The sequence below is a fragment of the Pseudomonas sp. TE4620 genome, assembly GCF_056279045.1.
In genome coordinates this window covers 1,471,298-1,526,626 of sequence record NZ_JBWBQO010000001.1, presented here as the reverse complement: position 1 = coordinate 1,526,626, position 55,329 = coordinate 1,471,298, and the positions used below count along the sequence as shown (strand labels likewise).

The following is a 55,329-nucleotide window of genomic DNA, read 5'->3' as shown; positions in this document are numbered from 1 at the left end:
AATAGTATCCTCGGCCAGCACCAGCACATCGCCACGGCGAACTGCATGCTCCTTGAAGTTGAGAGTGAAGCAGGCACGTCCCGACAGGCACACCAGCAGCACCATGTAGGCATGCCCGAAAGCAAGCGGTACCCCTACCCCTTCGGCCAACGTGGTGTCACCCAGGCGGAGCAAGTCGTCAGGCGCATAAAGTTTGGGAATGTGCTGCATAGCGTTCAAGGCGACCCCATTCAAGACAGCTGAGCCTATCATCACCAAACCTGTTAATTGCGAAAAGTACCGAAAATGCCAAGGTACTGCTGTTTGCCGATCAGCCGCTTGCCACTACCGTGTCTCACCTGAATCAAGCCAACCCGAGAACAGCACATGAGACTGGAAACACCACGGCTGCTGCTGCGCCCCTGGCACGCCGACGATGCCGCCGACTTGTACGAATACGCCAGCGACGAGCGCGTCGGCCCCATCGCCGGCTGGCCCCCGCACACCAGTGTCGAGCACAGCGCCGAGATCATTCGCAGCGTGTTCAATCACCCCGAGGTGTATGCGCTGCAACTCAAGGACAACCAGCGGGCGGTGGGTTGCGTCGGCATTCTCATCGGCGCCAACAGCAACTTCGACATCAGTGAACAGGAAGGCGAAATCGCCTACTGGATCGGGGTGCCGTACTGGGGCCAGGGCCTGGTTCCGGAGGCGGTGCGCGAAGTGATGCGCCACGGCTTCGAAACCCTCAAGCTCAAGGCGTTGTGGTGCGGCTACTTTGCCAACAACAGCCAGTCGTTTGCTGCCCAATCGAAATGTGGCTTTCGCCATCACCACACCGAAGAGAACAAATACAACCCGTTCCTGCAGGACTATCGGACCGAACACATCAGCTGCATCACTTACCCGCAGTGGTTGCAACAGTACCAACCGGCAGGCCGCTGAAAACCGCGGCGCTTCCCTGCGGCCGCTGTCTCTCTTACAATCGCGACAAATTCCTATTCGCATTGGTTGTCGTTGAGAGAGCGGGATGTCCACACCAGGCTGTGATACAGAGCGCCATGAGCACCTGCAGACGCTTTACCAGGATTACAACGGCTGGCTGCGTGGCTGGTTGCGCAAGCGTCTGAACAACTCGGCCGATGCGGCGGACCTGGCCCAGGACACCTTCGTGCGCGTCCTGCTGGCGCGCACATCCGGCACCTTGCTCGAGCCTCGGCGCTACCTGGCGACCATTGCCCGTGGCCTGGTGATTGACCTCTACCGGCGCCGCAGCCTCGAACAAGCCTACCTTGAAGCCCTGGCGCTGCGCCCCGAGGTGCACGCGCCATCGGCCGAGGCGCGGGCGTTGATCTTCGACAGCCTGATGGCCATCGACCGCATGCTCGACGGGCTCGGTGCGCGCACCCGGCAGATCTTCCTTGCCGTGCAACTGGACGGGCTCACCTACGAGAAAACCGCCGAACGGCTCGGGGTCTCGGTGACGACGGTGCGCAAACATCTGGCCAGTGCGCTGATGCACTGCCTGCTGCTGGATGAGGCATGAAGCGCATTCTTGCCCAGGCGGTGGACTGGTATGTGCGCCTGCACGAGAGCACCGTCAGCGAAGCGACCCGCAGCCAATGGCAGGCCTGGCTGGCCGCCGACCCGCAACACGCCGCGGCCTGGAAGCGTATCGAACAGCTGCAGCAACGCCTGACCCAGGCGCCGAGCGCCCTCGCCTCCAGCACCCTCGAACGGGCCCGCCAAGGGCGACGGGCGACGCTGAAAACCTTCGCCCTGTTGCTCGGTGCCGGTGTGCTCGGCTGGCAGGGTTACCAGGCTTCGCCCTGGCGCGCGGACTACGCCACGCGGGTGGGGCAACGGCGTAGCCTGAGCCTCGCCGATGGCAGCCGGCTGGTGCTCGACACCGATACCCGGGTCGATGTGCGCTTCGATCAGCAGCAACGGTTGATCATCCTGCGCCAGGGCGAAATCCTCGTCGAAACCGCCAAGGACGCCCGCCCCCTGAGCGTGCAGAGTGACCAAGGCCTCATCCTCGCCCTGGGCACGCGCTTTACCGTGCGCCAAGGTGATGGCGTCACCCGGGTGAGCGTCGAGGCGCACGCCGTCGAGGTGCGTCCGCGCCTGGCAACCGCGCAAGCCGTGCGCGTTGATGCCGGGCACACATTGAGCTTCGCCGCCGACCGTGTTGGCCCCGTGCAGCGCGCGCCGGCACAGGCCTCGGCCTGGACCCGCGGCCTGCTGGTAGCGATCGACTGGCGACTGCAGGACCTGCTCGCCGAGCTCTCGCGCTATCGCCATGGCTACCTGGGCTGCGCCGCCGATGTGGCCGATTTGCGCCTTTCCGGCACCTTTTTGCTGGATGACAGCGAGGCGGTGCTGGCCAACCTTGAGGCCTCCCTGCCAGTGCAACTGCGCCGGGTAACGCGCTACTGGGTGCGGGTGGAAAGCCGCACGGCCTGAGGGTGAAAAATATTTTCAACGTTTGGGTAACAGATTTTCATTCCTGTTTCGGCTCTTCCTGCACGTGCGCATCAGACGCAGCCCCTGCCAACCCGAACAGGAACCTTTGCATGTCCTTCCAACCGTCTTTTCTCGGCCGCAGCATCCACCGCGCGGCGCTTGCCCTGGGCTTGTCCGGCTCGCTGCTGGCGCTGACGCCGGCCTGGGCCAAAGCGCAGGCCTACGACATCCCCGCCGGCAGCCTGTCGCTGGCGCTGAGCCAGTTCGCCGCAGCCAACGGTGTGATGATTACCTTCAGTTCCGAAGACACGGCCGGGCTGTCATCGCCGGGTTTGCAGGGCGATTTTGAACTGGACCAGGGCTTTGCCAGGCTGCTGCAAGGCAGTGGCTTGCGCGTGGTGCAGGCCGGCGACAAGCGCTACGTGCTGGCCAAGGCTGACAACAGCGCCGCCGTGGAACTCGGCGCCACCAGCATCAACGCCGCCGGCCTGGGCGCCACCACTGAAGGCAGCGGCTCGTACACCACCGGCATCACCAGTACCGCCACCAAACTGCCGCTGTCACTGCGCGAAACACCGCAGTCGATCAGCGTGGTCACCCGTCAGCGCATGGACGATCAGGGCCTCAACGATCTTACCGAGGTGCTCAAGCAAACCCCAGGCCTGTCGGTGCAGAGCCTGGGCAGCGAACGCTTCAACATCTACGCCCGTGGCTACAGCGTCGACAATTACCAGTTCGACGGCATTCCCACCACACTCGACATTGTCAGCCAGGTCTCGGCGCAAAGCCTTGCCGACATGGCGATCTACGACCGCGTCGAAGTGCTGCGTGGCGCCACCGGCCTGATGACCGGTGCCGGCGACCCATCGGCGACCATCAACATGGTGCGCAAGCGCCCCACCGCCGACTTCAAGGGCCACTTCACGGCAGGCCTGGGCTCGTGGGACAAGTACCGCACCGAGCTCGACCTGTCCGGCCCGCTGACCCCGACCGGCAACCTGCGCGGGCGCATGGTCGCGGCCTATCAGCAGAACAACAGCTACGTCGACCACTACTCCCAGGAAAAGCAGATTTTCTACGGCATCCTTGAAGCGGACCTGAGCGACAGCACCCTGTTCACGGTCGGCGCCGACTACCAGAAGAACAACCCGCAAGGTTCGTCCTCGGTGGCCTTCCCGCTGTTCTACAGCAACGGCCAGCAAACCGATTTTTCGCGCTCGACCAACAGCGCCGCGCGCTGGAGCAGCAACCCCCAGGATGTCCTCAACACCTTCGCCAGCCTCGAACACAAGCTGGGTTACGACTGGAGCCTGAAGGTGGCCGTCAACCAGATGTACATCAACCGCGATGACTACAAGCTGGCCACCGCCAGTTGGGGCTTCCCCGACATCAACACCGGCGCCGGGGTGCGCCTGTACGGTGGCGCCGGCAGTACCTGGCAGAAGCAAACCGGCGTCGATGTTCAGGCCCAGGGGCCTTTCCAGTTGTTCGGCCGCCAGCATGAGCTGATCGTCGGCTACAACTTCTCCCGCTACGAAAACCGCCACTCGCCCCTGCGCGGCACCGCCATCGAAGGCACCTCGGTCAATTTCTACGACTGGGACAACTACACCAAACAACCGAACACCAGCAACGGCAAGCTGTATGACGGCGACACCAGCATCTACCAGAACGGCACCTACATCGCCACGCGCCTGCGCCCGACCGACGCGCTGTCGATCATCCTTGGCGCCCGCGCCAGCGACTACAAGTACAACTACGACATGGAATACGTGCTGACCCCCAACAGCAACCGCAACACCCAGTACCGCGAGAGCGGCGTGGTCACGCCCTACGCCGGTGTGGTCTACGACCTCAACGACACTCACTCGGTGTATGCCAGCTACACCAGCATCTACAAGCCACAAAGCGTGCGCGACGCCAGCGGGGCGACCCTCGAGCCGCGCGAAGGCGACAACTATGAAATCGGCCTGAAGAGCGAGTTCTTTGGGGGTCGCCTGAACACCAGCATCGCGGCGTATGAAATCAAGCAGGACAACCTGGCGGTGATCGACCCGGGCCAGGTCATCCCCGGCACCACCTCGGCGGCCTACAAGGCCGTCAGCGGCGCCACCACCCGCGGCTTCGAGATCGAAGCCAACGGCGAGCTGCTACCGGACTGGAACCTCGCCGCCAGCTACAACCACAGCCTCACCGAAGACGCCGACGACCAGCGCATCAATAGCGAAGCGCCGGCCAACATGCTCAAACTGTGGAGCACCTACCGCCTGCCCGGCGACTTCAACCGCCTGACCGTCGGTGGCGGCGCCAACTGGCAGAGTGGCACTCACATCACCGTGACCCCGAGCACCGCGATGGGCACGGTCAAGGCCAGGCAACAGCAGTTCACCGTGATCAACCTGATGGCCCGCTACCAACTGACCGATCAGCTAGCCGCCACCCTCAACGTCAACAACCTGTTCGACAAGAAGTACATCAGCGCCCTGGACACCACCTTCTTCAGCGGCTACTACGGTGAACCGCGTAATGTGATGCTCTCTACCAAGTACAGCTTCTGAAATCGAGGTGCTTACAACGCCATTCGGTACTCGATAACCCCAGGCTTTTCGGCAATCCAGTCATAGAGCCGTTGGGCGGTGTGATTGGACTCCTGGGTGTGCCAGTACAGCCGGTCGCAGTGGTGCTCCCGAGCTTGCCCTTGCACGTACTCGATCAGCTGCTTGCCGAGCAGCTGGCCGCGCACGCCGGGGCAGACGTACAGGTCTTCGAGGTAGCAGAAGTCGTTACGGCCCCAGGTCGAGCGGTGGAAGACGAAATGGACGAAGCCGTGGACCTGTTCGCCGTCAGCGGCCACCGCGCAATGCACGGGTTCGCGGCTGTCGAAGAAGCGCGCCCAGGTGGTCTGGGTGGTCGGCATGCCGATGTCGACCTTGTAGAACGCCTGATACTGGGCCCAGTGCGCGCACCATTGCTTGAAGTCGTGTTGCGTGACGGGGCGAATCGATACAACGGGATGTGCTGCGGTCATGGTCAATCCTTAGTGACGGTAGAAACTGCAGCGATTTATAGCGCGACAATGGCTTGGTTAAACCATCCAGTTTCTGCTTGCCAAGCAGACCACTTGCCACCAAGAAGTGCTGCCAAGCCTGCTTTGAGCCTGTGGGAGCGGGCTAGACCCGCGATCGAGCGCTAAGCGCTCGCCATCCGGGCACCGGCTGATGTACCGGCTGGCTGCACACGGTTGCGGCGGTTGCCATCCGGGCCTATGTTCCATGCGAGGCTTTACCTGCGCTGCGAGGTGACCCCATGGCGAACGACTCCCGCCCGGCCGTGCTCGAACTGATCGGCAATACGCCGCTGGTGCGTGTCAGCCGCTTCGATACCGGCCTGTGCACGCTGTTTCTCAAGCTCGAATCACAGAACCCCGGCGGCTCGATCAAAGACCGCATCGGCCTGGCGATGATCGACGCCGCCGAGCGCGATGGCCGCCTGCGCCCCGGCGGCACCATCGTCGAAGCCACCGCCGGCAATACTGGCCTGGGCCTGGCCCTGGTCGGCCGCGCCAAGGGCTACCGGGTGGTGTTGGTGGTGCCCGACAAGATGTCTACCGAGAAGGTCCTGCACCTCAAGGCCATGGGCGCCGAGGTGCACATCACCCGCTCCGACGTCGGCAAGGGCCATCCCGACTATTACCAGGATGTCGCCGCGCGGCTGGCGCAGGAAATTCCCGATGCGTTCTTCGCCGACCAGTTCAACAACCCGGCCAACCCGCTGGCCCATGAGTGCAGCACCGCGCCGGAGATCTGGGCGCAAACCCAGCATGATGTCGATGCCATCGTCGTCGGTGTTGGCTCGGCCGGCACCCTGACCGGGCTGACCCGCTTCTTTCGCCGCCTGCAGCCGAGCCTGGCGATGATACTGGCCGACCCGGTCGGTTCGGTGGTCGCTGAATACAGCCGCAGCGCCACCCTCGGCACTCCCGGCTCCTGGGCGGTCGAGGGCATCGGCGAGGACTTCATCCCGTCGATTGCCGACCTTTCCAGCGTGCGCCAGGCCTACTCCATCAGCGATGAAGAAAGCTTCGATCACGCCCGCCAACTGCTGCGCGCCGAAGGCATTCTCGGCGGCTCGTCGACCGGCACCTTGCTGGCGGCGGCGCTGCGCTACTGCCGCGAGCAAACCGAACCGAAGCGGGTGGTCAGTTTTGTTTGCGACACCGGCACCCGCTACCTGTCCAAGGTCTACAACGACCAGTGGATGACCGACCAGGGCCTGCTGGCGCGCAAGCACTATGGCGACTTGCGCGACCTGATCGCGCGGCGTTTCGAGGATGGCCGGGTGATCAGCGTCGGCCCCGACGACACCCTGCTCACCGCCTTCCAGCGCATGCGCCTGGCCGATGTCTCGCAACTGCCGGTGCTGGTCAACGGCCAGAAGCTGGTCGGGGTGATCGATGAGTCCGACATCCTGCTCGGCGTGCACCAGGACGCTTCGCACTTTCACTTGAGCGTGGCCAGCGCGATGACCGCCAAGCTCAAGCTGGAAACCCTGGCCCCCAGCGCCAGCCTGGCGCAGCTGCAGGCCGAGCTCGACCGTGGGCTGGTGGCGATCATTGAAGACGCTGCCGGCTTTTACGGCGTGATTACCCGTGTCGATTTGCTCAATCACCTACGCAGGTCCTTACCATGAGCCAGCACGATGAAAGCGGCGCGCCACGCGCCTTCGCCACCCGCGTGATCCATGCCGGGCAGGCCCCAGACCCGTCCACCGGGGCATTGATGCCGCCGATCTACGCCAACTCCACCTACTTGCAGCAAAGCCCCGGGGTGCACAAGGGCCTGGACTACGGCCGCTCGCACAACCCCACGCGCTGGGCGCTGGAACGCTGCGTGGCCGACCTTGAGGGCGGCACCCAGGCGTTCGCCTTCGCCTCCGGGCTGGCGGCGATCGCCAACGTGCTCGAGCTGCTCGATGCCGGCGCCCACGTGGTCTCGGGCAATGACCTGTACGGCGGTACCTTCCGCCTGTTCGAACGGGTGCGCCGGCGCAGCGCCGGGCACCGCTTCAGCTTCGTCGACCTGGCCGACCTTTCGGCATTCGAAGCGGCGCTTGAGGCCGACACGCGCATGGTCTGGGTCGAGACCCCGAGCAACCCCTTGCTGCGCCTGACCGACCTTGCCGCGGTCGCGCGCATCTGCCGTCAGCGCGGCATCATCTGCGTGGCCGACAACACCTTCGCCAGCCCGTGGGTGCAGCGCCCGCTGGAGCTGGGCTTCGATATCGTCCTGCACTCGACCACCAAGTACCTCAACGGCCACTCCGACGTGATCGGCGGCATCGCCGTGGTCGGCAACAACCCGCAGCTGGCCGAGCGCCTGGGCTTTTTGCAGAACTCGGTGGGCGCCATTGCCGGGCCGTTCGACGCCTTCCTCACCCTGCGCGGGGTGAAGACCCTGGCGCTGCGCATGGAGCGCCACTGCAGCAATGCCCTGGAGCTTGCGCAATGGCTGGAGCGTCAGCCGCAGGTGGCGCGGGTCTACTACCCGGGCCTGGCCTCGCACCCGCAGCACGCGCTGGCGCGCCAGCAGATGCGTGGCTTTGGCGGGATGATCTCCCTTGACCTGAACAGCGACCTGGCCGGCGCCAAGCGCTTTCTTGAAGCGGTGCAGATCTTCGCCCTGGCCGAGAGCCTGGGCGGGGTCGAAAGCCTGATCGAACACCCGGCGATCATGACCCACGCCAGCATTCCGGCAGAGAACCGCGCGCAACTGGGCATCGGTGATGCCCTGGTGCGCTTGTCGGTGGGGGTCGAGGATGTCGACGACCTGCGCGCTGACCTGGCCCAGGCGCTGGCGCAGGTTTGAGCGCTCGGGGTGCTGGTGGCTGGGTGAGCGGGCTTAGTTCACCATCACCTCGTCCAGCGCCTGCTCGAGGGTGTTGACCGTGCGCTCGATATTGTGCAGCTTTTCGAGCCCGAACAGGCCGATGCGGAAGGTCTGGAAGTCGGCCGGCTCGTCGCATTGCAGCGGCACGCCGGCGGCGATCTGCAGGCCCTGGACGGCAAATTTCTTGCCGTTCTTGATATCGCCATCATCGGTGTAGCTCACCACCACGCCAGGGGCCTGAAAGCCGGCGGCGGCCACGCTTTTGATGCCTTTGCCGGTCAACATTGCGCGCACCCGATCGCCCAGAGCCTGTTGCTCGCCGCGCAGCTTGTCGAACCCGTAGGCTTGCATCTCTTTCATCACCTCGTTGAATCGCGCAAGGGAATCACTGGGCATGGTCGCATGGTAGGCATGTCCGCCCTGCTCGTAAGCCTGCATGATCTGCAGCCACTTTTTCAGGTCGCAGGCAAAGCTGCTGCTTTGCGTCTGCTCGATGCGCTCGAGGGCCAAAGCGCTGAACATCACCAGGGCGCAGCAAGGGGAAGCGCTCCAGCCTTTTTGCGGTGCGCTGATCAGCAGGTCGACTGCGCATTTGTGCATATCCACCCAAATCGTGCCTGAGGCGATGCAGTCCAGCACGAACAGGCCACCCACCGCATGCACGGCATCACCAACGGCCCGCAGGTAGTCATCGGGCAGGATAATCCCTGACGAGGTTTCAACGTGAGGGGCGAAGACAACCTGTGGCTTGTGCGTCGCAATGGCTGCCAGCACTTCGTCCAGAGGGGGTGGCGCGTAGGCCGCCTGGCGACCCGCGTCGAGCGGCCGGGCTTTGAGCACCGTGGTGGCCGCCGGGATGTTGCCCATCTCAAGGATCTGGCTCCAGCGAAAACTGAACCAGCCGTTGCGTATCACCAGGCATTGCTGGGCGCTGGCAAACTGTCGCGCAACCGCTTCCATGCCGAACGTGCCGCTGCCCGGGACCACCGCAACAGCCTGGGCGTTGTAGACCTGCTTAAGGGTCGTGGAGATGTTGTTCATCACGTCTTGAAATGACTGCGACATGTGGTTGAGCGAACGGTCGGTGTAGACCACCGAGTACTCGACCAGCCCCTCAGGATCAATACTGGGATATAGCTTTGACATGGAGTGACTCCTTTGGCAGAGATATCAGTGGTATTACTCGGGAATGCCGGTCAACGTATGCACTACCCGCATTGCACAAGGCGGTCGAGCCCCTTGCGGGTCGATCTGTTCGCATTTCTTCAGCAGCGGATAGGCATCGGCAAACTTCATGGCCGCCACTTGTTCAGCGTGCTGCTGCGAAACAAAGCAGTGCTCGAACCGGAAGGCGGCATACACCTCGGGCAGCAGTGCCGGATAATCGTAAACCTCGTCGACGATACTCTTTAGCATCTTGGACATCTGCCCGTCGGCCGCGGGAGAAATCCTCGTGAGCAGATCATCCTTGGCGACGCCCGCTTGCCGGGCCGCAATGACTTCCTTCGACGCACCGATGGATGCCTGCATTCCCTGCGGAAACGGACAATCAGACGCCGCCAATGCCGAGGCCGACGCCATGCAACTCAGTAAAGTGAAAACAGCAGCCATCCTTGTCATGGAACTTCCTTATGTGTAGCAAGCATTGTTGAAATAAGCTGCGGATTCTAACCGATACCAGATGATGCGCTCCATTGACTTGGTCCGCTGCGGGGTTTGGCTATGTATAGCGACGGTCGAAGTCAGGCTGTCGCTACCGCCACGCTGTGGCGCGCAGGCATGGTGAATCGCAGACGGAGGTCAATTACATGAAAATTTCGAAGGCATGCCTGGAGCCTGTTATTCACGCACTGGAGGCGAGCCTGCTTGAACGCAAGACTCGCCTTGATCGCGACATGCTGACCCGCCTGCTGGCTCAGGACTTCGTCGAGTTTGGCGCGGAGGGTATCGCCTGGAACCGGTCACAAACCATCGACGCATTGCTGCTGCAGGATTTTGTCCAGCGTCAGATCACCGATTTTCAGATTCGTATCCTCTCCGAAAAGGTGGTGGCCACCTATCGGTGCACGGTCGATAGCCCGAACGGCACCCGTGATTCTTTGAGAAGCTCCATCTGGCGTCGGCTGGGAGACGATTGGCAGATGGCATTCCACCAGGGTACGACAAGGGCAGCAGAAATTTGATCAGCTATTGGTGCCATGCTTGGGTGAGTGGCCGCTTTGGGTCGTTAGCTGCCTTCCACCAATGGCTGCTTTCAACCCAAAAATGACGGTGGCGACAGACAGAATTCCGCCAAGACCTGTTGTCCACGATGCCAAAGCTGGCCATAGCTCATTTATTCTGATTTAAGATCATCCAGTCGTCCGCCCTTCGAGATGGAGAGAAAATGCAGCTGCCCCTTACCGAGACGGTAAAACGCACCACTCACCTAATTCAAAACATGATGAGGTTTTGGAAGGAGGCTCACGGTTGGGCCCCAATCGAGGCAGCAGAACTGCTGAATAAATCAATGCTCGAATGGCAGAGTTCGCTCGCAGAGGAGTTGTCAGAATGGTGCGGCAGCTTGAGCAACGGCCAGCTCATTCTTGCCTGGGTCAACCTAGGTGCGTTAGTCGAAGGTCAGATGAAGCTACTTTTGTCTGTGTACTACAAGGATTACCTGTCGGATGCTTATGCTATAAAAAAGAAAAATGGAGCTATCGAAGATCCAGACGGCGTAACGCTGGAGCCGCTAATTCAATTTTTTAAGAAAAAGATCTGGTCGCCGGAAGAAGATTGGGAGCCATGGATTCGGATGGTTCAACAACGCAGAAATGCGATACACGCTTTCAAGGCAAAGACTATCGGTACTACCGAAGAACTACACCTTGCGCTAGAGACGCTCCTTGAATTTGTAAGGTTTATAAATGGCCGGCTACCGTATCCCGATCAACATTACGCTCCTTGTGAATACTGAGGGAATGTCAAATCAACTCAGGACGAAGGGCCGCTTCGGCTCGAAAGCGGTCATTCGCGACCGGCAGCTATCGACCCAAAGCAGCCCCTCACAGAGGTTAGCGGTATGCGTCAAAGATCATAGTCTGGGTCTGATTCACCATCATCCTCATATGCGCCCGAGTTCTCCGCATTCCCTTTATTCGCTGGATAACTAAGCTGAGCACGATCCTTCAAAATAATCTGTGCCACTCCATCTTTTTGCCCGACCTTTCCCTGCACGCAAATTGTACGGCCTTGAAGACCATGTTTTAGGCTTTCCCGGAATTTTTCGGCATCTTCCCCCCATATGATGACGGTCAATCGTCGTTTGGAGGGAAATGCTTCGCCCAAATTAATGAAGGTTGGCTTTCCGGTCGTGTTCCCGCGGGACACAACCTCAACCACCTTCCCTGCAAATGCCTTAACTTGACCTTCCTGATGCACTGCACCTGACCAGTTAAGGGGATCTTTGCAGGACTGTCCCGACAAACTTTCGCCGGATGGTGTAGATATGGTTGCTAACGTGATGGGTAATGATTCTATTGACGCTGAAGGTACATCGTTGACGCGTGAGTACCCCGCTGGCTCGTTCATTCGGTGGAACATGAAATACATCATGGCCATGATCAGCACCACAAATGCCCAAATGGTCGTTTTCACTAGTTTGGTCTCTCTCTTGAGGTTCGCAACTTCCAGTTGCGCCTGCTCTAATTGGAACAACCGCTTGTGTTCTGATCCAGACAGTCCTTGAGTTGTTGTGGCTGCCGCTACCAGCCCCTGCACCTTCTTCAACTCATTCTGGGCCACGTTGGCCGCGCCCGTTTGTTGTTCCAGTTGAGCGCGCAGCGCGTGCTCCCTGACGATGAGGGATTCCATATAGCTATTTTTGCTACGCTCGCTTCGTAAAAGCAGCGAGATGTGCTCAATGCAGCGTTTAGCCGAATGCTTTACGTCATAGTTCGCAAAGCGAATTACATCCCAACCTTGTGCCACCAGGCTGGCATGGCGTCGTTGCCAATCGACAAACTCCGCATGTGACATGCCGGCCCCGCGACCGGTCTTGTCATAGCCATCGATTTCAATGGCTATGCGTAGCGTTTCACCTTCCTGAATAACGAAATCACAGTAGCGGGTACCGCCTTCCGTATCGGTGAAACAATACTGCGTGTCCACCGAATCTAGATTGATGCCGGGAACATGGGCCAGCACGTTGCAAACAAATAGCTGTTCAAAAGGGCTTTGCAGCCTCGAAGCGTGTTTGCGTAACCAAGGTGCGATGTCAATCGGCTGGTAATCTGTCATTTTCGATTGCAATCATCCAAATTTTGGGCAAGGTAAACCTGCTCCCTGGAACCCATTTATCAATAATATGACTCACGTCATAGCATATTAACACTACGACTATGAACAGTCAGGAAAGTCTTGGTGATCCTTGACTTGCCTTAGGACTAAACGGTGGGGCTTAGCGAGGAGCCAGCTTGAATTCAGCCTCCAACGGCCGAGGCCCATGGTGGAACTCAGGAGCGTCCATATGGATCAGGCGCTACCGAAGAGGCTATGCCTGCCAAGGGTCGGTTAGCGCCTCTGGGTCGGGATGACCATCCTTGTCCTCCCTCACAAGGAGGACAAGCCATGAACGCCATTACGACCAGCAGCCATCAGCCTTGGAATAAAGGAAAATTGGTCGGGCAGAAAGCTCCGCTCCGACTGAAAGATATCTGGGCCATTCGGGTAAGGCTCCAAATCGCGGAGAAAACTCGTGATTTAGCCCTCTTCGATCTGGCCATCGACAGCAAGCTACGAGCCTGCGATCTGACCAAGCTTCTCGTACGCGACGTTGCTCATGGGGAGCACGTGTCATCGCGAGCAATAGTGATGCAGCAGAAAACCCAACGACCCGTGCAGTTTGAAATTACAGAGCAAACGCGGCTGGCCCTAGAGGCCTGGATACATCAAGCCCAGCTCCACAGCGAGGATTGTCTTTTTCCAAGCCGGTTACACGCATCAGTGCATCTCTCCACCCGGCAGTACGCCCGAATCGTCAAAGTGTGGATAAAGTCTATTGGGCTAGATCCAGCTATGTACGGCACCCACACGATGAGACGTACGAAGGCATCGCTGATCTATCGCAGGACAAAGAACCTGAGAGCAGTTCAGCTCCTGCTCGGCCATACAAAGCTTGAAAGCACCGTGCGATACCTGGGCATTGAAGTCGATGACGCATTGGAGATGGCAGAACAGACGGAGGTCTGACAGCGTCCAGCGACGGTCGAGGTATGACCGTCGCGATTCGACCCTTAGCTGCCCTTCACCACTGACAGCTAACGGCCAAAAGCCGCCCCTGACGAAGCACAACGATCCGTTGCGACTGAGCGTGATGTTCTTCCAAGCGGCTGCTACAGCCGCTTGAAAATCGGTTTATTGACCGGTGCTCACGATCGTGGGCGGCAAGGCGGCCTTCATCGCAAGACCAGGCCGTTGAAGTGGCAGCCGATGTGATACACACAAAGCCCTCTGAAACGTCCGGCTCGCAATTAGTTCTCGTAGCGTAGGGTGATGGCAAAGTTGCGGGGTTCGCCGTAATAGTTTCCGGTGTCTTGACTAAAAATCGCGGTGTAGTACTTCTCGTCGAAAACATTGTTGAGGTTCAACTGAACGCTCAGGTTCTGGTCGATTCGCAAGTTAGCGTTCAGGTCGACAAGGTTGTAGGCACTCTGCGAAATCTCGTTCAGGTACAGCTTGCTCTGATGGTACACGCTGGTCCCCACTCGCCATTGATCCAACTTTCCCGGCAGCTGATAGGTGGTGGCGGCCTTGAACAGTCGCTGTGGCGAATTTTCTGTGCCATAGGCGTCACCCTTTTTGGTACCAGCGACGTATTTTGGATGACTGTAGGTGTAGCCCATCAAGGCATTCCAGCCGGGCATCAACTCGCCTGAAACCTCTGCCTCGAACCCGCGGTTTCGCACTTTCGCACCCTCGGTGTAGCACCGCGAATCACGCGTTGGCCCGCAGACACGTCCAGCATCGGGAACGACCTGCGCAAGGCCTGACTGATCCACCTGGAAGAGCGCCAGGGCGGTATTCAACCTGCCATCGAACAGCTCGTTTTTCACGCCGACTTCGTAGTTACTGCCCGTCGTCGGTTCCAGCAATGTGTTGTCGACGCTGTAGTTGCCCTGCATCTTATAGATCTCGGTATAGCTGGCGTACACCGAGGTGTTGTCATTGACGTCGTAGACGATGCCGCCGTAAGGGATGACCTTGCGATTTTCCTTGAAGCGGTCCGTCTCCCATGGGCCTTGGGTGTCGTAATCGACCCAGCTCAAACGGCTGCCGAGAATGACGTGCAGATCATCGAGCGGATTGAGGCGGGTGGCGGCATATATGCCCTTGTCCTTACGCACATGTCGGCTGGGCGTCAGGCTGCCGACTATGTGCGGTTCAGGGAACTGCGAGGTGTCAAAGTCCAGAATGTCGACGATAGGGTTCACGCTTGATGAGCCTGTCACGTACTGCAACCTGTCGCGCCTCATGTTGGTCCCTATCACCACCTCATGCTTGCCCCCCAGCAGGGTGAATGCGCCGTTAAGCGCCGCGTCGAGATTGATCTGTTCGTCATCGTAACGGGCGCTGTTCGGCCAGTACTGCATCGTCGAATCGGAGTCTTTGCTGTGATACCCAACCTGAGCGAGAAAATCTGCATTGGACCAGATCAGATTGGTGGCGACGGTGAGGTTCCAGTCCTCATTGAAGCTGTGCTTGATATCGGCAAAAACGTTGCGGTTGATCTTGTCCAGGTGGGCCCACTTACCGGCGAACGACTTCGAACGCGAGAAGTTGTAAGAACTGCCATCCAGGTGGGTGGGCAAACCACCCCAGTCGTAGCCGCCGTTATTGTCCTGCTGGAAAGATGCCCCCACCGCGATCGTGGTCGAGTCACTCAAGTCGGCTTCGCCAATGGCGTAGAACAGCTGATTGTCCTTGTCAGCGTAGTCCTGGTAGCTATTTCGACTGTTGTACATCAGGACCGTACGGCCACGCAGGGTGCCCTCTGCGTTCAGGGGGCCGCCAACATCGAGTTGCGTGCGGTAGTTGTCCCACGAGCCAGCACCGAGCTCCGCCTTGAGTTGGTATTCACGCGTCGGTCGCTTGCGCACCATATTTATCGCCGCAGACGGGTTACCTGCCCCTTGCATCAGGCCTGTCGCACCTCGGACAATTTCCACCCGGTCATACATGGCCATGTTGTTCACTGACATGACGTCCATCGAGAAACTTTCCGTGACGCTGCTCGGCAGGCCATCGAACTGCAAGTCGTCGACCTGGAACCCTCGCGAGTAGTAAAGCGGACGCTCTGTGCCGAACCCTTTAACCGTGCTGATGCCTGTCGCTGCCCTTGCAACGTCTTCCAACGACTGCATGTTCTGGTCATCCATCTGTTGCCGAGTGACCACACTGATGGACTGAGGCGTTTCACGCGGCGAAAGCCCCAACCTTGTCGCCGTGTTGGTAAGGCCAGTGGTGTAGGCGCCGGTCCCCTCAGTTGTCGAAGCCAGCCTGAGTGCATTCACATCGGTAGCGCCCAGCTCCAGCACTGTCGAATCAGTTGATAGCTTGCGCAAGGTCAGCGTCTTGTCATTGACGAACTCATAACCGAAACCACTGCCGCTGAGCAGATGATCGAGCGCCTCATTGACCTTGTAGGGCCCGCTCAACCCAGCGCTGTTCATTCCACTTACCTCGTCGGAATTGAAAATGATGCGCAGGCCGGCTTGATCGGCGAATCGGGTTAGTGCGCTGTCCAGTGGCTGGGCAGCGATATTGAAGAGCTGAGTGACAGCGAAGGCTTCGGAGCCCCTGGCATGAACATCGACCGGTGCCAGCAGTCCGAGCAAGGCAGCCAGTGCCATTGCCTGGCGCAACGAATGCGCACGGGTACGTAAGGAGACATGAAACATGAAAGCAACCTTTCCCTAGAGTTGGCTGCGCGACTTTAATGTGAATGATTCGCGCTTCGTATCTACGACGAAACGACGTGGAGAACCTTGCCAAAGAATTTTCATTTTTTTGCAAGGTGCTCTCCGGGAAGGGATGCTGGCCCTGTATCAGCGCTTGGGCCGCACCAGCGTGAGTAACGGCAACCGAGTGATGCGAAGTGGCTGCGTCTGCTCAAGCGCATTAAGCGCAGCGTGTGGATCATCCACTTCGAATGTGCCGCTGATACGCCGTGCCGCCAGCGTTTCATCCGTCAGGTAGAGGACGCCTGGGATGTACCGGTCGAGTTCGGCGAGCACCTCACCCAGCGGCCGCGCATTGAAAATCAATTTGCCTCGCTGCCAGGTGGCGACATCCTGCACATCGACTTTCACCGCCATCTGCGGCGCCAGACCCTGGCGATAGGCCGTGGATTGCCCTGCGGGCAGACGCAGGGTCTCCCCGCCCGAACTGAGCTGGACTATCCCTTCGCTCACCTGGACGGTGACCTTGTCGCCGCGCTGATCCACATCGAAACGTGTGCCGATTGCCTGCACATCACCTTGAGCGGCGTGAACGATGAAAGGCCGTGATGAATCCTTGGCAACTTCGAAGAGTGCTTCCCCTTGATACAGCGTGATGCCACGTTGGTTATGGCTGTAATTCACCGACAGCACGGTGTCACCATTCATCCACAGCCGACTGCCGTCTTCAAGGCGCAATTCCCGTCGCTCGCCAGGGTCTGTCACATGATCGGCATAGAGCGCTGACCAGGGGCGTTGCAGCGCTGCACTGAACACCACTATTGCAACACAAGCAGCCATGCCGGCTGCCCATAAGGCGCGTACAGGTTTACGACGCTTCTCGGGGGGCGGAGCAACGAATTGTCGGGCTTTTTGTGTGAGGGGGAACGCGCCCCACAATGCCTCGGCCCTGCTTGCGGCGTGAGCATGGAACGCAGAGCGCTGGCACCAGTTGTCATAGGCCAGGTGATCGGCTGTAGTAGCCCGACCTGAGTGCAGATGCACCAGCATCTCGATGGCCTGGTCTTCCAGATCGGAAGGATCGACACTGTCGGTCATGGGTTCTTCAAGCTTGGAAGTGTGAAGAGGCGTCCGAGTCTGGGGGGGCACGTTCGTATAAGGCATGCGGTTCATCTCCACTGCGTCCGGCTCAGCGAGTCGCGACAATGACGTACAGCTTGAACAATGTACTTCCCCACGGTGCTTTCGGAAACGCCGAGTCTTGTGGCGATCTGCGCATGTGTCAGCCCCTCGAGACGGTTGAGCAGCAGCGCCAACCTTGCGTTGGTTGGCAACTTGTCCATGGCGATATCGAGCTGTGCCAAAGCCTCATCTGTGATCAGAGCAGTCTCTGGTGAAGGGCGTGGATCGCATACCTCCAGGGCCTGTGATTCATCGGCATGCAAAGCATTGAGTCGCCCCTCCCGACGCATACGATCAATGGCCAGGTTGCCAGCTATGCGGAACAGAAACGCGCGAGGCTCCTGTATCGGTTCGCCCGCCGGCAGGTTAACCAAACGCAGATAGGTATCCTGAGCCACATCGGCAGCTTGCTCAACGTTACCCAACCGCCGAGCCAGGAACGCCAACAGTTCTGCGTAGTGCTCATGGAAGTTGGTTAGCAAATCAGAGGTGCCAATGCGTGACATGCTCAGCCCTATTTCGGTGAACCGGCCCCGCCGGAGAGCGGCGAATACTACATTAACTGAGAAGCATTATTAAATGAATTAAGAGCAGCGGCCCCGTTTTGCAGCGGAGTTCCGCGCAGACACGTCGGTGATTAAAGCCGACAGTCAAACCCAGCCTTAAGGCAATGGCGTCAATTTGATATCATGGCTGTCAGTCGAAGCAAGGAACTGCTCCATGATCTCACGCGCAAAAAAAATCCTCTGCCTGCCTGGCATTCTGCTGCTGGCGGCGGTTTCCTCCCAGGCTGTCGCTGGGCACTTCGTCATTGACATGCAAACCGATGAAGGCCGCAAGCTGGCGAAAACCATCGGCACCGATAAGTACCGCTACGCCTTGTTCAACGAGTTCAGCAAGGACGCGCCGTACAGTGCGATTGCGTTGAGCAACTCGGAGGGTTTCAAGGACGGCGTTGTCGTTTACAACGCTGTCATCAATGCCACGGAACAGGGCGCAAAAATGATCTTCACGCAGTTTGTCGACTGCGGGAAGCTGCAGACCAATGAGGGCTTTATTGAAGTCAACGATCAGCCGATCAAGGTGCTGCATGAGTGCCGCGAGGAAAAACCAGGCACCAAGGTGTCGATCTTCCTGCCGGTCTCCGATGCCGCGCAGCACTATATCTACAACGCCTTCGCCAAGGATGTCCCGGTGAAGGTCAGGATGGATAAACACCCCGTCGTTTTTCCAACCGACGGTTTCCTTGAGGCCTGGAGCGTGAGAAACAAGAAGGCGCTTTGAACTCAAGCCCTGCTCACTGTTGCTCAAACTCATAGCCCAGGCTGTGGCCATGGCTGACCCACTCCACCACGCCCCGGCGGTTGAGCTTCAAGTCGTCCTTGCCACTGCCCTCGCGCACCGGTGAATGCTCGCCATAGGCGTGAACATTCACCTGCTCGTACAAGGCGCCGTACTTGACCAGGTAATAGGCAATCATCGCGGCACGCGCCTGGGCCAGGACGAAGTTCTGCTCGGGCGAGCCGATGTCATCGGTATGACCCTCGACAAAGACTTCGGCCTCGGGATGGCTCACCAGGTAGTTGGCCACATAGGCAAGCCTGGCCTGATAAGGCGGCTCGATCGCGGAGCTGTCGGTGTCGAAGTACACCACCAGGCCGCCGGCCACATCGGGCTCATCCGACAGCGCTTGCAGGGCGCGCTGGTTGTTGGCATCGGCCTCGGCCGCCGAGACGAACAGCGAGCGTTCGCTGGTGCTTGCAGGGTTGCTGCAGCCTGTCGCCGTCAATACCAACAGCACGGGCAGGAAGCAGCGCAGATAACGGTTCATAGGCCCCTCTTCTCGTCTACAGGATCGCAACTAGCCCGCGCACAACAGGCACACGCCCAGCCATTGGTACACCTTGAGCAACAGGTAGTCCCAGGCCCGGCTGAACCAGCCGCCCTCTTCCACGCTTTCCATCACCACCAGCGGCTTGCTGGCGACGTGTTTTGAGCCCACCTGGAAGTTGACCACGCCTACCACCTGGCCCGCCTGCAACGGCGCGTGAAGTTCGGCGGTGTCGACGATGGCGCTGGCCTGCACCTCGGCCGAGTGCCCGTAGGGCACGCTGATGGTCGCTTGCGCGCCGGCATTGAGCTTGACGTTGCGGGTCTGGCCAAACCACACCCGCTTGCTCATGAACACTTCGTCGGCCTGGATCGGCGTCACCGTCTCGAATGCGCGAAAGCCCCACTTGAGCAGTTTTTCCGACTCCTGAAAGCGCAGCCGATCGGACTTGGCGCCCATCACCACGGCAATCAGCCGGCGCCCGTCACGTTGCGCCGAGGTGACCAGGCTGTAGCCGCCTGCGCTGGAGTTGCCGGTCTTTAAACCGTCGACATCCAGGCTGGTACTCCACAACAGGCGGTTGCGGTTGTATTGCTGAACGTTGTTGAAGGCGAAGGCCTTTTGTTTGTACAAGGCGTACTCCGCCGGCAACTCGGCAATCAGCGCACGGCTGAGTATCGCCATGTCGCGGGCACTGCTGTATTGCCCTTCGGCGGCCAGGCCATGGACGGTCTTGAACTGGGTATTGGTCAGGCCAAGTTTGCCGGCCTGTTCATTCATCAGGTCGATAAAGGCGTTTTCGCTGCCGGCAATGTAAGTGGCCAGGGCAATGCAGGCGTCATTGCCAGACTGCACCACAACCCCGGCATTGAGGTCTTGTACCGAGACCCGGTCGCCGGGCTTGAGAAACATCAACGAAGAACCCTGCAAGTGCGGATTGCCTGCGGCCCAGGCATCGTGCTCGATGGTCACCCGGTCACTGGCGCTGAGTGCGCCGGACTGCAGAGCCTCGCCGATCACATAACTGCTCATGATCTTCACCAGGCTGGCAGGGTCGATGCGCGCATCGGCATTGCCCTGGGCCAGAACTTCGCCACTTTCATAGTCCATCAACATCCACGATTCGGCGGCGACGCCCGGTGCCGCGACAAGGTCTGCAGCACTTACCGTAAAAGACGCACTGGCCACTAACCACGGTGCAAGTAATACACACAACAACCCCTTAACTACTGCTGAACCTTTCATACGCTCCCAAACTCGACTGCCCAACTCATCAGCCACTGCAAATACGCTGATGAAGTATTTGTCCGCGGATTGTGCGTACGCCTATACTATAAATCAATCAACTATCAAGATATCTGATATGCATAGCATTGATATCGACTCTGTCGACTTGAACTTACTGCGAGTGTTTGTCGCCCTGATCGAAGAAGGCGGTGCCAGCCGCGCTGCGCTGCGCCTGGGGGTGACCCAGCCTGCGGTCAGTGCGGCCCTTGCGCGGCTGCGGGAAATTTACGCCGACCCGTTGTTCGAACGCACCGGCCGTGGCCTGCGCCCGACCCTGCGCGCCAACGAGCTGGCGCCGCTGATTGGCGAGGCCCTTAATCGCTGCCGGCAAGCCTTTGCGTTGTCGGTCGCCGGCAAAGACATCAAGGGCCGGACCATCACCATCGGCCTCTCCGACGACAGCGAAATCGCCCTGGGGCAAAGCCTGGTGGCGCTGATCGATGAACAACTGCACGGCCTGCGCATTCTGTTCCGCCAGACCCACAGCGGCCTGGTGCAGGACATGCTCATGCATCATCAGATCGATATCGCCGTGTCTGCCGGCGGGCTGTCGTCGCCGCTGATTGCCCGCCACCGCCTGGGCCGCGGCAACTACCTGTGCATCGCCGACGCTGACAACAGCATCCCCAGCAGCGCCGAGGACTACGCCCAGCGACCGCACCTGCTGGTGTCGTCGGGCGGTTTCGTCGGCATCGTCGACGAGGGGCTGAATGCGGCCGGCTACAAGCGCAGCATCCGCGCCTCGACCTCGCACTTTGCCGCAGTGCCGTTTCTGCTGGTGGGCTCGAAGCTGATCACCACGGTGCCCACCCACGCCGCCCGGGCCATGGAACGGGTCAGCACCCTGCAGACCTTTCCCTGCCCGGTGCCGCTGCCCTCCTACGACCTGGAAATCGGCACGCGGGTGGGCAGCAAGCACGACAGCACGCTGCAAACGGTCAAGTCGCTGATCATTCAACTGGTGGACAACACCTTCTGCCTGTCCTGAGGCCGGGCATCGAGCGCCAGTTGCACGCACGCGCGGGCCAGCACGGTGGTCGGGTCAACCACCGCCACCCGGTGCCGACCCAGGGCCAAGGCCGGCACCGGGCTGAGCACCAAGGGCAGCTCGGTGCAGCCCAGAATCAACACCCCGGCACCCAGCTCGCACAGGTGCTCGGCGACCACCAGCAACTGCTCCTTGCAGATGCCCTCGGTAAACCCGGCCTTGATCCCGCGCGCCCCGTAAATCGCCTCCATCACCAGCGCCTGGTACTCGTGCCCCGGGGTGAGCAACTGCAGCCCGGCCGCCCGCGCGGCCTCATGATAGACAGCGCTTTGCAACGTGCCCGAGGTGGCCAGCAAGCCCACTGGCGTGCTCGATCCATGCTGCTCGACGATGCAGGCGATGGTCTCGTCGAGCATGTTGACGATCGGCACCTCAAGGTGCGGCTGGATACGCGCTACGAACGCATGAGCGGTGTTGCACGGGATGGCGATGGCATCGGCACCGGCGTCCGCCAGGCGCTGGCAGGTGGCGTAGAGGGCAATGGTCGGATCGGTTTCAGCCCTGAGCAGGTTCGCGGTGCGGTCGGGAATCTGCGGGTTGTGCTCGACCACCATTTTGATGTGGTCCTGATCCTTGCCGGCAGGCGTGTTGGCCACGACCTTATCCATGAAGTCCACCGTTGCCGCCGGCCCCACGCCGCCGACGACGCCGAGCTTGAACGGCGTCTCGGCGCGCCGGTAGTGCTCACTGGCGGCGAAGTCGGCATAGATCGCATTGCTGTCGAGCATGGCAATGCCGCTACGCTGCAAGGCCGCGCAGACCAGGGCCAGTTCGGTCATGCCCGGTACGATGACGGCCGCACCCTGCGCCTGCAGCGCGCCAGCCAGGCGCTGTACGGCCTCGAACGGCGCGCCGTCGAGCCCGCCGTGCTTGATGCCAGCCTCGCCGTACACCGCCGCCATCAAGGCTGCCTGCTCGACCGCCGACGGGTAGCTGAGGCGATAGTCGCCGCCCAGGTAGCGCTCGAACAGCCCGGACCCGCGAACCACATCCGAGGCCAGCACGCCGAGCACCGTCCCCGGCGCATACCGGCCGGCAATGTGCTGCTTGAGCGCCGCCATCATGTCGAGGATGCGCAGGCTCAGTTGCTCCTGGATCTCGCCCAGGAAGGTATGGCTGGCGAAGCACGGCAGCATCACCGTCTCGATACCGCGGGCCTCGAACGCCTTGCACAGTTCATAGACATAGAACTTGCGCGAGGCGATGCTGGCCCCGGCGTAAAGGGGCAACGCGGCATCGCTGAAAGCCTGCTGCTCCAGCAGCAGGTGGCAGTTGAACTGCTCGGCCAGCACCTGGCGCGAGCGGGTCAGCTTGTAGAACAGGTCTGCCCCGGCCAGCGCCCCCAAGCCGCCGATCACGCCGATTTTGCGTACCGCGACAGCTTCATCCGATTGCACTTTTGTCTTCATTACCTTGACCTGTTGGTGGCTTGCGTCGGGTTCACAGTGATTCGCAGACTTCACCCTGCACCGCCAGCGTTGGGCTCTCTTTGATAAGCCGGGCCGGCAGCGCCAGGATCAGCGCGCCAGCGCCGACCACCAGCAAGCCGGCGAACAGGTACAGGCCGATATCCAGGCTGCCGGTGCTGGCCTTGACCAGCCCCAGCACCGTTGGGCTGGTGAAGCCGCCAAACAGCGCCAGGGAGTTGATCAGGGCAATGCCGCCGGCAGCCGATTCACTGCCCAGGTAACGGGTGGGGATGGTCCAGAACAACGGCATCGAGGCATACAGCCCGACCGCCGCCACGCTCAGGGTCACCAGGCCCAGCACCAGGTTGCCCGGCACCAGGGTGCAGGCGATCAACGCGCAGGCGGCCACCAGCATGCAGCTTGCCAGGTGCCAGCGGCGCTCGCCGACGGCATCGGAATGCCTGCCGATGACGATCATGCCCACGGCGCTGGCGATGTAGGGCACCGCCGTCAGCAGGCCAATATGGAAAGGGTCGTCGACGCCGTAGCTTTTGATCATCCCCGGCAGCCAGAACCCGAGAATGTAGAGCCCGGCCATTACCGAGAAATACACCAGCGCCAGGGCATAGATGCGCGGGTCGCGCACCACCGCACCGAGTGCGTGGCTTGTGCTGCCGGTGGGCGTGCCAACCTCTGCGGCGATGCGCTGGCGCTCTTCGCGGCTCAGCCATGTTGCCTGCTCGGGCCGGTCGATCAGCAGGAAGCCGGCCAGAATACCGAGGATGACCGCCGGCGCCCCTTCGAGCAGGAACATCCACTGCCAGCCGTGCAAATCATGCACGCCTTCCATGGCGCGAATGATCCAGCCTGACAGCGGCCCGCCGAGAATGCCGGCGATGGCAATGGCCGACATGAACACGGCGATCACGCTGCCGCGCATGCGCACCGGAAACCAGTAGGTCAGGTAAAGGATGATGCCCGGGAAGAACCCGGCTTCGAACACCCCGAGGAAAAACCGCGCCAGGTAGAACTGCAAAGGCGTCTGCACAAACATCATGCAAGACGACACCAGCCCCCAGGAAATCATGATGCGCATGATGGTCTTGCGCGCACCGATGCGGGTCAGCAGCAGGTTGCTGGGCACTTCAAACAGCACATAACCGAGGAAAAACACCCCGGCGCCGAGCCCGTAGACCGCATCGCTGAAGTTCAGGTCCTGCTGCATGCGCAACGCGGCGAAACCGATATTGACCCGGTCCAGGTAAGAAACGATGTAGCTGACAAACAGCAGCGGCAATATCTTCCAGGCGATCTTGCGGTACAGCAGGTGCGAACCAGTATTCATTTCTGACAAGCCTCTAGTATTTTTCTTATTGGTGCAGGGCAACGCAAAGCGCAGAAACTTCAAAGCAACGATCAACCGCAGAGCGTGTCGGAATCGACAGGCACCTGGCCTCAGGACGAAGCCAGGTGTGCAGCAACATCAGGGCAACCGGCGCACGCGCGCCCTGCCCACTTCGGGTTATTGCTGGAACTTCACCGAGCTTTTCGCCCGTTCATCAACCAGCAAGGTGAAGACATCCGGGCGCGAATAGTGGCCGACCACATCAAAGTCATACCGCGCTTTGACCAGCTCGGCCGAATCGATCTGCGCCACGAGCAAACCGGGGCCGTGCTTCAATGGCCCGGCAATCACCTCGCCCATGGGGCCGATGATCACGCTGTTGCCCTGCATCAGCGGTCGGTCGTCATCCCAGTGCGGCAGGCTGGTACCCAGGTCGCGTGGCGACGGCTGGTACTGGCAGGCGCTGACCAGAAAACAGCGCCCTTCGTGGGCGATATGGCGCATGGAGATTTGCCAGTTGTCGCGCTCGTCCACCGTCGGCGCGCACCACACCTCGATGCCTTTGGCGTACATCGCCGTGCGCAGCAGCGGCATGTGGTTTTCCCAGCAGATTGCCGCGCCGATCTTGCCCACCGGGGTATCGATCACCGGCAGGGTCGAGCCGTCGCCCTGGCCCCAGATCAGCCGTTCGCTGCCGGTCGGCATGAGCTTGCGGTGGTTGGCCACCAGGCCCTGCTCCGGCGAGAAGAACAGCGCCGAACAGAACAACGAGCTGCCACTGCGCTCGATGACACCGACCACCAGGTGCGCGCCGGTACGTTGCGCCAGGGCTGCGAGTTCGGCGGTTTCGGCGCCCGGCACATCGATGGCATTGGCAAAATAGCGCTCAAAGGCCTCGCGGCCTTCCGGCAGGCGATAGCCCATGTAGGTGCCGAAGATTTCGCCTTTCGGATAGCCGCCCAACAGGGCTTCGGGCATGACCACCAGCTGGGCGCCAGCGGCCTTTATTTCAGCCTCGTAGGCAAGAATCGCCTCCAGGGTTGGTTGTTTGCCGTCGGGGTGCGAACCCAGTTGCAGTGCTGCCACAGTAGAGAGGGTCATGGTTCGTTATTCTTGGGTGATGGATGGTGTGTGCATGCTCCTCCGGCGCTTGATATCGAGCAATCCGTCAAAACTTAAATCTGATATCAACCGCACTGATATCGATACTTGAGCCAGGCAACCCAATCATTCCATCGCTTTTTACGATGGAATCTATTTTTCAAATAAGCAAAAAACCGATGAAAATTGCCTCACCGAAACACACCTTCAGGTGACGTCATGAAACTGCAAGCCTCCCAGAAATCCTTTGCTGAACGCATCGTCCACGCCGTCGGCTTCGAACTGATCGCCGTGCTGATCTGCGCACCGATCGGCGCCTGGCTGCTGAACCGCTCGATGCTGGAAATGGGGCGCGCTGGCGGTGATGCTGTCGACCGTGGCGATGATCTGGAACATGCTCTACAACGCGGCGTTCGACCGCCTCTGGCCGGTCAGCCGGGTCGCGCGTACGGTCAAGGTCCGTGCCCTGCACGCCGGCGGCTTTGAAACTGGCTTTGTGCTGATCGGCGTGCCGATCGCAGCGCTGATGCTCGACGTGTCGCTGGTGCAGGCGTTCTTGCTGGAGATCGGTTTCTTCGCCTTCATGCTGCCCTACACCATGGCCTACAACTGGGCCTACGACCTGCTGCGCCAGCGCCTGCTGAGCGCACCGGCAAGCGTAGTGCGGGTGCAATTATCGCGTGAGTAACGCCGGGCCCCTCTTTAGCATCGAGCTAAATAGTGGCATTCTGCACCCCATGGATATCTACGCGATTCGCAAGCACAACCTGCTGCAGTTGCTCGGCACCCAACGCAAGGCCAGCTGTGCCGAGCGCTGGGGCATGAGCCCGGCGCACCTGAGCCAGATCCTGTCGCTGCGCACAGAAAAAAACCTCGGCGATGAAGTGGCCCGGCGCATCGAGCAGGCCGAGCGCCTGCCTGCCGGCTGGATGGATGTGCTACAGGGCGAGGCTGATGTACCGGCCAGCGGCGAGTTCGTCAGCATCGCCCACTTCGACATCCGCGGTTCGATGGGCAACGGCAACACGCCACCGGCCCATGTCGAAGTAATCCGCGACCTGACCGTGCACCTGGACTGGCTGCGTGGCCAGGGCATCAGTTTTTCTGCCGCGCACAACCTGGCAATCATCAGCGGCGATGGCGACAGCATGGCCGGCACCTTCAACGACGGCGACCCGCTGCTGGTCGACCGTGGCATTCACGAGGTGCGCAGCGATGCCATCTACGTGTTCAGCCTCGACGGCGACTTGTTCGTCAAACGCCTGCAACGCCTGACCGATGGCGCCTTGCGGATGATTGCCGACAATCCGCTGTACCCGCCGGTATTGATCGAAGGCGCGGCGCTGGAAAAACTGCACATTCATGGCCGGGTGCTACTAGTTTGGAACGCGCGAAGAGTATGATGGCAAAACAACCGACCGCCCTGGTCGGTTAATGGACATTAGACAACAGCAGTAGGATGTAGCGATTCCAGCAACGGATTGCTCGACCGAATCCGTGTGACTGAGATCGAATCATGAGCGGTAATCTGTGGGTGTGGGAAGAAGAAGAGCTGCTGGCAATGCGCAGGGCATTTGCTGCACTCAAAGCCGGGCAACCCCAGGCAGAGCGGGTGTCGCAGCGGCGCATGGCCGCCGAGATGGGCGTCAGCGTCACCACCCTGAATGCCTATATGACCGGCAAGCGGGCGCTGGACGTCAAGTTCGCGCTGATGTTCGAACGCCTCACCGGTATCCCCACGCGCAGCTACAGCCCGCGCCTGGCTGACGAGATCGCAAGCCACCGGCACCATCACAAACCTGCGGTCTAGAGCCTGCGCGCCATTGAACGCTGAGCCTCGCTTGGCCTCGTGAAATTTATCTGGTAGTTTTTCATGAAAAAATACCAATAAAAATTCATGAGGTCCGTCGTGTTCAAGCAATCTGCCCAGCATGTCGCCAGCTATTACGCCCAGACCTACCCCGCCGCCATCCCTCTGCGCCCTACCCTGCAGGAACGCCTGGACACCGAGGTGCTGATCATTGGCGCCGGCTTCAGCGGCCTGCACACCGCCCTGCGCCTGGCGCTCGCCGGCAAGCGGGTGACCCTGGTGGAAGCCAGCCGGGTGGCCTGGGCGGCGTCCGGGCGCAACGGCGGGCAGGCGTTGCTGGGGTGGTCGTGCGACATGCCGCCGCTGGAAAAGGCCCTTGGCCAGGAACGCGCACGGCGCCTGTGGGACAGCATGCGCTGGGCCGCCAGCGAGCTGCGTGAATTGCCCGAGCGCCACGGTTTTACCGTCGATTACCAGCGTGGCAGCCTGTGGGCGGCGGTGCTACCGCGACGGGTGGCCATGCTCCACGAGGCCAGGCACGAAGCCGAAACTAAATGGGGCTATGACCAGTTGCGGGTGATCGAGCGCGACGAATTGCCCGAATGGATCGGCAGCCCGCGCTACCAGGCCGCGCTATACGATGCCGAAGGCGCCCACCTCAACCCGCTGAAACTGGCCCAGGGCCTGGCCAGCGCCATCGAAGCGGCCGGCGGGCGGATCTTCGAGCAAAGCCGGGTGCTCAGCTACCGCGATACCCCGGCAGGCTTTCTCGCCCGCACTGAAAAAGGCGAAATCCGCAGCGACGTGCTGGTGCTGGCCTGCAACGCCTACATCGACCAGCTTGACCGACCACTGTCGCAGCGCCTGCTGCCGGTGGGCTCCTATCAGGTGGCCACCGCGCCCCTGGACCCGGCCCTGGCCCGTTCGCTGCTGCCGCGCAACAGCTGCGTGATCGACAACCAGTTTGTCCCCGACTACTTCCGCCTGACCCCGGACCAGCGCCTGCTGTTCGGCGGCGGTTGCACCTACATGGGCGGCATTCCCAAGGACGTTGCCGCCGCCACCCGCCCGGTGCTGGAACGGGCCTTCCCGCAGCTACAGGGCGTGGCGATCGACTACGCCTGGGGCGGGCATATCGATTGCAGCCTGCGCCGCACCCCGGACATCGGCCGTCAGGGCCAGCGCTACTGGCTGCAGGGCTTCTCCGGCCATGGCGTACTACCAACCCTGGCCGGCGCCCGCGCGGTGAGTGATGCGATCCTTGGCAACCACGATTTGCTGGCGTTGTACCAGGCCATCGACAACGGCCGTTTCCCCGGTGGCGACCTGCTCGCCGCGCCGCTGGAAGCTGCCGGCAAAGCCTGGTACCGCCTGCGCGACACTATTTGAGAGAGCCCCTTTATGGACATGCAGGAAGAAATCGAAAGCCTGGCGATCCTTATTCGCGACCTGCGCAAGCACCGCAACCTGACCCTCGGCGAGCTGGCCGAACGCATCGACCGCTCGGTGGGCTTTCTGTCCCAGGTCGAGCGCGGCCTGTCGCGCCCGACCGTGGCCGACCTCACCGCCATCAGCGAAACCCTGTGCGTGCCGACCACCTACTTCTACAACCTGAGCAAGCCGCGGCAAGTCGACTGGGTCACCCGCCCCGGCGAACGGCGCACCCTGTATTACGCCGCCGGGGTCACCGACGTGCTGGTCTCGCCCAAGCTCAACGGCGGTTTCTCGATGCTCGAAAGCCACCTGGCGCCCGGCGCCAGCAGCGGTGACGGGCACCTGGACGACAGCTCCGAGCAAGGCGGGTTTGTCCTCGAAGGCGAGTTGAGCCTCTGGCTCGATGACGCCCCAGAGCCGGTCACCCTGCAGGCCAACGACAGCTTCCAGCTGCCGGCGCACAGCCAGTTCCGCTACGCCAACCTGACCGAACACAGTACCCGGGTGCTCTGGGTATTCCGTTGAAACCAAGCGCAGGATCGCACGTGATGACAACAATAAAAGACTGCCCTGATCTGCTTAGTGAAGTACGCGCATTTCGCGCCGAGCATCCTCAGGTGCGTTATGTCGACCTGATCAGCCTGGACATCCCCGGGCACTTTTATGGCAAGCGCTACCCGATCGACATGCTCGAAAAAGTCGCCGCCGGCAGCGCCCTGAAACTGCCGCAGAACTGCGTGCTGCTGGGTGTTCAGGGCGGCCTGCACCCGATCGGCGACTACTGCTTCAACGACGGCGACCCGGACGCGCCACGGCGGCTGATCCCCGGCACCCTCAAGCCGGTGCGCTGGGAGAACCAGCCGCTGGGGCAGATGCTGATCAGCTCTGACGGCACCGCCGCGCCCATTGAGTTCGAGCCCCGAGAAGTGCTGGCGCGGGTGCTGCAACGCCTCGAACGGCGCGGCATTCGCCCGGTGGTGGCCTTTGAGCTTGAGTTCTATCTGTTCGACCGCGCGCTCAAAGACGGCCTGCCGCAGTTCCCCCGCGACCCGTTCAGCGGCGATGCCGATGACCAGCCGAACATGCACATCGAGCGCCTGTCGCGCTATTCCGACGTGCTGCGGGACATGGTCGAGGCCGCCAACGAGCAAGGCGTGGACGCCAACGTCATTACCGCAGAACTGGGCCCTGGGCAGTTCGAGATCAACTTCGGCCACTGCGACGACGGCCTGCGCGCCGCCGACTGGGCCGCCCTGTTCGCCCGCAGCACCCGTGGCGTGGCGCTCAAGCACGGCATGCGCGCCAGCTTCATGAGCAAGCCCTACCTCGACGCGCCGGGCAGCGGCATGCACGTGCATGTCAGCCTTTACGACCAGCAGGGCAACAACCTGCTGGCTGCCGACAACCAGCGCCCGCTGCGCCATGCCGTGGCAGGCTGCCTGGAACTGCTGCCGCAGTGCATGCCGATCTTTGCCGCCAACCACAACGCGATGCGCCGCTACGGCGCCATGGTCAACGCCGCGAGCCGCGCCAGCTGGGGCTTTGAAGACCGCGACGCGTGCATCCGCATCCCCGAATCGGACCCACGCAACCTGCGCATCGAACACCGTCTGGCCGGCGCCGACGCCAACCCATACCTGGTGCTGGCAGCGATTTTAAGTGGCATGGAACACGGTTTGGAGGTCGGCAAAGAGCCGATTGCGCCGCTCAACGAAGACCGCAGCAGCGGCATCGACTTTCCCAAGGACATGCTCGCGGCGGTGGCGGCCATGCGTCATCACCCGGTGGTCAATGAGCGGTTGGGCAGTGAGTTCGTCATGGTCTATTGCGAGAACAAGAGGCAGGACCACCTGGCGTTCATGCATGAAGTAAGTGCGCGGGAGTATCGCTGGTTTCTCTAGACTGCGCCGGCCTCATCGCGGGTCTCGACTTGATCCGCGATAGGGCTCGAAGCCGAGCGCAGTTTAGCTATTGACGAAATTTTAGCTTGCAGCTAATTATTAGCTCAAGCCCACATCCATCTCAGAGAGGGCCCACACCGAAAACCGAAGGAGAAACCCATGAGCGTAAACATCGACCGCCTAACAATCACCACCCCCGAGCCCAAGTCCACCAGCGACCCCACCGCCCTGGAGCTGACCGGCGCCCAGGCCCTGGCGCAGTTGCCGAAAATCATCGCCAGGCTCGACGACGGCTCGGTCCGCTTCACCGCCCCAACCAAAGGCGCGTCGAGCAAAAGCACCCACCGCACCCGCTGCGAATGGAAAGAACTGACCTACTGGTCGCTCGCCAGCGCCAGCAAACACCACAACCACCAGAGCATGACCCTGAGCAAGGTCAACGCGGCGCAGAAGGTGGTGATCTCGCAACTGCACGTCAAAGACGACGACAGCCCGGTGGTCAAGGTGTTCTGGAACAAGGGCAAGCTCACTTACGGCTTTCGCCGAAGCTACAACCAGAGCGCCCCGGCCAGCGTCACCCTGCTGGCCAATGTGCCGCTGGGCACCGCGTTCGAGATCATTCTCGATGTCACCGCCAAGGGCGTGGTGACCCTCGCTGCCACCTGCCAGGGCAGCACCGCCAGCAGCGGACCATTGCAGATGGATGCCAGCTGGAACAGCCGCACCTTCAACTTCCACGGCGGCGTCTACAACCAGGTTGATTACAGTGACAGTACGCCGGCCAGCGACGGCTCGGTCTGCATCATCAGCGCGCTGGCGCTGGGTCACCATTAAGCCCTGAACCCTCTGCCAGGCACTGCTCAAGCCACTGGCAAAAGCTCACAGTCAAGGCCTCCCCTTCACTGTTACGGTGCACCAGCCACGCCCACTTGGGCCCGCGCACGGTCTGCTCGGTCAGCGCCACCAGGTCGCCTTGCGCACGCGCCTGCCCGGCCAGCAAGCCACTCACCAGGGCAATGCCCAAGCCCTGGCTGGCAGCGTCAAGCAACTGCCCGGGGTCGGAAAAATTCAGGCCCTGCAGCTTCTGCCCCACAGCCTCGCCACCCTGGGTGTGCCAGTAGCTCCAGTCCATTTCCCGCTCGCCATGCAGGGTGGTCCGCCGCGCCACGTCGAGCTCCAGCAGGCGCGGGTGACAGGCCGGGTACAGCCGATCCTGAAGCAGCACGCGAAAGCTGCAATCGGCCTGGGCGCTGATGTCGTCACGCACGGCAATGTCGATGGTCTGGGTGGTCATGTCGGGGATTTCATCGCTGGTGAACAGCCACAGGTCCACCTCCGGGTGCAGCCGATGAAAGTCGCCCAGGTGCGGCACCAGCCAGTGCCGGGCGAATGCCGGCGTGGTGTTGACCACCAGTTGGTTGGGCTTGCGGTACTGCTCCAGGCGACGGATGCCAACGGTCAGTTGCTGCAGCATCACCTGGGTGGTGCTGAGCAGGTCGTGGCCGGCATCGGTAAGCGACACGCTGCGCCCTTCGCGAAAGAACAGCGGTTGCTCCAGGTAGTTTTCCAGGCTGCGGATCTGCTGGCTGATCGCCGATTGGGTCAGGTGCAGCTCTTCGGCAGCCTTGTGAAAACTGCCCAGGCGCGCCGCCGCTTCAAAACCGCGCAGCGTGTTCAGAGGTGGCCAGTGTTTCAGCATGATTGATAAGCCCAGCTAATCATATATCGGCAAAATCCATCGTTTGTTCAGGTGCAGACCCCAGTTATAGCATGGACACCCCGGCAACCTTGCTGAAAACAATTACTTAACTGAAGGGTATTGCAATGCACAATGACAGCGCCAACAACAACGGCTGGTTCATGCCCGCCGAATGGGCTCGCCACGCTGCCACCTGGATGGTCTGGCCGCACAACCAGGCCCTGTGGGAGTCGACCTGGGGCGTCACCCTGGCGGCTGTGCAGGTGGATTTCGCCCGGGTCGCCAACGCCATCGCCCGCTTCGAGCCGGTGAAAATGGTCGTCGACCCCAGCGCCGTCAGCCAGGCCCGCGCGTTGTGCGGGGCCAACATCGAGCTGATCGAAATCGCCGTCAACGACAGCTGGTGCCGCGACTCCGGCCCAAGCTTCATCTGCCACCCGCAGCAAGGCCTGGCCGGGGTCAGCTGGCGCTTCAACGCCTGGGGCGGCAAGTCGGCCCACGGCCTCGATGAAGGCCTGGCCCGGCGCGTGCTCAATGGCCTGGGCCTGCCATGCTTCGGCAGTTTTCTGGCCAACGAAGGCGGCGCGATTCATGTCGATGGCGACGGCACGCTGATCACCACCGAATCGGTCCTGCTCAACCCCAACCGCAACCCGGGCCTGGGCAAGCAGGACATGGAAGAAATCTTCGTCCGCCTGCTGGGGGTGAACAAGGTCATCTGGCTGCCGGGCGACCCGGACTACGTCACTGGCGACATGACCGATGGCCACGTCGACGGCGTCTGCGCGTTCGCCCGGCCGGGCGTGCTGCTGGTCGATGCCACCGAAGATCAAACCTCGGTCTACGCCCAGGTGGCGAAGGAGAACCGCCGCGCCCTGGAACTGGCGACCGACGCCCGTGGCCGCAGTTTCGAGCTGATCGACCTGTACGAAGCCTCCGCTGCGGTCGACACCGATGCCGAAGTGTTCTGCGCCTCCTACACCAACTTCTACCTGTGCAACGACGCGGTGATCATGCCCGCCTACGGTATCGACGCCGACCAGCAGGCCGCCGCCACCCTGCAGCAGGCCTTCCCCGGCCGCAGCGTGGTACCGGTGCAAATCAACCAGCTGGCCCATGGCGGTGGCGGCGTGCATTGCATCACCCAACAGCAACCGGCCTGGCCCCTGAAAGGAGCCAAGCCATGAGCGCGCTGAGCGTCGCCAGCCTGCAGTTGGCCTGCAGCTGGAACCTTGAAGACAACCTCGATAACGCCGAGCGGCTGGTGCGCGAGGCGGCGGCGGCCGGGGCCAGGCTGATCCTGCTGCCCGAGCTGTTCGCTACGCCCTACTTCTGCATCGAGCAATGCCACGAGCACCTGGCCCTGGCGCAACCCTATGAAAACAGCCCGCTGTTGCAGCGCTTTGCCGCCCTGGCGGCGGAACTGAACGTGGTATTGCCGCTGAGCTGGTTCGAGCAGGCCGGCAATGCCTACTTCAATTCGCTGACCGTCGCCGATGCCGACGGGCGCTTGCTCGGCGTCTACCGCAAGACCCACATCCCCAACGCCATCGGCTACCAGGAGAAGGAATACTTCAGCCCCGGCGATACCGGTTTCAAGGTCTGGGACACCGCCGTCGGGCGCCTGGGCGTGGGCATCTGCTGGGACCAGTGGTTCCCCGAGACCGCCCGCTGCCTGGCCTTGCAAGGTGCAGAAATCCTCTTGTTTCCCACCGCCATCGGCTCCGAGCCCGGCGCTGCGGCGCTGGATTCGCGCGACCATTGGCAACTGACCCAGCGCGGCCACTCCGCCGCCAACATCCTCCCGGTGATCACCGCCAACCGCACCGGCGTTGAAGTGGCGCGCAGCGATGCCGAGCTGCACATGCGTTTTTATGGATCGTCGTTCATCACCGACCACAAGGGCCGCCTGCTGGCCGAAGCCGATCGCGACAGCCCTTGCATGCTGCTGGCCGAGCTGGACCTGGCGCACATGCGCGAAGAGCGCCTGACCTGGGGCATCTACCGCGACCGCCGCCCGGAAATGTACGCCACCCTGTTGAGCCTGGACGGCCGTCACCCACACAGCACCTGGAGGCATGGCGCATGAACAGCCTGAAAACCCTGATCGCCCTTTCCCTGGCCCTGGGCTGCAGCCTGGCCAACGCCGAAGACAAAGTGCTGCGCCTGTACAACTGGGCCGATTACTTTGCCGAAGACACCCTCAAGGATTTCACCGCCCAGACCGGCATCAAGGTCATTTATGACGTCATGGACAGCAGCGAAACCCTGGAGGCCAAGCTGCTCTCGGGCAACAGCGGCTACGACCTGATTTTCCCCGGCGACACCGTGGCCGAACGCCTGGCCCGCGCCGGCGCCCTGCAAAAGCTCGACCCGGCCAAACTCGAACACCTGGCAGACATCGAGCCCGGCCTGCAGCGCCTGCACCAGCGCTACCCCAACTCGCGCGAGAGTACCGTGCCCTACACCTGGGGCAGCATTGGCCTGACCTACAACCGCGCGGCCATCGAGCAGCGCATCGCCAATGCCCCGGTCAACAGCCTCGACCTGCTGTTCAAGCCAGAAAACGCCGCGCTGCTGGCCGACTGCGGCATCTCGATGATCGACTCGCCCGACGAAGTGCTGGCGGTGGTGCTGCACTACCTGGGCAAGGACCCACGCAGCGGCAAGGCCGATGATTTGCTCGCCGCCCGGCAGATGCTCGGGGCGATCAAGCCGTACATCCGCAAGTTCCAGTCGCAGCCGGTGACCCAGCTGGTCAATGGTGACACCTGCATTTCCCTCGGTTACAGCGGCGACATGATCCAGGCCCAGCGCACCGCCGATGCCGCCGGTAAAAAGGTCGAGTTCCGCTACCACATCCCGGTGGAAGGCACGACCATCTGGATGGACAGCATGGCCATTCCCGCCGATGCCGCCCACCCGGAATACGCCTACGCTTTTATCAACTTCGTCATGCAGCCGCAGCAGATGGCCGCCATCAGTTCGTTCACCGGCTACCCCACCTCCAGCGCCAAGGCACGGCCGCTGGTCGAGCCGCAGATGCGTGACAACCCGGACATTTACGTCAGCGACGAAACCTACGCGCGGCTGATCCCGGGCAAGGACATTACCCAGAAAGACATGCGCGCGCGCATGCGTACCTGGACCACCCTCAAGACTTCCTCGGCCCATTGAGCCGTCACTACGAGAGCCACACCGATGACACCCCGTCGTACCTTTCTCAAGCATCTGTCAGTCGCCGCCGGCATTGCCGGCCTGGGCCTGGGCCCGTTGCGCCTGGCCATGGCCGCTGACCAGCGCTGGTTCATGCCCGAAGAAGACCAGGCCCAGCGGCGGATCTTCCTGGCGTTTGCCGCCGCCGAAAATGTCTGGGAAGACCAGGCGGACGCGGTCAACAGCTGCATCGCACAACTGGCCCGGACCATCGCCCGCTACCAGCCGGTCAGCGTACTCTGCCGCCCCGAAGACCTGGCCGATGCACGCGAGCAATGTGGCAGCGACAACATCGAGTTCCTGCCCATGGCGCTGGACGACATCTGGATCCGCGATTACGGCGGCTGCTTCGTCATCGACGACGACGGCAACAGCGCGCTGATGGACTTCAACTTCAACGGCTGGGGCAACAAGCAACGCCACCGCAACGACAGCCGCGTGGCGGCAACGCTGAGCGAAACCCTGAACGTGCCCTACCTGCAAAGCGAGCTGACTGGCGAAGGCGGCGGCATCGAAGTGGACGGCCACGGCACGGCGATCATCACCGAAAGCTGCTGGGTCAATGCCAACCGCAACCCCGACTGGAGCCGCAGCGATGTCGAGGCCGAGCTTAAAGCCAACCTTGGCCTGCGCAAGATCATCTGGCTGCCGGGCATCAAGGGCCAGGACATCACCGATGCCCACGTTGACTTCTACGCGCGCTTCGTCGAGCCGGGGGTGGTGATCGCCAACCTCGACAACGACCCGGACTCCTACGATTACCGGGTCACCCGCAAGCACCTGGAAATCCTCAAGCAGGCCACCGACGCCGACGGCCGCCGCTTGACCGTGCACCTGCTGCCGCCACCGGGCAAATTGCGCAGCAACCGCTTTACCCGCGACAACCCGGAGTTTGCCGCCGGCTACATCAACTACCTGCCGATCAATGGCGCGGTGATTGCCCCGCAGTTTGGCGACCCGAAAGCTGACCAGTACTGCAAGCAGTTGCTGGCCAAGTTGTACCCGGGGCGGACCATCGAGCAGGTCAACATCGACCCGATTGCTGCGGGCGGCGGCGGCATACATTGCATCAGCAAGAACATGCCCGACACCCGGCAGTAATCCCGCCAGTCGCCCTGCTCGCTTGACGGCGTGCAGCGGCAGGCCAATAATAGATCGATCAGTCAGTCTATTAATGAGCCAGACATGAGAACCGTAGACCCGGACAAAGTCGCCGCCAAACGCAAGCAGATCCTCGATGCGGCTATCGAATGCTTCGCGCGCAATGGCTTTCACTCCACCTCGACCGCGCAAATCTGCGCCGCTGCGGGCATGAGCCCGGGCAACCTGTTCCACTACTTCCCCAGCAAGAACGCGATCATCGAGGCCATTGCCCAGGACGACCAGCATGGCATGGCCGAGCTGATCGCCCACTACGCCAAGGCCAAGGACAGCCTCGCTGCAATCGAGAACATCGCCATCGCCATGATGGAGTTGTGCAGCGACCCCAGCTACGCCCGAATCAGCCTCGAAGTCGCCGCTGAAGCCTTGCGCAACCCTGAAGTCGGTGCCCTGCTTGCGGTCAATGACGCCAAGGTCAAGGCCGATCTGCAGGCCTTGCTCCAGCGTGGCATCGAAGCCGGGCAGATCGACCCGACGCTGGATACCTCGATGGCCGCGACCTGGCTGATCGCCCTGACCGAAGGCGGCATCGGCCGCGTCGTGCTCGAGCCCGGCTTCAAGGCCAAAGCCCATAAACCGGTGCTGCGCAAGATCATCCGCAGGTTCCTGCAGATTCAGCCATAGGCCGCCCGATATCAGCCTGTTGCGCTCGCTGTGCCTCCCCTTTGCTGTGCCTACTCGAGATTGATCGCGATGGTATCTGTGCTGCGAGACAAACCCCGTCTGTGGATCACCGGCCTGCTGTTACTGCTGGTGGCAGGCTGGGTGCTGGTGATGCCTGCCAGCGAACAAGCGGACATCACCCCTGCGCCCGTGCCCCTGCTCAAGGTCAGCAGCGTGCTGGCCGAACCCGGCACTGTGAGCCAGACCCTCCTTGTCACCGGTAGCCTGGTAGCCCGCGACGAGGTGTCCATCGGGACCGCACTGCAAGACACGCGCATCGCCAGGGTATTGGTCGAGGAAGGTGACACGGTGGTGGCCGGGCAACTGTTGGCGCAACTGGAAGCCGACACCCTCGACGCCCAGGTACGCCAGGCCGAGGCCACCCTCAATCGCAACGCAGCCCTGATCAAGCAGCAGCAAGCGCTCGACATCGAGGCACAGGCCAGCCTTGCGCGAATCAATGAGCTGGGCAGTATCGGTGCGGTCAGCGCCCAGCAACTCGACCAACAGCGCGCCCAGGCCCACGCCAGCGCCGCCGCGTTAGCTGCCGCCCGGGCCGAGCACCAACAGGCCATCGCCCAACTGACTGACGCCCGCACTCGCCGCGACAAGGCCATCATCCTCGCCCCGGTCAACGGCATCATCTCCGAACGTCACGCCCGGCTGGGCGCCATGGCCGGTAGCGAGCCGCTGTTCAAACTGATCCGTGACGGCCAACTCGAGCTCGATGGCGAACTGGCGCAAAGTGCGTTGCAAGCAATTCGGGTCGGTACTGCGGTCCAGGTGCAGGTCGCGGGCATGGACCAGAGCGTAGCCGGCACGGTGCGTTTGCTGGCGCCCAAGGTGGATGCCGGCACCCGCCTGGGGCGCGTGCGCATCAGCCTCGCGGCAACGGCCGATGCGCGCGCTGGCAGTTTCGCCAGTAGCAGGATCGAAACCGGCACTACCGCCGCGGCGGTGGTCATTCCGCTACGGGCGGTGACCTTTGCCGAGGATGGCGGCGCCACCGTCATGGTCCTTGATGCCCACGGCCAGGCGAGCGTGCGTAGCGTGGTCCTTGGCCAGCGCAACAGCCTGCGGGTGCAGGTCAGCAGCGGCCTTGGCGCCGGTGAGCGGGTGGTGGCAAGCGCCTCGGCCTTCGTGCGCAACGGCGACGTGGTCAGCCTGGCACAGGAGCTGGAGCAATGAACCTGGCGGTGTCGTCCTGGGCCATTCGGCGGCCCATCCCGACCCTGGTATTGTTCCTGGTGCTGGCCGTGGCCGGCTGGATCTCCTTTGCCGACCTGCCGATCAACGCCAACCCACGGGTCGACTTTCCGGTGATCACCGTCGCCGTGGTCCAGGTCGGTGCCGCGCCGAGCGAACTCGAACATGCGGTCACCCAGCGGGTCGAGCGCGCGGTGTCCGGCCTGGCCGGTATCCGTCACATTACCTCGACGATCGCCGATGCCATCTCGGTCACCACCGTGGAGTTCCAGCTCGGTGTCGACCCCGACCGCGCCGCCAACGACATCCGCGATGCCATCGGGCAAATTCGCGCGGACTTGCCGCAGACTATCGAAGAGCCGCTGGTCACGCGCATTGATGTCGAGGGCGGGGCGATCCTCAACTACGCCGTCAAATCCAGTGCGCGCAATGCCGTGGACCTGTCCTGGTTTGTCGATGATGTACTCGGCCGGGAACTGCTTGGCGTGCCCGGGGTGCAAAAAGTGCAGCGCCTGGGCGGCCTGGAGCGTGAGGTCAAGGTCGAACTCAAGCCCGAGCGCCTTGAGGCGCTGGGTATCTCGGCCGACCAGGTCAACACCCAGCTGCTGCACAGCAACAGCAACGTGCCCGGCGGGCGGGCGATTCTCGCCGACAGCGAGCAATCCATACGCACACTGGGCAGCGCCCTGACCGTGCAAGCCCTGGGCGACACGCCAATCGCCCTGCCGGACGGACGCTGGGCGCGGTTGAACGAGCTGGCAAGCGTGGTCGATGGCGCCGGTGAAATGCGCTCGCTGGCGCGCCTGAATGGCGAGCAGGTGGTCGGTTTTGCCGTGTTTCGTGCCAAGGGCTCCAGCGATACCCGGGTGGCCGCAGGGGTTGAGGCTGCGCTCCAGCGCCTGCAGCAACATCACCCGGACATCGAAGTCCAGCAGGTCGCCTCGATGGTCGACTACACGCTGGCCAGCTACAACGCCGCGATCATGACCCTGATCGAAGGCGCGCTGCTGACGGTGCTGGTGGTACTGCTGTTCCTGCGCAACTGGCGTGCGACCCTGGTGGCGGCCATCGCCCTGCCCTTGTCGATCCTGCCGACTTTCGCCGCCATGGCCTGGTTCGGCTATAGCCTCAACAGCATCACCTTGCTGGCCCTGACCCTGGTTATCGGCATCCTGGTCGACGATGCGATTGTCGAAATCGAGAACATCGAGCGGCACCTGGACCAGGGCAAGCGCCCCTACCAGGCCGCCATTGACGCCTCAGATGCTATCGGCTTCGCCGTGGTGGCAATTACCGCGACCATCGTTGCGGTGTTCCTGCCGGTGAGCTTTATCGGCGGCTTTGTCGGCCAGTATTTCACCCCCTTTGGCATCACCGTGTCGGCAGCGGTGTTGAGCTCACTGCTGGTGGCACGGCTGCTGACGCCGCTGATGGCCGCCTACTTACTCAAGCCCAAATCGACTGAGCATCAGTTGCAGGCAACGCAAGCGCCCTCTGGCTTGCTCGCGCGCTATCTGCGCCTGCTTGAGTGGGCACTGGCGCATCGGCGCAAAAGCCTGGTGATCGCGGCGGTTTTCCTGCTGGCTTCCTTTGCCCTGGTACCGCTGCTGCCTTCGGGCTTCATGCCGGTCAGCGATACCAGCCTGAGCCGCATCGATGTCTCCCTGCCACCCGGCACGCCCCTGGCGCAGACCGACCGGACCCTGCAACAGATGGCCGCGAAACTGCGCCAGCAGCCGCAGGTGATGTTCGTCTTCAGCACCGCCGGCGGCGAAGATGCCTCCGGCGCCACCGATGTCGCCAGCGGCCAGTTGCTGGTGCGCCTGGTGCCACCCGAGCAACGCGAGATGAGTCAGAAGGTATTCGAGCACGCACTACGACCGGTCCTCGGTGAGTTCGCCGATGTGCGCTTTGCCTTTCGCAGCGACAGCGCGGCGCGAGACATCTCGGTGATTCTCGTCGGTGCCGACGCCCGGCAACTGTCCCAGGCCGCTTACGCGCTGCAAAGCGATATGCGCATGATCAAGGGGCTGGCCAATGTCCAGGTCAACGAACCCTTGCCGCGTCCGGAGCTGTTGATCCGCCCGCGCCTGGATGAGGCCGCCCGCTCTGGCGTCAGAGCCCAGGCCATCGGCAGCGTGGCGCGAATTGCCACTTTGGGCGATATCAATGCCAATTCAGCGCGCTTCAACTTCCACGACCGGCAAGTACCGATTCGCGTGCAACTGGCCGAGGGACAGCAAGGCGACCTCGACACCCTGCGCAACCTGCGGGTGGCCAGCGACAACGGCGGCACGCTGGCGCTGCACAGTGTCGCCGACATCGACTACGGCAGTGGCCCGACAAGGATCGAACGCTTCGACCGGCTGCGGCGCATCTCGGTGGACGCCGACCTCGCCGGCATAAGCCTCGGCTCGGCGCTGGAAGTGATCCAGGCCACCCCCGCCTTGCAGCACCTGCCCCTTGGCGTGCGCGAGGTGGAGTATGGCGACGCCGAGTACATGAATGAAATGTTCGAGAAGTTCGCCACGGCCATGACCTTCGGCATCCTCATGGTGTTTGCCGTACTGGTCCTGCTGTTTCGTGACTTCCTGCAGCCGCTGACCATCCTCGTCTCGCTGCCCCTGGCGGTCGGCGGGGCCATCGGCGGCCTGCTGTTGTATGGCGCCGCCATCGACCTGCCGGTGGTTATCGGTTTGCTGATGCTGATGGGCATCGTCACCAAGAATTCGATTCTGCTGGTCGAGTTCATCATCGAAAAGCGCCGCGCCGGCATGCCTCGGCACCTGGCACTGATGCAGTCGGGCGCCGAACGCGCCAGGCCAATTGTCATGACCACCCTTGCCATGGTCGCCGGTATGCTCCCGGCAGTCCTCAGCAGCGGCGCCGATGCAGGTTTTCGCGCGCCCATGGCAATTGCCGTGATCGGCGGGCTGGTGACTTCAACCTTGCTCAGCCTGGTCTTCGTACCGGTGGTGTTCAGCTATATGGACGACCTGAACAACTGGCTGGCCCCGCGCCTGGCAAAACTCACTTACGTGACTGCGCAAGACCGGGCGGCGGCACAACAGCAACTGGCAGAGGCAAATAATGATCAGACAGTTTAAGCGCTCTTCGCCGCGCGGGCATTTCTCCTTTATTCGCACACCCTCGGGTTAATAGCGGTATTTGTCCCCTGCGGCGCCAATAAGCATATCTAGCCGCTATTTAATTTTGATGAAACCCGTAACAGCCAGGGCAAACGTTATTGCCTGTCATCGGCTATTGAGCCGTTGGGTACTGCTGTTCTCCAAGTTGCTCTTCGGGCTTCGCCGGATGTTCTACAAAAACTGCAAAGCCATTGAATAAATATGCCACTAACAGAGTTTTACATCCTGCTCACGGATACTAACAACAAAGCCCCGTACCCTGATCAGACTTAAATTTACGGGAACACTGTAACCCCCATGAAGACGACAAGGATCTACACTGCGTTGACTGGTCTCTGCCTGGTGAGCGCCTCAGCGAACTTATTGGCGCAAGAGTGGCAGTTCACCTTGCAAGGCGGCGCCGCCAATGCCCCCCGCTACAGTGGCAGCAGTGAGCGCTCTACGGCACCGGTGCTCGGCTTCGAGATCGAAAGCCCTTATGGTTTGTTCCTGCGGGACAAAGGCCTGGGCTGGAAACACGATTGGGACGACGCCAGTTTCAGCACCTACATCGGCACCAGCGCCGAGCGCAAGGACCGCAAGAAAGGCTACCGCGGTTCCGACCGCCTGCGTGGCATGGGTTCGATCAAATCCCGCGCGCTGCTGGGCATGGAAGGTTCCTACACCTGGGGGCCGGTCACCTTCGGTGCAACGTTCGAGCATGCGCTGAAAAAAGACAGCAACAAAGACACCGGCTCCGCCTACCAGACCCTCGAACTGAGCGTCGGCACCACCTTGTACGAAGGCGATTTCGGCAGCCTGAGCGGCAACGTCAATGCGCTGTTTGGTGACGCCGACTACGTCCGTACCTGGTATGGCGTCAGCGCGCAACAAGCGGCCAACAGCCGCTTTGCCGCGCACAAGACCCACGGCGGCCTGGTCAGCCAGGGCGTCAACCTGACCTGGAGCCTGCCGCTGAGCGACAACACCCGCCTGCATACCCTGCTGGATGTACAGAACCTCTCCGGGCATGTGAGCGACAGCCCGATTGTCGAGCGGCGGGTACAAACCTCGATCGCCAGCGTGCTTGAGTACAGCTTCTAGAACGCTGGCTTTTGCGCCCGGGCAGCAGTGGCCGCGCGGTTTGACAAGAGCGCGCGCCAGGCCCGAACATGAGCCCCTCGAGCACACCAGGAGGTTCATCGCATGAGCAAGGCACCCTACGTCCCGCCTCGGGTCTGGCAGCACGACGCGCCGTCGGGCGGCGAGTTCGCCAACATCAACCGCCCGGTGGCCGGCCCGACCCACGACAAGGCCCTGCCGCTGGGCAAGCAGCCGCTGCAACTGTACTCCCTGGCCACGCCCAATGGCGTCAAGGTCACCATCCTCCTCGAAGAGCTGCTGGCCCTCGGGCATGCCGGCGCCGAGTACGACGCCTGGCTGATTCGCATCAGCGAAGGCGAGCAGTTCTCCAGCGGCTTCGTCGAGATCAACCCCAACTCGAAGATCCCCGCCCTGCTCGACCGCAGCGTGCAACCGCCGGTGCGGGTGTTCGAGTCGGGTTCGATCCTGCTCTACCTTGCAGAAAAATTCGCCGAGTTCCTGCCCCGCGACCCAGCGGGTCGAACCGAAACCCTCAACTGGCTGTTCTGGCAGATGGGCGCAGCGCCCTACCTGGGCGGCGGCTTCGGCCACTTCTATGCCTACGCGCCAGAAAAATTCGAATACCCGATCAACCGCTTCAGCATGGAAACCAAGCGCCAACTGGATGTGCTCGACCAGCGCCTGGCGCAAAGCCAATACCTGGCCGGCGACAGCTACACCATCGCCGATATCGCCGTCTGGTCCTGGTACGGCCAACTGGCGCTGGGCAGGCTGTATTCGGCGGGCGAGTTCCTCAGCGTGCAGGACTACACCCACGTGCAACGCTGGGCGCAAGCCATTGCCGAGCGCCCGGCGGTCGTCCGCGGCTTGCGGGTCAACCGCACCTGGGGCGATGAAGCCAGCCAGGTGCCCGAGCGGCATTCGGCGCAGGACCTGGACTGAGGCAACAGTATTCGACGTCAAACGCGAGTACTGTGCGACAAACACTGGCAGGGATAGCCATTGTGCTCCACTGTCAGGTCAAGCAAACGACCCTGAAGCGAGATAACTGAAGAACATGAAGTTCACCACACGCACCGCAATCATCACCCTTGGCGCCTCTGCTCTCCTGGCGGGCTGCAACAACGAACCTGAGTATAAGGTCACCGGCACCAACGCCAACGAAATAAGCCAGTACAACCAGCAGCGCGAAAGCGCCGCCGCTTACCTGACCAAAGTTCAGGCTTATGTCGCTGAGATCAAGGCCATGGAAGCGCTTCCGGTTGGCCCTGCCCTGCCTGCGCAACACCAGAAGATGCAAGCACTTAAAGTCGAAGGCGACGGAGTTGGTTCAATTGTTTCTCCGCTTTCTCACTGCCGAGCAAGCGGCTACGCAGCCTCGGAATACTGGCAAACCGTAGCAGGCATGATCACGACTCAGCCCCCTTCCGCTGCCCTTGAAAGATTTGCCAGCGAGGTCCAGCAATGCCAGCAGCAACTGCAAAACCCACCCAAGGCCATCACCTACATTGAAGGGCCTGCCGATAAGCAACCAGCTTACCCGGGCTGCCTGGAAATCTTGGCACTGGGTGAGAAAGACGGCGATACCCGGACATGGAGCTGCCCTACCGAATCCATGCCTTCGACATGAGCCTTTAACGCCCACAGGCGGCGCTCAGACCTCAAACAAGCGCCGTCCACTACAAGAATCAAGGGCTAATCAAATCCAGGATGGAGCACTACAAATCACTGTTACAGGCGCTGTTCTTCTTTGCGCTGACCTTCGGCCTTGGCTATCTGTCGATACGCCGCATGCGCAAGCTGCGCGAGGCCGTCGACAGCGAATTCGAAGCGGCGCTGCGCCGCCTGCACATCGACCACCACGAAGTGCTGCTCGACCGCACCCAGCGCCAGTATCACCCGGAGACGACCCAGGTGCACCGGATACTGCGCGATGACCAAGGCCAGCACTACCTGTACGTGCACATCAGCGGCTCGCCCGGGGTCCTCCAGCCACTGAGCCGCGAGCGGGCGCTGCTGGCCCTGGGCAACAAGGCCTAAGGCATCAGCCTGGCGACGCTCGGCACCGGGATGTAACACGGCTGGAAGCTGGGCTGGCAGTAATAGGCCATGGTCACCGGCGCCGGCAGCGGGCGGGTCAGCAAGGCGCTGTAGACAGCGCCAAAGGCGCAGACGGTCAAGGCAAGGCAAATTGTTCTTGTTGTTTTCATGGCCATTCCACCACAGGTGAGGAAAAGACGTTGTGCGCTCAAGACTAGAAACTGCTGCGACAACCTGCTTCGTCCAAACGGACTAGGCCGCCGCCATTCAGCCCAGCGCCCGGCGCAGGTCGGCCGCGGCCCCGGCCAGGGCCAAGGCAGCGCCCTCGACAAACGCGCTCATGCTGATAAAGCCATGCACCATGCCCTGGCAACGCTCCAGGCGGGTGGCCACACCTGCTTGTTGCAAACGTTGGGCAAAGGCTTCGCCTTCGTCGCGCAATGGGTCGTACTCGGCGGTGATCAGGGTGGTGGCGGGTAAACCCTCCAGTGACTCGGCGAGCAGCGGCGAGGCCAGTGGCTCCTCGACCTGCTCGGGCTGTTGCAGGTAGCTGCGCCAGAACCAGGCCATCATCGCCCGCGACAACAGATACCCTTCGCCATACACCTGGTACGACGGGGTGTCGCAGCGGCCATCGGTGACCGGGTAGAACAGGCACTGGTAGCGAATCTGCGGGCCCTGGCGCTCTGCGGCCAAGCGGCTGACGGCGATCGCCAGGTTGGCCCCGGCGCTGTCGCCGGCCACGGCCAGGCGGCTGCCGTCGACGCCCAGGCTGGCGGCATGTTCGACCAGCCAGCAGGTGGCGGCATAGCAATCGAGCGGCGCCGCCGGAAAGCGCGCCTCCGGTGCCAGCCGGTAGGCCACCGACACCACCACCGCGCCAGTGGCGCTGGCCAGTGCCCGGCACAGATGGTCATGGGTATCGAGGGTGCCGATGACAAAGCCGCCGCCGTGGAAGAACACCAGCAGCGCCAGGTTGTCTTGCGCCAGCGGCCGGTACAGGCGGGCATCCAGCTCGCCAGCGGCGCCCGCCACGCGCAGCTCACGCACTTCGGCCATCTGCGCGCCAGGGATCGGCGGCAACAGGTGGTCGGCATATTGCCGATACTGCACGGCATCGAGCCGGTGGTAGTCGGGCTCCCCCTGGACGCTGAACTGTTCGAGCACGGCGGCGATCTGTTTATCGAGCGGCATGGGCGTCTCCTTCGGCGATCATCTGGAACTGCGGGTTGGTTTCTTCAAGGATGCTGCGCAAGCGCAGCTCCAGGGCGGGCTTGAAGTCTTTGTGCGGGAAGATCCAGAAGCGCCGCTCGGCCAGCGCGGCGAATACCTGGGCGGCCAGCTCGCGGGGCGTCATGCCCTGGCGAATGTGCTCGTCGAGCACGGCGCTGAAAGTGGCGTCGGCCTGCTCGCGGGCCTGGTTGGAGGCCATGATGTCACTGGCCACCGGCCCCGGGCAGAGCACCGCCACCGAGACCTGCGCGCCGAGCATGTCCAGCTCGTATTTGAGGGTTTCGGATAACGCCACCACCGCCTGCTTGGTGACGTTGTAGGGCGCCATCAACGGACTGCTGAGCAAGCCGGCGAGCGACGCGGTGTTGATCACCTGGGCCGGGTGGCCCTGCTCGAGCATCAGCGGCACAAAGCTGCGGATGCCATTGATCACCCCTTGCAGGTTGATGGCGAGCATGCGCTGCCACTGCTCGTGGCTGATCTGCCAGCTGTAGCCGGTCTGCATCACCCCGGCATTGTTGAACAGCAGGTCGACCCGCTGAAAATGCGCCAGGGCGACATCACGCAGGCGCTCGACCTGGGCCACATCGCTGACGTCGGTCAGCTGGGCAATGGCCTGCACGCCCTGGCCTTGCAGTTGCGCGCTCAGCGCCTGCAAACCCGGGCCATCGACATCGGCCAGTACCAGCTGCATGCCCAGCCCTGCCGCATGCTCGGCCAGGCCCCGGCCGATCCCGCTGGCGGCGCCGGTAATCACCGCCACCCGCCCCTGCTCGTTGCTCATTGCGTTCTCCTGCTGCTGGCTTGATTGCGCCAGTAGAGCCGTCAGCCCACGGCCGGCCATCGTCCGTTCAGACGATGCCTGCTGGTACAGGGGCGGCAGAATCACTCGCACAGCACACCCCGTGATACCCCGGAGAACAATAAGATGAGCACCCTGCACCGCATTGAAGCCAAGCTGCTGGAAGACCGTTACGCCCGTGGTTGGCACTGCCTGGGCCTGGCCGCGCACTACCGCGACGGCAAGGCCCACCGCCTGGACGTGTTTGGCACCCGCCTGGTGGCGTTCCAGGGTGAAGACGGCCAGCTGAACATTCTCGACGGCTTTTGCCCGCACATGGGCGCCGACCTGAGCACCGGCTGCATCGAAGGTAACTCGATCCGCTGCCCGTTCCACAGCTGGCGCTGGGGCGCCGATGGCGTGTGCGACGACATTCCCTACGCCAGGCGCATTCCACCGCGGGCCAAGGTCAAGCGCTGGCCGATCATGGAAGAAAACCAGCTGCTGTTCGTCTGGAACGACCCGCAAGGCAACCCGCCGATTGCCGAGCAGGCGATCCCGCGCATCGACGCCTGCTTCAGTGACCAGTGGGCCGCCTGGGAAGTGGCCGAACTGCAGATCGACACCAACTGCCGCGAGCTGATCGACAACGTCGCCGACATGGCCCACTTCGGCACCGTGCACGGCGCGCCGGTGGCCGAGTTCAGCAACGTCTTCGCAGGCCACCTGGCCACCCAGATCATGCGTGCGCGCAGCGAGCGGCTGTCTGGCGACAGCGAGCTGAGCACGGTGGCCACCTACTTCGGCCCGGCCTACCAGATCACCGAAATGACCGGGGCAATGAACGGCCAGCCGATCCATTCGATCCTGCTCAACTGCCATGTGCCGATCGACCTCAACAGCTTCACCCTGCGCTACGGCGTGCTGGTGAAAAAGATCCCCGGCCTGAGCGAGGAGCAGAACCAGGCCATGGCCAAGGCCTACGTGCAGCAGGCCCAGGCGGCTTTCTACGAAGACGTGGCGATCTGGCACAGCAAGACCCGGGTCGACAATCCGCTGCTGTGCGACGGCGACGGCCCGGTGTACCAGCTGCGGCGCTGGTATGAGCAGTTCTATACCGACGTCGACCTGCTGCCTGCCGAAACCGCCGACAGCAAGCGTTTCGTGGTGCTTGACGGCGAGCGCGCCTGAGCCTTGCCGAGCGCTTTGGACAGGCGTGCGCTACGCCTGTCCGGATGCGTGTACGGAGCGTTGCGTGCACGCGTTAACGCCGACTATTCTCTGCCATCGCCAACGCTAATAATAAAAAATGGTAGTTCCCTATGCAGCCGTGCCTCACCCTCGAGTCATTCAGCGACTTGCTCGGTCACCTCTATCAAGGGCCGATGGAGAACATTCCCTGGGTCACCTTCCTCAACCAGCTCAACCTGCAGCTACAGAGCAAATACGTCACCTTCATTCTACGCCCGCCCAGCGCCCACGTTGACGGCCTGATGGTCAACACCACCGGCAGTTCGAGCGAAACCACCGCCTCGTACAACAAGCACTTCTTCGCCCTCGACCCGTTCGTCGACCTGCCCAACCGCGAAGTGGTGACCCTCGCCAGCTACGTCTCCAACGACGAGCTGTTGCAATCGGAGTTCTACAAGAACTTCCTTGAACCCGTGGACGTGTTCCATATACTCGGGGCCGACATCAATACCGGCGACGGCGCCCAGTGCCGTATCCGCATCAGCCGCGGGCGCGATGAGCAGGCCTTCGGCGACCAGGAAAAAACCCTGCTGGCGCGCTTCATCCCGCACCTGGAGCGCTCGATCAAACTGCACATGCAGCTCAACCGCATCGAGACCGAACGCAACCTCTACGCCGGCGCCGTCGACCAGATGGCGGTGGGCACCATCATCCTCGACGAAACCGGCAAGGTGCTGCAGACCAACCAGGTTGCCGAGCGGCTGATCCAGGAAAAGGACGGCATCAAGCTGGTCAACGACGGCTTGCAGGTCGGCACCGCACGCGACACCCAGGAGTTCCGCCGGCTGGTCAAGCAATCACTGCTGTCGCAAAAAAGCAGCAACCCCTCGGTGGTCGAGGCCATGCGCGTACAACGCCCGTCCGGGCGCGCCGACCTTGGCATCATCGTGCGCTCGGTGCCGCTGTCGACCTGGAGCGAAGGCAAGCAATGCCCGACCGTGGTGATCTTCATCAGCGACCCCGAGCAGCAATCCTCGGCGCCGCAGGAGATCGTCCGGGCGCTGTTCGATTTCACCCCGGCCGAAACCCAGTTGGCGATGCTGCTGGCCAACGGCCTGACCCTGGACGAAGCCTCGGAGGAACTGGGCATCAGCCGCAACACTTCGCGGGCGCACCTGCGTTCGACCTTTTCCAAGACCGGCGTGACCCGCCAGACCATGCTCGTGCGCTTGATCTTGCGCAGCGTGGCGACCCTCGGCTGAAGCACCCGCCCTCGTCCGCTTGGACGATGGCGGGTTGCCGGGCACAGCGCACAGTGCAGGTATCCACCCGCCGCCAGGGGCCTGCACATGCGCAACTGTCCGACCATCCTCAAGACCGAACTGCTGGCCCAAAGCAGTCATTTCCAGATCGAAGCCCTGCACCTGCAGTTCAGCAACGGCCAGCGGCGCATCTACGAACGCTTGCGCGGCACCGGCTACCGCTCGGTGATGCTGGTGGCAATGCCCGACCCCGAGCACGTGCTGCTGGTGCGCGAGTACGCAGTGGGCGTAGAGGGCACCATCCTCGGCCTGCCCAAGGGCGGTGCCGAGGCGCATGAAAGCTACCTGCAGGCGGCCCAGCGTGAGCTGTGCGAAGAAGTCGGCCTGAGGGCGGCGCGGCTGACCGAGCTGGGCGAACTGACCTTGGCGCCCGGGCATTTGTGTCATCGCTATCGGGTGGTGCTGGCCCAGGACCTGAGCCCCTGTGCTCTGCAAGGTGACGAGCCGGAGCCGCTGGAATGCATCAAGGTGCCGCTGGCGCAGATCCCGGCACGGGTGGCCAGTGGCGAGTTGCATGAGGCCCGGGCCATTGCCGCGTTGTTCATGGCCATGGGAGCCTGTGGGAGCGGGCTTGACCCGCGATGAGGCCGGTGCAGCCTGCGCAACAAGGCGTTATCTGAATTACGACCGCTGCGCGCTCGATCGCGGGTCAAGCCCGCTCCCACAGAATTGTGCGGGCCCCGCGATGAAGCCAGCGCGCACCTCAGGTCGGCATCACCCCTCGCGCCCGCGACATTGTCAGGGCCAGGTCTTCGATCATGTCTTCCTGACCGCCCACCGTGCCGCGCCGGCCCAGCTCCACCAGCAGGTCGCGGGCAGCAATGCCGTACTTGAGCTCGGCACGCTTGGCAAACAGCAGGAACGAGCTGTACACCCCGGCATAGCCCAGGGTCAGGGCATCGCGGTCGAGGCGGATCGGTTGGTCCATCATCGGCACCACCAGGTCCTCGGCGACGTCCATGATCCGGTACAGGTCAACACCACTGTTCACGCCCATGCGCTCCAGCACGGCGACGAACACTTCCAGCGGCGTGTTGCCCGCCCCCGCCCCCAACCCGGCCACCGAGCCATCGATGCGCACGGCGCCAGCCTCGATGGCCGCCAGCGAGTTGGCAATCGCCATGCCCAGGTTGTGATGGCCATGAAAACCGACTTCGGTGCTGGCGCTTAAACCTGCCCGCAATACGCCAATCTTCTCGCTGACTTCAGTCGGCAGCATGTAGCCCGCCGAATCGGTGCAGTAGATGCAGTTGGCGCCGTAGCTTTCCATCAGCCGCGCCTGTTCCAGCAGCTTTTGCGCGCTGACCCTGTGCGCCATCATCAGAAAACCGACGGTATCCAGGCCCATCTTCGCCGCCATACCGATGTGCTGGCCGGAGACGTCCGCCTCGGTGCAGTGGGTCGCCACGCGGATGGTCGAGACGCCATGCTCATGGGCCATTTTCAGGTGTTCGAGGGTGCCGATCCCCGGCAGCAGCAAGGCCGATACCTTGGCCTGCTTGAGGGTGGGAATTACCGCGGCGAAGTATTCCTCATCGCTGTGGGCGGCAAAGCCGTAGTTCAGCGACGCGCCACCCAGGCCATCGCCATGGGTGATTTCAATCAGCGGCACGCCGGCGCCATCCAGGCCGCTGGCCACCGCGATCATCTGTTCCAGGCTGATCTGGTGACGCTTGGCGTGCATCCCGTCGCGCAGGCTCATGTCGTGCAGACGGACGCTTTTACCTTGCAGATTCATGGCAGTTCTCCACTCAACGGACGGGCAGTTGCAGGGTGCCCTTGTGGGCTTCTTCGGCAAACATCTCGGCGGTGCGCAAACCGGCAGCGGTCATGATGTCGAGGTTGCCGGCAGACTTGGGCAGGAAGTCGCCGAGGCCTTCGACCTCGATGAAGATCGACACCTTGCGGCCATCGAAAATCGGCCCGTTGATCAGGGTGTAGCCGGGCACGTAGCGCTGCACCTCCTTGACCATGCTCAACACCGAGGCGCGAATGGCCTCGCGGTCGGGCTCTTCGTCGGTCAGGCAGTGGATGGTGTCGCGCATCATCAGCGGCGGTTCGGCAGGGTTGATGACGATGATCGCCTTGCCGCGCCGGGCACCGCCGATCTGCTCGACGGCACCGGCAGTGGTGCGGGTGAATTCGTCGATGTTCTGCCGGGTACCCGGGCCCACCGAGCCGGACGACACCGTGGCGACGATCTCGCCATAGGCCACCGACTGGATGCGCGACACCGCCGCGACCATGGGGATGGTCGCCTGGCCGCCGCAGGTGACCATGTTGACGTTCATCGCCAGGCTCGCCGCGTGCTGCTTGAGGTTGACCGGCGGCACGCAGAACGGGCCGATGGCCGCCGGCGTGAGGTCGACCATGATCACCCCCAACTCGTTGAGCTTGCGGCTGTTATGCGCATGCACATAGGCCGAGGTGGCATCGAAGGCGATGCGGATATCGTCGTCGAGCACATGCGCCAATAATCCGTCCAGGCCTTCGGCGGTGGTCTTCACCCCCAGCTCGCGAGCGCGCTTGAGGCCTTCGGACTGCGGGTCGACGCCGACCATCCACACCGGCTCGATCCACTCGGAGCGGCACATTTTCATCAGCAAGTCGGTGCCGATGTTGCCCGGCCCGATAATCGCCGCTTTCAGTTTTTTGCTCATTCGCTTGAACCTCGCACGTCACGCACAGAACGACACCCGGGCGCTGCCCAGGCCGTCGATGGTCAGGGCAAACTGGTCGCCGGCCCGTGCAGGCTCCAGCGGCACCAGCGAGCCGGAAAGAATGATTTCCCCGGCCTTGAACGGGATGCCGAAGGCGCCCAGGGTGTTGGCCAGCCAGGCCACCGCGGTCAGCGGGTTGCCTTGCACCGCCGAGCCGAGGCCTTGGCTGATCAGCTCGCCGTTCTTGAACACCTGCATGCGCAGGTTCGGCAGGTCGAGCCGGCGCGGATCGACCTGGCTGTCGCCGAGCACGAACACCCCGCAGGAGGCGTTGTCGGCGACGGTGTCCTGGATGCGGATGCGCCAGTCCTGGATGCGCGAATCGACAATCTCGAAACACGGCATCACGTACTCGGTGGCGGCCAGCACATCGGCCTCGGTGACGCCGGGACCGACCAGGTCATGCTTGAGCTTGAAGGCGATCTCGCCTTCGGCGCGCGGCTGGATCAGGCGGTTGGCGCCGAGGGAAATCTGCGCGCCATCGGCAAAGGCCATCTGCTCGGTGATAAAACCGAAATCCGGCTGGTGCACATTAAGCATGCGCTGCACCGCCGCCGAGGTGACGCCGATCTTCTTGCCGACGATGCGGTCACCCGCCGCCACCCGCCGCTCGATGCTGTAGAGCGAGATATGGTAGGCATCCTCGATGCTGATGGTCTCCCAGCGCTCGCTCAAGGGGGCCAGGGTGCTGGCGCTGCACAGGGCCTGGTACAGCTCTTCGCCATACTGGCGACGCAATTGCTCGCTCATGCCCGTGCCTCCCCAAGGAACGCCAGGCATTCACGGTTGAACAGCTCGCGGTGCTCTACCATCACCCAGTGTCCGCATTCGCTGAGCAGCACAAAGCGGATCCGCCTGCAGGCTGCAAGCAGGGTCTGCGCGCCGGAGGCCGGGCAGAACTTGTCGTTGATACCCCAAAAACCAAGAATCGGGCATTGCAGTTCAGGCAAGCGTGAGGTCAGGTTCGGCACCTGCATGCTGGTCAGCACGCAGGCCGGTTGCTGGCCCACCACCGCCACGCGCTCGGCCACGGTTTCATCGCTGATCAGCGCCGGGTCGAACAACTGCAGGCTGAGCAGGCGGCGCATGCCGGCGGCATCGTTGAGCTCGCCGTTGGCAAAGGCCGCGCCCATCTTCTGGATGCCTTCCATTTGCAGGTAGTACTGCTCCTTGTCCATCAGCCCACCGGGGGCCATCAGCACCAGGCGGCTGACCCGCCCAGGCTGGTCCAGCGCCAGCTTGATGGCAATGGCGCCACCCAGGGAATTGCCGACCAGCACGCAGCGCTGGATATCCAGGGCATCGAGCAGGCCGCTGAGGGCGCTGACGAAAAAGTCCAGGCTGTAGACCGTTTGCGGCTTGCTCGAAGCGCCGTAGCCGGGCAGGTCGGGGACGATCACCCGGTAGCCGGCCGCGGCGAATGCCGGGTAGTTCTGTTTGAAGTTGCTGTGCCCGCTGGCACCCGGGCCGCTGCCGTGGATGAACACCACCGCCTCGCCCGTGCCAACGTCCTGGTAATGCAGCTGCAGACCATCGGCCAGCGTTACCACGTGCCCTTGCGCGGATGCGCCCATGAGGTGTCCTCCCGGCTTGTTGTTGTACCGGGATTATTCAGAGCGGCCAGGGCGCCAACATCGTCCGTCAGGACTACTAGTCCCTTCGGACGTTGGCCCCTGCCCGTGCGCTGCCTAGCATCGAGCTCATTACAGTGGCGAACACGAGGCAGGCATGCACGACCCTATGGATTTTCGCGGCAAGGTGGTACTGGTGACCGGTGGTGGCAAGGGTGTGGGCCGCGGCATCAGCCGGCGCTTTCTTGAGTGCGGCGCCGAGGTGGTGATCTGCGGGCGCCAGGCGCCTGCGACACTGCCGGCCAGCGGCGGGCGCGAGGCGCTGTTCCTGGCCTGCGATGTGCGTGACATCGAGCAGGCCCAGCAGATGATGACGGCTATAGTCGAGCGCTTCGGGCGCCTCGATGTACTGGTCAACAACGCCGGCGGCGCGCCCTATGCCGAAGCCGCCAGCGCTTCGCCGCGCTTCAGCGAATCGATCATCCGCCTCAACCTGCTGGCGCCGCTGAACCTCAGCCAGCTGGCCAACCGCATCATGCAGGCCCAGGCCGAGGGCGGCAGCATCATCAACATCTGCAGCGTCAGCGCCACCCGCCCTTCCCCCGGCACCGCCGCCTACGGCGCGGCCAAGGCCGGCTTGCTCAACCTGAGCCGCTCGCTGGCGGTGGAGTGGGCACCCAAGGTGCGGGTCAACGCTGTCACCGCCGGGCTGATCCTCACCGAGCAGGCGGCCCTGCACTATGGCGATGAAAGCGACCTGGCCGAGGTGGCCGCGACCATCCCCCTGCAACGCCTGGCCAGCCCCGAAGACATTGGCGACAGTTGCCTGTACCTGGCCTCATCGCTGGCCCGTTATGTCAGTGGCGCCGACATTGCCGTGCATGGCGGTGGCGAGCGCCCGGCGTTCCTCGACGCGGCAAAATCGCCGTAAGCGCTCCCCCTGCGCAAGGCCACACCCTGGCGGGTGTGAGCCTTGCTTGCGCGCTATTGCGGCTCGCGCACGCTGAGGTTGACCTCGCTCCAGTAGGCTTGCATGGTCTGGATCCGGCCGTGCTCATCAAAGCGCATCACATCGATGACATCCAGCGCACAGGGCTGACCATTCCAGACCATCTCGACACGAAACGGCATCGCCCCGCAGCCATTGTGGCTGGCCCGCACCGGCCCGGTCAGGTAGGCGCGGACCCCGCCCGCGCCCAGACCCTGACGATAGAACGCGGCAATCTGCTCGCGGCCGTGGATCGGCGGCTGGCCGAACGGGTCTTCGACCGTGGCGTCATCGGCGTACAGCTGCACGATGGCGTCGATATCCCCGGCATCGACCCGCTCGATGTAACGGGCCATCAGGCCCTGGACTTCCTGCGCAGTCGGTAGGTTCATGCTTAGGCCACCTCGAACAATGCCGCGGCCCCCATGCCGCCGCCAATACACATGCTCACCACCACGTAACGTACGCCGCGGCGCTTGCCCTCGATCAAGGCGTGGCCAACCATGCGCGCCCCCGACATGCCGAACGGGTGACCGATGGCAATCGCCCCGCCATTGACGTTCAGGCGCTGGTTGTCGATGCCTAAGGTATCGCGGCAGTACAGGACCTGGCTGGCGAAGGCTTCGTTGAGTTCCCACAGGCCGATGTCCTCGACTTTCAGGCCGTGGCGCTTGAGCAGTTTGGCAATCGC

57 protein-coding genes (2 of these 57 only partly in view) are annotated in these 55,329 nt (G+C 62.4%); 34 read left to right on the top strand and 23 right to left on the bottom strand.

Going from position 1 to position 55,329, the window contains the following annotated elements; genetic code table 11:
- Positions 1-210, bottom strand: the 5' portion of a protein-coding gene (locus tag ACZ9A3_RS07255; RefSeq protein WP_476253321.1) for a helix-turn-helix domain-containing protein. Its footprint begins 678 nt before the window's first position; only the first 210 of its 888 coding nucleotides appear in the window; its start codon is at positions 208-210; the stop codon falls past the left edge of the window.
- A 156-nt stretch (positions 211-366) separates the two neighbouring features.
- Between ACZ9A3_RS07255 and ACZ9A3_RS07250 the strand changes: the two genes are divergently transcribed.
- The 4 genes from ACZ9A3_RS07250 (at position 367) to ACZ9A3_RS07235 (ending at position 5,003) form a co-directional block, all read left to right on the top strand.
- Complete coding sequence (locus ACZ9A3_RS07250; protein ID WP_093384538.1) at positions 367-924, top strand: GNAT family N-acetyltransferase; 558 nt, start codon at positions 367-369, stop codon at positions 922-924.
- An 85-nt stretch (positions 925-1,009) separates the two neighbouring features.
- Positions 1,010-1,525, top strand: coding sequence for a sigma-70 family RNA polymerase sigma factor (locus tag ACZ9A3_RS07245; RefSeq protein ID WP_045201214.1), 516 nt, complete (start codon positions 1,010-1,012; stop codon positions 1,523-1,525).
- Positions 1,522-2,445, top strand: a complete 924-nt coding sequence (locus tag ACZ9A3_RS07240) for a FecR domain-containing protein (RefSeq protein WP_476252305.1) — start codon at positions 1,522-1,524, stop codon at positions 2,443-2,445. Before ACZ9A3_RS07245 ends, ACZ9A3_RS07240 begins: the two co-directional genes overlap by 4 nt.
- A 110-nt stretch (positions 2,446-2,555) precedes the next feature.
- Positions 2,556-5,003 (top strand): TonB-dependent siderophore receptor, encoded by a 2,448-nt coding sequence (locus ACZ9A3_RS07235; RefSeq protein WP_476252304.1) that lies wholly within the window; start codon positions 2,556-2,558, stop codon positions 5,001-5,003.
- An 11-nt stretch (positions 5,004-5,014) separates the two neighbouring features.
- Here ACZ9A3_RS07235 and ACZ9A3_RS07230 read toward each other — a convergent pair whose 3' ends face one another.
- Complete coding sequence (locus tag ACZ9A3_RS07230) at positions 5,015-5,473, bottom strand: GNAT family N-acetyltransferase (protein ID WP_213601773.1); 459 nt, start codon at positions 5,471-5,473, stop codon at positions 5,015-5,017.
- 278 nt (positions 5,474-5,751) lie between these two features.
- Here ACZ9A3_RS07230 and ACZ9A3_RS07225 point away from each other — a divergent pair, with 278 nt between their 5' ends.
- Together ACZ9A3_RS07225 and ACZ9A3_RS07220 are read left to right on the top strand one after the other, a co-directional pair.
- The gene (locus tag ACZ9A3_RS07225) at positions 5,752-7,134 is read left to right on the top strand and encodes a pyridoxal-phosphate dependent enzyme (RefSeq protein WP_093384553.1); all 1,383 of its coding nucleotides are present in this window, start codon (positions 5,752-5,754) and stop codon (positions 7,132-7,134) included.
- Positions 7,131-8,309 (top strand): trans-sulfuration enzyme family protein, encoded by a 1,179-nt coding sequence (locus tag ACZ9A3_RS07220; RefSeq protein WP_045201209.1) that lies wholly within the window; start codon positions 7,131-7,133, stop codon positions 8,307-8,309. Before ACZ9A3_RS07225 ends, ACZ9A3_RS07220 begins: the two co-directional genes overlap by 4 nt.
- Positions 8,310-8,342: 33 nt before the next feature.
- Here the strand turns inward: ACZ9A3_RS07220 and ACZ9A3_RS07215 are convergent, their stop codons facing one another.
- Together ACZ9A3_RS07215 and ACZ9A3_RS07210 are read right to left on the bottom strand one after the other, a co-directional pair.
- Entirely contained in the window at positions 8,343-9,476 is a 1,134-nt protein-coding gene (locus ACZ9A3_RS07215) for an aminotransferase class V-fold PLP-dependent enzyme (protein WP_476252303.1), read from the bottom strand.
- Positions 9,477-9,509: 33 nt separating this feature from the next.
- Positions 9,510-9,950 (bottom strand): hypothetical protein, encoded by a 441-nt coding sequence (locus ACZ9A3_RS07210; RefSeq protein WP_093384562.1) that lies wholly within the window; start codon positions 9,948-9,950, stop codon positions 9,510-9,512.
- A 188-nt stretch (positions 9,951-10,138) separates the two neighbouring features.
- Here ACZ9A3_RS07210 and ACZ9A3_RS07205 point away from each other — a divergent pair, with 188 nt between their 5' ends.
- Positions 10,139-10,513: a nuclear transport factor 2 family protein gene (locus ACZ9A3_RS07205; protein ID WP_476252302.1), complete on the top strand. Its 375-nt coding sequence runs from the start codon at positions 10,139-10,141 to the stop codon at positions 10,511-10,513.
- Between the two features lie 203 nt (positions 10,514-10,716).
- Positions 10,717-11,286 (top strand): hypothetical protein, encoded by a 570-nt coding sequence (locus ACZ9A3_RS07200; protein WP_476252301.1) that lies wholly within the window; start codon positions 10,717-10,719, stop codon positions 11,284-11,286.
- Positions 11,287-11,396: 110 nt separating this feature from the next.
- Here the strand turns inward: ACZ9A3_RS07200 and ACZ9A3_RS07195 are convergent, their stop codons facing one another.
- Positions 11,397-12,608, bottom strand: coding sequence for a DUF559 domain-containing protein (locus tag ACZ9A3_RS07195; protein ID WP_476252300.1), 1,212 nt, complete (start codon positions 12,606-12,608; stop codon positions 11,397-11,399).
- A 330-nt stretch (positions 12,609-12,938) separates the two neighbouring features.
- On the opposite strand from ACZ9A3_RS07195, the gene ACZ9A3_RS07190 reads away from it, so the two are divergent.
- Entirely contained in the window at positions 12,939-13,559 is a 621-nt protein-coding gene (locus ACZ9A3_RS07190) for a tyrosine-type recombinase/integrase (RefSeq protein WP_043198430.1), read from the top strand.
- Between the two features lie 281 nt (positions 13,560-13,840).
- Here the strand turns inward: ACZ9A3_RS07190 and ACZ9A3_RS07185 are convergent, their stop codons facing one another.
- The 3 genes from ACZ9A3_RS07185 to ACZ9A3_RS07175 all read right to left on the bottom strand — a co-directional run bounded on the left by ACZ9A3_RS07185 (position 13,841) and on the right by ACZ9A3_RS07175 (position 17,955).
- On the bottom strand, positions 13,841-16,267 hold the full coding sequence (locus ACZ9A3_RS07185; RefSeq protein ID WP_476252299.1) for a TonB-dependent siderophore receptor: 2,427 nt from the start codon (positions 16,265-16,267) through the stop codon (positions 13,841-13,843).
- Between the two features lie 147 nt (positions 16,268-16,414).
- A complete protein-coding gene (locus ACZ9A3_RS07180) occupies positions 16,415-17,365 on the bottom strand; it encodes a FecR family protein (protein WP_476252298.1) in 951 nt (316 codons plus the stop codon).
- Between the two features lie 71 nt (positions 17,366-17,436).
- Positions 17,437-17,955 (bottom strand): sigma-70 family RNA polymerase sigma factor, encoded by a 519-nt coding sequence (locus tag ACZ9A3_RS07175; protein ID WP_258610313.1) that lies wholly within the window; start codon positions 17,953-17,955, stop codon positions 17,437-17,439.
- Positions 17,956-18,169: 214 nt separating this feature from the next.
- Between ACZ9A3_RS07175 and ACZ9A3_RS07170 the strand changes: the two genes are divergently transcribed.
- Entirely contained in the window at positions 18,170-18,733 is a 564-nt protein-coding gene (locus tag ACZ9A3_RS07170) for a hypothetical protein (RefSeq protein ID WP_045201534.1), read from the top strand.
- Between the two features lie 13 nt (positions 18,734-18,746).
- Here ACZ9A3_RS07170 and ACZ9A3_RS07165 read toward each other — a convergent pair whose 3' ends face one another.
- Complete coding sequence (locus ACZ9A3_RS07165; RefSeq protein WP_476252297.1) at positions 18,747-19,280, bottom strand: OmpA family protein; 534 nt, start codon at positions 19,278-19,280, stop codon at positions 18,747-18,749.
- A gap of 30 nt (positions 19,281-19,310) precedes the next feature.
- Entirely contained in the window at positions 19,311-20,525 is a 1,215-nt protein-coding gene (locus ACZ9A3_RS07160; RefSeq protein WP_401291933.1) for a serine hydrolase, read from the bottom strand.
- Between the two features lie 118 nt (positions 20,526-20,643).
- Here ACZ9A3_RS07160 and ACZ9A3_RS07155 point away from each other — a divergent pair, with 118 nt between their 5' ends.
- A complete protein-coding gene (locus tag ACZ9A3_RS07155; protein ID WP_045201538.1) occupies positions 20,644-21,555 on the top strand; it encodes a LysR family transcriptional regulator in 912 nt (303 codons plus the stop codon).
- On the opposite strand, the gene cuyB is transcribed toward ACZ9A3_RS07155, so the two are convergent.
- The 3 genes from cuyB to ACZ9A3_RS07140 all read right to left on the bottom strand — a co-directional run bounded on the left by cuyB (position 21,522) and on the right by ACZ9A3_RS07140 (position 25,470).
- Positions 21,522-23,024 (bottom strand): cysteate racemase, encoded by a 1,503-nt coding sequence (cuyB, locus tag ACZ9A3_RS07150; protein WP_258597319.1) that lies wholly within the window; start codon positions 23,022-23,024, stop codon positions 21,522-21,524. The two genes, ACZ9A3_RS07155 and cuyB, sit on opposite strands and share 34 nt — an antisense overlap.
- Before the next feature lie 31 nt (positions 23,025-23,055).
- The gene (locus tag ACZ9A3_RS07145; protein ID WP_045201542.1) at positions 23,056-24,369 is read right to left on the bottom strand and encodes an MFS transporter; all 1,314 of its coding nucleotides are present in this window, start codon (positions 24,367-24,369) and stop codon (positions 23,056-23,058) included.
- A 177-nt stretch (positions 24,370-24,546) separates the two neighbouring features.
- Positions 24,547-25,470, bottom strand: a complete 924-nt coding sequence (locus ACZ9A3_RS07140; RefSeq protein ID WP_045201544.1) for a carbon-nitrogen hydrolase family protein — start codon at positions 25,468-25,470, stop codon at positions 24,547-24,549.
- A 219-nt stretch (positions 25,471-25,689) separates the two neighbouring features.
- Here ACZ9A3_RS07140 and ACZ9A3_RS07135 point away from each other — a divergent pair, with 219 nt between their 5' ends.
- From ACZ9A3_RS07135 to ACZ9A3_RS07100, 8 genes are all read left to right on the top strand, one after another.
- Positions 25,690-25,956 (top strand): chlorhexidine efflux transporter, encoded by a 267-nt coding sequence (locus ACZ9A3_RS07135; protein WP_476252296.1) that lies wholly within the window; start codon positions 25,690-25,692, stop codon positions 25,954-25,956.
- Positions 25,853-26,158 carry a PACE efflux transporter gene (locus tag ACZ9A3_RS07130; RefSeq protein ID WP_476252295.1) on the top strand — a complete coding sequence of 102 codons (306 nt, stop codon included), beginning with the start codon at positions 25,853-25,855 and terminating at the stop codon, positions 26,156-26,158. Before ACZ9A3_RS07135 ends, ACZ9A3_RS07130 begins: the two co-directional genes overlap by 104 nt.
- 49 nt (positions 26,159-26,207) lie before the next feature.
- Positions 26,208-26,873: a S24 family peptidase gene (locus ACZ9A3_RS07125; RefSeq protein WP_476252294.1), complete on the top strand. Its 666-nt coding sequence runs from the start codon at positions 26,208-26,210 to the stop codon at positions 26,871-26,873.
- A gap of 113 nt (positions 26,874-26,986) precedes the next feature.
- A complete protein-coding gene (locus ACZ9A3_RS07120) occupies positions 26,987-27,280 on the top strand; it encodes a helix-turn-helix domain-containing protein (RefSeq protein ID WP_045201548.1) in 294 nt (97 codons plus the stop codon).
- A gap of 99 nt (positions 27,281-27,379) precedes the next feature.
- Entirely contained in the window at positions 27,380-28,669 is a 1,290-nt protein-coding gene (locus ACZ9A3_RS07115; RefSeq protein WP_476252293.1) for an NAD(P)/FAD-dependent oxidoreductase, read from the top strand.
- A 12-nt stretch (positions 28,670-28,681) separates the two neighbouring features.
- Positions 28,682-29,239 carry a helix-turn-helix domain-containing protein gene (locus ACZ9A3_RS07110; protein ID WP_045201551.1) on the top strand — a complete coding sequence of 186 codons (558 nt, stop codon included), beginning with the start codon at positions 28,682-28,684 and terminating at the stop codon, positions 29,237-29,239.
- 23 nt (positions 29,240-29,262) lie between these two features.
- On the top strand, positions 29,263-30,615 hold the full coding sequence (locus ACZ9A3_RS07105) for a glutamine synthetase family protein (RefSeq protein WP_476252292.1): 1,353 nt from the start codon (positions 29,263-29,265) through the stop codon (positions 30,613-30,615).
- A 159-nt stretch (positions 30,616-30,774) separates the two neighbouring features.
- The gene (locus ACZ9A3_RS07100; RefSeq protein ID WP_476252291.1) at positions 30,775-31,449 is read left to right on the top strand and encodes a polysaccharide lyase family 7 protein; all 675 of its coding nucleotides are present in this window, start codon (positions 30,775-30,777) and stop codon (positions 31,447-31,449) included.
- On the opposite strand, the gene ACZ9A3_RS07095 is transcribed toward ACZ9A3_RS07100, so the two are convergent.
- The gene (locus ACZ9A3_RS07095; protein WP_476252290.1) at positions 31,421-32,314 is read right to left on the bottom strand and encodes a LysR substrate-binding domain-containing protein; all 894 of its coding nucleotides are present in this window, start codon (positions 32,312-32,314) and stop codon (positions 31,421-31,423) included. The genes ACZ9A3_RS07100 and ACZ9A3_RS07095 overlap by 29 nt on opposite strands.
- A gap of 125 nt (positions 32,315-32,439) precedes the next feature.
- Between ACZ9A3_RS07095 and ACZ9A3_RS07090 the strand changes: the two genes are divergently transcribed.
- The 11 genes from ACZ9A3_RS07090 (at position 32,440) to ACZ9A3_RS07040 (ending at position 44,832) form a co-directional block, all read left to right on the top strand.
- Positions 32,440-33,501, top strand: a complete 1,062-nt coding sequence (locus ACZ9A3_RS07090) for an agmatine deiminase family protein (protein ID WP_476252289.1) — start codon at positions 32,440-32,442, stop codon at positions 33,499-33,501.
- Positions 33,498-34,403 (top strand): N-carbamoylputrescine amidase, encoded by a 906-nt coding sequence (gene aguB, locus ACZ9A3_RS07085; RefSeq protein ID WP_258597299.1) that lies wholly within the window; start codon positions 33,498-33,500, stop codon positions 34,401-34,403. Before ACZ9A3_RS07090 ends, aguB begins: the two co-directional genes overlap by 4 nt.
- Positions 34,400-35,491, top strand: coding sequence for an extracellular solute-binding protein (locus tag ACZ9A3_RS07080; RefSeq protein WP_195883637.1), 1,092 nt, complete (start codon positions 34,400-34,402; stop codon positions 35,489-35,491). The genes aguB and ACZ9A3_RS07080 overlap by 4 nt, the downstream gene beginning before the upstream one ends.
- Positions 35,492-35,515: 24 nt before the next feature.
- A complete protein-coding gene (locus tag ACZ9A3_RS07075) occupies positions 35,516-36,631 on the top strand; it encodes an agmatine deiminase family protein (RefSeq protein WP_093384678.1) in 1,116 nt (371 codons plus the stop codon).
- Positions 36,632-36,715: 84 nt separating this feature from the next.
- A complete protein-coding gene (locus ACZ9A3_RS07070) occupies positions 36,716-37,315 on the top strand; it encodes a TetR/AcrR family transcriptional regulator (RefSeq protein ID WP_093384682.1) in 600 nt (199 codons plus the stop codon).
- Between the two features lie 78 nt (positions 37,316-37,393).
- Positions 37,394-38,542 (top strand): efflux RND transporter periplasmic adaptor subunit, encoded by a 1,149-nt coding sequence (locus tag ACZ9A3_RS07065; RefSeq protein ID WP_258597294.1) that lies wholly within the window; start codon positions 37,394-37,396, stop codon positions 38,540-38,542.
- Complete coding sequence (locus ACZ9A3_RS07060; protein ID WP_476252288.1) at positions 38,539-41,667, top strand: efflux RND transporter permease subunit; 3,129 nt, start codon at positions 38,539-38,541, stop codon at positions 41,665-41,667. The genes ACZ9A3_RS07065 and ACZ9A3_RS07060 overlap by 4 nt, the downstream gene beginning before the upstream one ends.
- Before the next feature lie 339 nt (positions 41,668-42,006).
- A complete protein-coding gene (locus ACZ9A3_RS07055) occupies positions 42,007-42,792 on the top strand; it encodes a MipA/OmpV family protein (RefSeq protein ID WP_176794278.1) in 786 nt (261 codons plus the stop codon).
- 102 nt (positions 42,793-42,894) lie between these two features.
- Entirely contained in the window at positions 42,895-43,734 is an 840-nt protein-coding gene (gene yghU / locus ACZ9A3_RS07050) for a glutathione-dependent disulfide-bond oxidoreductase (RefSeq protein ID WP_093384701.1), read from the top strand.
- A gap of 115 nt (positions 43,735-43,849) precedes the next feature.
- The gene (locus ACZ9A3_RS07045; protein ID WP_093384705.1) at positions 43,850-44,422 is read left to right on the top strand and encodes a hypothetical protein; all 573 of its coding nucleotides are present in this window, start codon (positions 43,850-43,852) and stop codon (positions 44,420-44,422) included.
- An 80-nt stretch (positions 44,423-44,502) separates the two neighbouring features.
- A complete protein-coding gene (locus ACZ9A3_RS07040) occupies positions 44,503-44,832 on the top strand; it encodes a hypothetical protein (RefSeq protein WP_093384710.1) in 330 nt (109 codons plus the stop codon).
- On the opposite strand, the gene ACZ9A3_RS07035 is transcribed toward ACZ9A3_RS07040, so the two are convergent.
- The 3 genes from ACZ9A3_RS07035 to ACZ9A3_RS07025 form a co-directional block, all read right to left on the bottom strand.
- Positions 44,829-45,002: a hypothetical protein gene (locus ACZ9A3_RS07035; protein ID WP_176794279.1), complete on the bottom strand. Its 174-nt coding sequence runs from the start codon at positions 45,000-45,002 to the stop codon at positions 44,829-44,831. The genes ACZ9A3_RS07040 and ACZ9A3_RS07035 overlap by 4 nt on opposite strands.
- Positions 45,003-45,099: 97 nt before the next feature.
- Positions 45,100-46,026, bottom strand: coding sequence for an alpha/beta hydrolase (locus ACZ9A3_RS07030; RefSeq protein WP_258597291.1), 927 nt, complete (start codon positions 46,024-46,026; stop codon positions 45,100-45,102).
- Positions 46,013-46,849 carry an SDR family NAD(P)-dependent oxidoreductase gene (locus ACZ9A3_RS07025; protein WP_093384723.1) on the bottom strand — a complete coding sequence of 279 codons (837 nt, stop codon included), beginning with the start codon at positions 46,847-46,849 and terminating at the stop codon, positions 46,013-46,015. Before ACZ9A3_RS07025 ends, ACZ9A3_RS07030 begins: the two co-directional genes overlap by 14 nt.
- Before the next feature lie 144 nt (positions 46,850-46,993).
- Between ACZ9A3_RS07025 and ACZ9A3_RS07020 the strand changes: the two genes are divergently transcribed.
- The 3 genes from ACZ9A3_RS07020 to nudE all read left to right on the top strand — a co-directional run bounded on the left by ACZ9A3_RS07020 (position 46,994) and on the right by nudE (position 49,944).
- Entirely contained in the window at positions 46,994-48,037 is a 1,044-nt protein-coding gene (locus ACZ9A3_RS07020) for a 3-ketosteroid-9-alpha-monooxygenase, oxygenase component (protein WP_476252287.1), read from the top strand.
- A 131-nt stretch (positions 48,038-48,168) separates the two neighbouring features.
- The gene (locus ACZ9A3_RS07015) at positions 48,169-49,299 is read left to right on the top strand and encodes a helix-turn-helix transcriptional regulator (RefSeq protein ID WP_258610284.1); all 1,131 of its coding nucleotides are present in this window, start codon (positions 48,169-48,171) and stop codon (positions 49,297-49,299) included.
- Positions 49,300-49,386: 87 nt separating this feature from the next.
- Positions 49,387-49,944 carry an ADP compounds hydrolase NudE gene (nudE, locus tag ACZ9A3_RS07010; protein WP_093384731.1) on the top strand — a complete coding sequence of 186 codons (558 nt, stop codon included), beginning with the start codon at positions 49,387-49,389 and terminating at the stop codon, positions 49,942-49,944.
- Between the two features lie 118 nt (positions 49,945-50,062).
- Here the strand turns inward: nudE and dmpG are convergent, their stop codons facing one another.
- The 4 genes from dmpG to ACZ9A3_RS06990 are packed head-to-tail and all read right to left on the bottom strand — an operon-like array spanning position 50,063 to position 53,653.
- Complete coding sequence (dmpG, locus tag ACZ9A3_RS07005) at positions 50,063-51,097, bottom strand: 4-hydroxy-2-oxovalerate aldolase (RefSeq protein WP_476252286.1); 1,035 nt, start codon at positions 51,095-51,097, stop codon at positions 50,063-50,065.
- A gap of 13 nt (positions 51,098-51,110) precedes the next feature.
- Entirely contained in the window at positions 51,111-52,019 is a 909-nt protein-coding gene (locus ACZ9A3_RS07000; RefSeq protein WP_476252285.1) for an acetaldehyde dehydrogenase (acetylating), read from the bottom strand.
- An 18-nt stretch (positions 52,020-52,037) separates the two neighbouring features.
- Complete coding sequence (locus ACZ9A3_RS06995) at positions 52,038-52,829, bottom strand: fumarylacetoacetate hydrolase family protein (protein ID WP_045201588.1); 792 nt, start codon at positions 52,827-52,829, stop codon at positions 52,038-52,040.
- Positions 52,826-53,653 (bottom strand): alpha/beta fold hydrolase, encoded by an 828-nt coding sequence (locus ACZ9A3_RS06990; protein ID WP_213601816.1) that lies wholly within the window; start codon positions 53,651-53,653, stop codon positions 52,826-52,828. The genes ACZ9A3_RS06995 and ACZ9A3_RS06990 overlap by 4 nt, the downstream gene beginning before the upstream one ends.
- 154 nt (positions 53,654-53,807) lie before the next feature.
- Here ACZ9A3_RS06990 and ACZ9A3_RS06985 point away from each other — a divergent pair, with 154 nt between their 5' ends.
- Entirely contained in the window at positions 53,808-54,581 is a 774-nt protein-coding gene (locus ACZ9A3_RS06985) for an SDR family oxidoreductase (RefSeq protein WP_045201592.1), read from the top strand.
- A 53-nt stretch (positions 54,582-54,634) separates the two neighbouring features.
- Here the strand turns inward: ACZ9A3_RS06985 and ACZ9A3_RS06980 are convergent, their stop codons facing one another.
- Both ACZ9A3_RS06980 and ACZ9A3_RS06975 read right to left on the bottom strand, forming a co-directional pair.
- On the bottom strand, positions 54,635-55,030 hold the full coding sequence (locus tag ACZ9A3_RS06980) for a steroid Delta-isomerase (protein WP_476252284.1): 396 nt from the start codon (positions 55,028-55,030) through the stop codon (positions 54,635-54,637).
- A gap of 2 nt (positions 55,031-55,032) precedes the next feature.
- On the bottom strand, positions 55,033-55,329 hold the final stretch of the coding sequence (locus ACZ9A3_RS06975; RefSeq protein WP_476252283.1) for an acetyl-CoA C-acyltransferase. 906 nt of this gene lie beyond the right edge of the window; 297 of the gene's 1,203 nt are visible here — the last part of the coding sequence; its start codon lies off the right edge, out of view; its stop codon occupies positions 55,033-55,035.

Coding starts and splice junctions, on each gene's coding strand:
- ACZ9A3_RS07155 (WP_045201538.1), top strand. CDS start 20,644: ATGCATAGCATTGATATCGACTCTGTCGACTTGAACTTACTGCGAGTG.
- ACZ9A3_RS07170 (WP_045201534.1), top strand. CDS start 18,170: ATGATCTCACGCGCAAAAAAAATCCTCTGCCTGCCTGGCATTCTGCTG.
- ACZ9A3_RS07160 (WP_401291933.1), bottom strand. CDS start 20,525: ATGAAAGGTTCAGCAGTAGTTAAGGGGTTGTTGTGTGTATTACTTGCA.
- ACZ9A3_RS07195 (WP_476252300.1), bottom strand. CDS start 12,608: ATGACAGATTACCAGCCGATTGACATCGCACCTTGGTTACGCAAACAC.
- ACZ9A3_RS07080 (WP_195883637.1), top strand. CDS start 34,400: ATGAACAGCCTGAAAACCCTGATCGCCCTTTCCCTGGCCCTGGGCTGC.
- ACZ9A3_RS07095 (WP_476252290.1), bottom strand. CDS start 32,314: ATGCTGAAACACTGGCCACCTCTGAACACGCTGCGCGGTTTTGAAGCG.
- ACZ9A3_RS07165 (WP_476252297.1), bottom strand. CDS start 19,280: ATGAACCGTTATCTGCGCTGCTTCCTGCCCGTGCTGTTGGTATTGACG.
- ACZ9A3_RS07030 (WP_258597291.1), bottom strand. CDS start 46,026: ATGCCGCTCGATAAACAGATCGCCGCCGTGCTCGAACAGTTCAGCGTC.
- ACZ9A3_RS07075 (WP_093384678.1), top strand. CDS start 35,516: ATGACACCCCGTCGTACCTTTCTCAAGCATCTGTCAGTCGCCGCCGGC.
- ACZ9A3_RS07100 (WP_476252291.1), top strand. CDS start 30,775: ATGAGCGTAAACATCGACCGCCTAACAATCACCACCCCCGAGCCCAAG.
- ACZ9A3_RS07070 (WP_093384682.1), top strand. CDS start 36,716: ATGAGAACCGTAGACCCGGACAAAGTCGCCGCCAAACGCAAGCAGATC.
- aguB (WP_258597299.1), top strand. CDS start 33,498: ATGAGCGCGCTGAGCGTCGCCAGCCTGCAGTTGGCCTGCAGCTGGAAC.
- ACZ9A3_RS07090 (WP_476252289.1), top strand. CDS start 32,440: ATGCACAATGACAGCGCCAACAACAACGGCTGGTTCATGCCCGCCGAA.
- ACZ9A3_RS07040 (WP_093384710.1), top strand. CDS start 44,503: ATGGAGCACTACAAATCACTGTTACAGGCGCTGTTCTTCTTTGCGCTG.
- ACZ9A3_RS06985 (WP_045201592.1), top strand. CDS start 53,808: ATGCACGACCCTATGGATTTTCGCGGCAAGGTGGTACTGGTGACCGGT.
- ACZ9A3_RS07210 (WP_093384562.1), bottom strand. CDS start 9,950: ATGACAAGGATGGCTGCTGTTTTCACTTTACTGAGTTGCATGGCGTCG.
- ACZ9A3_RS07125 (WP_476252294.1), top strand. CDS start 26,208: ATGGATATCTACGCGATTCGCAAGCACAACCTGCTGCAGTTGCTCGGC.
- ACZ9A3_RS07000 (WP_476252285.1), bottom strand. CDS start 52,019: ATGAGCAAAAAACTGAAAGCGGCGATTATCGGGCCGGGCAACATCGGC.
- yghU (WP_093384701.1), top strand. CDS start 42,895: ATGAGCAAGGCACCCTACGTCCCGCCTCGGGTCTGGCAGCACGACGCG.
- ACZ9A3_RS07205 (WP_476252302.1), top strand. CDS start 10,139: ATGAAAATTTCGAAGGCATGCCTGGAGCCTGTTATTCACGCACTGGAG.
- ACZ9A3_RS07240 (WP_476252305.1), top strand. CDS start 1,522: ATGAAGCGCATTCTTGCCCAGGCGGTGGACTGGTATGTGCGCCTGCAC.
- ACZ9A3_RS07120 (WP_045201548.1), top strand. CDS start 26,987: ATGAGCGGTAATCTGTGGGTGTGGGAAGAAGAAGAGCTGCTGGCAATG.
- ACZ9A3_RS06980 (WP_476252284.1), bottom strand. CDS start 55,030: ATGAACCTACCGACTGCGCAGGAAGTCCAGGGCCTGATGGCCCGTTAC.
- ACZ9A3_RS07105 (WP_476252292.1), top strand. CDS start 29,263: ATGACAACAATAAAAGACTGCCCTGATCTGCTTAGTGAAGTACGCGCA.
- ACZ9A3_RS07045 (WP_093384705.1), top strand. CDS start 43,850: ATGAAGTTCACCACACGCACCGCAATCATCACCCTTGGCGCCTCTGCT.
- ACZ9A3_RS07250 (WP_093384538.1), top strand. CDS start 367: ATGAGACTGGAAACACCACGGCTGCTGCTGCGCCCCTGGCACGCCGAC.
- dmpG (WP_476252286.1), bottom strand. CDS start 51,097: ATGAATCTGCAAGGTAAAAGCGTCCGTCTGCACGACATGAGCCTGCGC.
- ACZ9A3_RS07140 (WP_045201544.1), bottom strand. CDS start 25,470: ATGACCCTCTCTACTGTGGCAGCACTGCAACTGGGTTCGCACCCCGAC.
- ACZ9A3_RS07025 (WP_093384723.1), bottom strand. CDS start 46,849: ATGAGCAACGAGCAGGGGCGGGTGGCGGTGATTACCGGCGCCGCCAGC.
- ACZ9A3_RS06990 (WP_213601816.1), bottom strand. CDS start 53,653: ATGGGCGCATCCGCGCAAGGGCACGTGGTAACGCTGGCCGATGGTCTG.
- ACZ9A3_RS07190 (WP_043198430.1), top strand. CDS start 12,939: ATGAACGCCATTACGACCAGCAGCCATCAGCCTTGGAATAAAGGAAAA.
- ACZ9A3_RS07235 (WP_476252304.1), top strand. CDS start 2,556: ATGTCCTTCCAACCGTCTTTTCTCGGCCGCAGCATCCACCGCGCGGCG.
- ACZ9A3_RS07055 (WP_176794278.1), top strand. CDS start 42,007: ATGAAGACGACAAGGATCTACACTGCGTTGACTGGTCTCTGCCTGGTG.
- ACZ9A3_RS07145 (WP_045201542.1), bottom strand. CDS start 24,369: ATGAATACTGGTTCGCACCTGCTGTACCGCAAGATCGCCTGGAAGATA.
- ACZ9A3_RS07135 (WP_476252296.1), top strand. CDS start 25,690: ATGAAACTGCAAGCCTCCCAGAAATCCTTTGCTGAACGCATCGTCCAC.
- ACZ9A3_RS07185 (WP_476252299.1), bottom strand. CDS start 16,267: ATGTTTCATGTCTCCTTACGTACCCGTGCGCATTCGTTGCGCCAGGCA.
- ACZ9A3_RS07035 (WP_176794279.1), bottom strand. CDS start 45,002: ATGAAAACAACAAGAACAATTTGCCTTGCCTTGACCGTCTGCGCCTTT.
- ACZ9A3_RS07230 (WP_213601773.1), bottom strand. CDS start 5,473: ATGACCGCAGCACATCCCGTTGTATCGATTCGCCCCGTCACGCAACAC.
- ACZ9A3_RS07215 (WP_476252303.1), bottom strand. CDS start 9,476: ATGTCAAAGCTATATCCCAGTATTGATCCTGAGGGGCTGGTCGAGTAC.
- ACZ9A3_RS07130 (WP_476252295.1), top strand. CDS start 25,853: ATGATCTGGAACATGCTCTACAACGCGGCGTTCGACCGCCTCTGGCCG.
- ACZ9A3_RS07175 (WP_258610313.1), bottom strand. CDS start 17,955: ATGTCACGCATTGGCACCTCTGATTTGCTAACCAACTTCCATGAGCAC.
- ACZ9A3_RS07220 (WP_045201209.1), top strand. CDS start 7,131: ATGAGCCAGCACGATGAAAGCGGCGCGCCACGCGCCTTCGCCACCCGC.
- ACZ9A3_RS07225 (WP_093384553.1), top strand. CDS start 5,752: ATGGCGAACGACTCCCGCCCGGCCGTGCTCGAACTGATCGGCAATACG.
- ACZ9A3_RS07200 (WP_476252301.1), top strand. CDS start 10,717: ATGCAGCTGCCCCTTACCGAGACGGTAAAACGCACCACTCACCTAATT.
- ACZ9A3_RS07110 (WP_045201551.1), top strand. CDS start 28,682: ATGGACATGCAGGAAGAAATCGAAAGCCTGGCGATCCTTATTCGCGAC.
- ACZ9A3_RS07060 (WP_476252288.1), top strand. CDS start 38,539: ATGAACCTGGCGGTGTCGTCCTGGGCCATTCGGCGGCCCATCCCGACC.
- ACZ9A3_RS07020 (WP_476252287.1), top strand. CDS start 46,994: ATGAGCACCCTGCACCGCATTGAAGCCAAGCTGCTGGAAGACCGTTAC.
- ACZ9A3_RS07245 (WP_045201214.1), top strand. CDS start 1,010: ATGTCCACACCAGGCTGTGATACAGAGCGCCATGAGCACCTGCAGACG.
- ACZ9A3_RS07015 (WP_258610284.1), top strand. CDS start 48,169: ATGCAGCCGTGCCTCACCCTCGAGTCATTCAGCGACTTGCTCGGTCAC.
- ACZ9A3_RS06995 (WP_045201588.1), bottom strand. CDS start 52,829: ATGAGCGAGCAATTGCGTCGCCAGTATGGCGAAGAGCTGTACCAGGCC.
- cuyB (WP_258597319.1), bottom strand. CDS start 23,024: ATGAAGACAAAAGTGCAATCGGATGAAGCTGTCGCGGTACGCAAAATC.
- ACZ9A3_RS07180 (WP_476252298.1), bottom strand. CDS start 17,365: ATGACCGACAGTGTCGATCCTTCCGATCTGGAAGACCAGGCCATCGAG.
- nudE (WP_093384731.1), top strand. CDS start 49,387: ATGCGCAACTGTCCGACCATCCTCAAGACCGAACTGCTGGCCCAAAGC.